Origin of the sequence: Prauserella flavalba (assembly GCF_003202235.1) — a bacterium.
GTDB lineage: Bacteria > Actinomycetota > Actinomycetes > Mycobacteriales > Pseudonocardiaceae > Prauserella_A > Prauserella_A flavalba.
The window spans coordinates 677,070-727,500 of the sequence record NZ_MASU01000002.1; the positions used below are offsets into that span (position 1 = coordinate 677,070).

Genomic DNA, 50,431 nt, shown 5'->3' on the forward strand with positions numbered 1-50,431 from the left:
CAGTGGGCGCCAGTGCGGCTGCCTCGCCGTCCGCGAGTGCGGCCGCTTCCTCGGCCAGCGCGACGTTCTCGCGGCGGTCGAGTCCCGCCGACACGACGGCCAGGCCGAGGCCCAGCGCGGCCAGCAGCGCGCCGACCCAGTTGGGCGCCACGAGTCCCATGCCGCCCGCGATCACCAGGCCGCCGAGGTACGCGCCGATCGAGTTGGCGATGTTGAACGCCGACTGCACCGCCGCCGACACGAGCGACGGGGAGCCGCCCGCCTTCTCCATCACGCGCGCCTGCAGGATCGGTCCCACCATGAACGCGGCGACGCCGATCAAGAAGATCGTGATCGCGGCGCCGATCTTGCTGTGCGCGGTGACGGTGAACGCGGTGAGCACGGTGCCGAGTCCGAACAGCGCGCCGCACAGTGCGGGCATCGGCGCCCGGTCGGCGAGCCTGCCGCCGAGGAAGTTGCCCAGCGTCATGCCGAGGCCGGCGAGCGAGAGGAGCAGCGTCACCGTGGCGGGCTGGAAGCCGGCCACGTCGGTCATCATCGGCGTCACGTAGCTCAGGCACGCGAAGCCGCCGCCGAGACCGAACGTGACGATGGCGAGCGCCAGCCACACCTGCGGTTTGCGGAACGCCGCCAGCTCGCCACGCAGCGACGCTTCGGCGGGCCTGCCCTGGTGTGGCACGAGCTTCGTGATGCTCAGCAGCGCGGCGGCGCCGATGAGCGCGACGAGCAGGAACGTGGAGCGCCAGCCGACCTGCTGGCCGAGCAGCGTGCCGAGCGGGACACCGATGACGTTGGCCAGCGTGAGGCCCATGAACATCATCGAGACGGCCTTGGCCTTGTCTCCAGGTCCGACGAGGCTGGACGCGACCACCGCGCCCGCCCCGAAGAACGCCCCATGCGGCAGGCCCGCGAGGAATCGGAAGAGCACCCCGAACTCGTGGTTGGGGGCGAGGGCGAACAGGGCGTTGCCCGCGATGAACAGGCCCATCATCGACATCAGCATGGTCTTGCGGGGCAGTCGCACCGCGAGCACCGTCAGCAGTGGAGCGCCCACGACCACGCCGAGCGCGTAGGCGGAGATCAGGTATCCGGCGGCGGGGATCGAGACCCCGAAGTCGGTGGCGGCTTCCGGCAGCACGCCCATCATCACGAACTCAGTGGTTCCGATGCCGAAGGCACCGATGGCCAGCGCGAGCAGCGCTATGGGCACAGTCTTCCCTCCGAGGTAACAGATCTGGATCGATAAAGGTCGAGGGCACAAAGAAAGACAGACCAGCGTCTGACCCCTGTGTCGCTGGGCTGTCCTCGGTCCAGTCTCAACGCGAGGGGGCCACGATGTCATCCCGGTTCCGGGTGACGATGCCCACGGCGTGGCCAGGTAACGCCTCGCCTAGTGCCTCGCGGCCAGAACTCCGTCGAGCAGACCGGGGAAGAGTGCGTCGAGATCCTTGCGGCGCAACCAGTTCAGCCGCGTGGTGCCCTGCGGGCGCCCGCCGATCACCCCGGCCTCGCGCAGGGTTCGCAGGTGGTGGGTGAGTGTGGACTTGCTCACGGGCACGTCGAACGCGCCGCACGTGAGCTCGCCGTCGTCCTTCGCCAGTTGTCGCACCATCTCCAGTCGCACCGGATCGGCGAGTGCCTGCAGCACGGTCTCGATCCGGATCTCGGACTGGTTCGGCATGCGGTACGCGGCCGCCGGCTCGGCGCTCATGATGCCGATTGTACGACGGGCTTCGAAATTTGACGGTTCTCGTAGTACGGTAGCCATCGAACTTCGATGAGCATGGAACAAGGAGCTCGATGAGCACCCCAGCACCCCGCACGGCCGTGCTCGCGCTCGGCGCGTTCGCCGTCGGTACCAGCGGTTACGTCATCGCGGGGCTGCTGCCCGCACTCACCGAGGACCTGGCGGTGTCCGAACCGGCCGCCGCCCAGCTCGTCACCGCGTTCGCCATCGCGTACGCCGTCGGCTCACCCCTGTTCGGCGCGGCGACCGGACGATGGGAACGCCGCCGCCTGCTCGTGGCCGCGCTGGCGATCGCCGCGCTCGGCAACGCGCTCGCCGCCCTCGCGCCGAACTACGCGCTCTTGCTGCTCGCCAGGGTGGTCACCGCGATCGGCGCCGCCGTGTTCACCCCGGTCGCGAGCGCCGTGGCGGCGGAGCTGAACCCGCCGGAACGCCGGGGCAGGGCCGTCGCCCTGGTGTTCGGCGGCCTGACGTTCGCGATGGTCGCCGGGGTACCGCTCGGCAACCTCCTCGCGGACCCGATCGGCTACCGAGGAGTGTTCGGGCTGGTCGCCGCGTTCTCGCTCGGCGCCGCCGTCGCGGTGGGCCTGCGGCTGCCGTCCGTGGCCGCGCCACCCGCGGTCGGGCTGGCCGCCCGGTTCGCCGTCGCGAGGGACCCACGCGTGCTGGCGGTGCTGTGCGCGACCGTGCTGGGCTGCCTCGCGGCGTTCAGCGTCTACACGTTCATCACGCCGGTGCTCGGCGCGACGGCAGGCGTCAGCGGCTCGGCCATCAGCGTCCTGCTGCTCTGCTACGGCGTCGGCGCCGCGCTCGGCAACGTCGTCGGCGGGCGCGCGGCCGACCGCTGGGGCACGCGGCGCCCGCTCTACGTGGTCGTCGTCGCGATCACGGTGACGCTCGCGCTGCTGCCCGTCGCCGCGACGACCGTGGCGGGCGCGGCGACGGTGCAGTTCCTGTGGGGCGTGGCGACGTGGTCGTTCAACCCGCCCGTCCAGCACCGGCTCATCACGCTGTCACCCGCCGGGGCCGGTTTGCTGCTCTCACTCAACGCCTCGGCGATCTACCTCGGGGTGGGACTTTCCGGTGTGGTCGGCGGACTGGTGCTGCGGCTCGGCGGGCCCGCGCTCCTCCCGGAGGTCGCCGCGCTGCTGACCCTGGCGGCGGGCGTGTTCGTAGCGCTCGGCCTCCGGGACCGGAATTCCGCGCGCGGGCCCGTGGCGGCTCAGTCGGTGTGACCTTCGACCTCGCAGTCGGGGCCGGGGAAAACCAGCCCCTCGTGACCGTCGGAAAACCGCACCAGATAAGGCGGCTGGCCCTGTTCGCCCCGTACCTCGACGATTTCGCCCTGTTGTTCTCCTGCGCCGACTGTGCGTCCGTGTACGCGGATCCGGTCTCCCACGGATGCTTGCATCGTTGACCACCTCCGTTGGAAACAAGGGTAGGAGCAGGTGGAACGGCAGTCGAGTGACCGCGAGTAATGCACGCCACGGTTGATCGAACGAAATTCAACTACACTCGGTCGTAACCGAGGAGGTGCTGAGCACCAGTGTGTGGAATAGTTGCCGCGGTCGGCAACATCGATACAGACAAGTGCCAGAGAATGTTGCACCGGATCAAACATCGGGGTCCGGATGACACGGGAGAAATTCGCAGAGGCGACGTTTGGCTCGGCCATCAACGACTGTCCATCATGGACGTCGAGGGCGGGCATCAGCCGTTGACCGACTCCGGGGCCACCACGTATCTCGTGGCCAACGGAGAGATCTACAACCACCGCCACATCAGGGAGGACCTCGGACACGAGCTGTTCGAGACCGGTTCGGACAGCGAGGCCGCCCTGCACGCGCTGATCGTCGACGGGCCGGTGGGCCTTGCCCGGCTGCGCGGGATGTTCGCGCTCGCGTTCGCCACCGAGGACGGCGACTTCCTCGCCGCCCGCGACCCACTCGGCGTGAAACCGCTGTACTGGGCGCGCCGCGACGACGTGATCCTGTTCGCCAGCGAGCTGCGCGCGTTCGACGAGGACGACCGGCCCCTGGTGGAGAGCTTCCCGCCAGGGCACTGCTGGAGCCCGGCGGGCGGGCTCGTGCGCTTCGCCGACGCCATCCCCGCCCACGTGCGGCCCGCGCGGCGTGCGGAGGAGCCCGGCGTGTGGGATCGCGCCCTGGTCAAGGCCGTGCGCGAGGCGGTCGTCACCGCCGTCGAGAACCGGATGATGAGCGACGTCGGCGTCGGCGTGTTCCTCTCCGGCGGGCTCGACTCGGCGATCGTCGCCGCCGTCGCCGCCGACTACGCGGCCAAGCACGGGCAGCCGCTGCCGACGTTCGCGGTGGGTGCCGAGGGCAGTTCCGACCTGGCCGCCGCCAGGGTCGTCGCGGAGTACCTCGACGCGAAACACCACAACATCGAGCACCACGAGATCCTGATGTCCAAGCAGGACGCGATCGACGCGCTGCCGAGGGCGGTCACGGCGATCGAGCACTACGACCCCTCGCTCGTGCGCAGCGCGGTGCCCAACCTGCTGCTCGCCGAGTACGCCTCGCGGCGCGTGCACGCGGTGCTGACGGGGGAGGGCGCCGACGAGCTGTTCGCCGGGTATTCCTACTACCACGAGGAGCCGTTCACCGACCCGGACGCGCTGCAGGCCGAGCTGGTCCGCACCGTCGGCGAGCTGCATCACCTCAACCTCCAGCGCTGTGACCGCGCGTCGATGGCCTTCGGGCTGGAGGCGCGGGAGCCGTTCCTCGACCGCGACGTGGTGGAGCTGGCGCTGTCGATCCCGCCGGAGCACAAGATGATCCGGGAGGGCGTGGAGGAGAAGAAGCTGCTGCGCGACGCGTTCGAGGGCTGGCTGCCCGAGTCGATCCTGCGCAGGGGCAAGGAGCAGTTCGGCGACGGCTCCGGCGCCAAGGAGGTGCTGGAGAACGCCGTGCGCGAGTCCCCGGACGTGGCCGCGGCCGACGGTGTCGCGCTGCGCAACCGCGAGGAGGCGGGCTTCTACGCGATCTGGCACCGGGAGCTCGCGGGCATCCGCCCCGACGCCACGCTGGGCCTCTTCGCGACCACGTAGCCCAGACTGTCCCCCAAGGCCACCTTTGTTGCGCTCAACGCAACAAAGGTGGCCTTGGGGGCGGTCAGGCGAGGGGGGCGGCGGCTTCGGCCAGTTGTTCGAGGAACGCCGGCGAGTTGTGGTGCGGGAGGTTGAACACCAGCAGGTCCACGCCCGCCTCGCGGTAGCCGTGGGCCTCCTCGACGGCGGCGCCGATGCCCTTGTCGGCGTGCACGCGGACGTTCACCGCGCACGCGATCTCGCCGGGGTCACGGCCGACGTCGGCGCAGTGGGCCAGCAGGATCTCCTTGAGCTCAAGCCACTGCCGCGGCGACTCCGTTCCCGCGTGCCACGCCTGCGCCCAGCGTGCCGCGGCGAGGAGGGTGCGCTTGGGGCCTCGGCCGCCGATCGTGATCGGCGGGTGGGGCCGCTGCACCGGCTTGGGCTCGCAGCGCGCGTCGGTGAGCCGGACGTGCTTGCCGTGCAGGGTCGTGCTCTCCTGCGTGAGCAGCCCGATGATGGCCCGCACGCCCTCGTCGAAGAGGTCGAACCGGTCCTTCAGCGGCGGCAGTTCGATGCCGTAGGCCTCGCACTCCTGCCGGTTCCAGCCGGCGCCGAGGCCGAGCTCCAGCCTGCCGCCGGAGATGATGTCCGTGGTGGCCGCCATGTTCGCGAGCACCGCGGGGTGGCGGTAGATCATCCCGGTGACCTGGCAGCCGATGCGGATGCGGCGCGTGGCCTGCGCCAGCGCGGCGAGCATGGTCCAGCCCTCCAGGTTCGGGGCGGTCACGTCGCCGGAGAGCGGGTAGAAGTGGTCCCAGTTCCACGCTGACTCGAACAGCTCGATGTCGTCGGCGGCCCGCCAGACCTCCAGCAGTTCGGCCCACGTCGTGTGCTCGGGCTTGGTCTTGATCCCCAACCGCATCGCTACGCCTCCCCGTCGTCGGGCGAGAACCCACGCCGCACGAGCCCGCATGCCAGCCCGCCGCCGGTGAGCAGCGTGCCGACCGCGAGCACGGCGCCCAGCGAGACCCAGGTGAGCGTGCCCACACCCAGCTCCAGCCAGCGCGGCAGGGCGCCCAGCGCGTCGTAGACGGTGCCGGGAGAGACGAGCCCGAGCAGTCCCGGAACCACGCCCCACAGCAGCCCACCGGTGAGCGGTGCCGCCGCGGACACCACGCCGAGCAGGGCGACGGCGAGCAGGAGTACCGCGCCGCCGGCGATCAGTGCCACGCCCTGGCCGTCTGCGCTCTGCGAGTTCTCGGCCATGCGCGCGAACTGCCTGCTGCCGCCGTAGGTGAGCGCCCACAGCCCCGCCGGGGTGAGCACCAGCCCGGCGAGCGCGGCCAGCAGGTGCGCCGAGGTCCGGCCGCGCCGTGGCGCCGGGCGCGTGTCGTGGGACATGGTCGACATCGGGTGCTGGCCTCCGTGGTCGCGGCCGTCACGGGCCCATGCGCGGGCCCCCTCGGGGGTCGTAGATTGCCGGGTGAGCCGAGTCTGGCATCGGCGGCGAATGTACTGGTGAGTAACCGGGGTCCGCCGACATCGGCCCGGAAATAGCAGTACGCTTGTACCGCTAACACGTGCCTGAAGGACGAACGCGAAGATCCGCGAGAGGAGCCCCGCCGCTCATGGCCAAGATCAAGGTCGAGGGCACCGTCGTCGAACTCGACGGCGATGAGATGACCCGCATTATCTGGCAGTTCATCAAGGACAAGCTGGTCCACCCCTATCTGGACATCAACCTCGAGTACTACGACCTGGGCATTGAGGAGCGGGACCGCACCGACGACCAGATCACGGTCGACGCCGCGAACGCCATCAAGAAGCACGGCGTCGGCGTGAAATGCGCCACCATCACGCCGGACGAGGCCCGCGTCGAGGAGTTCGGCCTCAAGAAGATGTGGCGGAGCCCGAACGGCACCATCCGCAACATCCTCGGCGGCGTGATCTTCCGCGAGCCGATCGTCATCCAGAACATCCCCCGGCTCGTCCCGGGCTGGACCAAGCCGGTCATCGTCGGCCGTCACGCGCACGGTGACCAGTACAAGGCCACCGACTTCAAGGTCCCCGGCCCCGGCACCGTGACGATGACCTACACCCCCGAGGACGGCTCCGAGCCCATCGAGTTCGAGGTCGCGAACTTCCCCGAGGGCGGCGGCGTCGCGATGGGCATGTACAACTACCGGCGCTCCATCGAGGACTTCGCGCGCGCCTCGCTGCAGTACGGCCTCGACCGCGGCTTCCCGGTCTACATGTCGACGAAGAACACGATCCTCAAGGCCTACGACGGCATGTTCAAGGACGTGTTCCAGGAGATCTTCGACGCCGAGTTCAAGGCCGACTTCGACGCCAAGGGCCTCACCTACGAGCACCGGCTGATCGACGACATGGTCGCCGCCTCGCTCAAGTGGGAGGGCGGCTACGTCTGGGCCTGCAAGAACTACGACGGCGACGTGCAGTCCGACACCGTGGCGCAGGGCTTCGGCTCGCTGGGCCTGATGACCTCGGTGCTGCGCACGCCGGACGGCCGGACCGTCGAGGCCGAGGCCGCGCACGGCACGGTGACCCGGCACTACCGCCAGCACCAGCAGGGCAAGCCCACCTCGACCAACCCGATCGCGTCGATCTTCGCGTGGACCCGGGGCCTCGAGCACCGCGGCAAGCTGGACGGCAACTCCGAGCTGGTCGGCTTCGCCAACAAGCTCGAGCAGGTGGTCATCGAGACCGTCGAGAGCGGCAAGATGACCAAGGACCTCGCCCTGCTCGTCGGCAAGGACCAGCCGTTCCAGACCACCGAGGAGTTCCTCGCGACGCTGGACGCGAACCTCGCCAGCAAGATCTCGCAGGGCTGAGCCCCGCGAGCCAGCTGCCGCACCACCACAGACGGCGCGCGGTCCCGGAAGGGGCCGCGCGCCGTTACTATGCGCGCGTGCTGATCCGATCTCGTGCCGCGCTCGCCCTGTTGCTCCTCCTCGTGCTCTCCGGGTGCGGCCAGCGGGTCGGCGGCACCGCCTCCGCGCCGGAGAACGCCGGTTCGAGCCAGAGTGCCGAGCCGAGCGCCGAACCGAGCGGCGAGCCCACGTCCGAGGAGCCGTCGAGCACGCCCACGTCCCCGGCCGGCACTTCGTCGATCGACGTGTCGCAGCTGCCCGGCACCTGGCGCGGCTCGTACTTCTGCTCGCAGGGGGAGACCGGGCTGGAGCTGAAGGTCTCCCCGCCCGAGGGCGACACGGTGCCCGCGGTGTTCTCGTTCTTCCCCGTCGAAGGCGGCCCGCAGACGCCGTCGGGCAGCTTCAAGGTCAAGGGCGTCGAGGAGAACGGTCAGTTCGTGTTCCGCCAGGACGCCTGGATCGAGCAGCCCGACGGGTTCGTGATGGTGGATCTGGGCGTCGCCTCGGTGGAGAACGGCACGATGACCGGCCGCGTCGGCGGTCCTGGCTGCGACGCTTTCTCCGTCACGAAGGCCGGCTAGGGCAGCGGTCGGTCAGCGCGCTCCTAGGACCAGATCGTCACGTAGACGGGCGGGCGGAACCGCGACGGCGGGACGCCGCTGCCCGGTGAGCGCATCAGCTGCATCGCGGCGGGGGTGCCGAGGAAGTGCCGCAGCGACGCCGCCGCCGGGGTGCAGCGGTCTCGCGCCGGGGTGGTGACGTGCCAGTACAGCGCTGACGGCGTGCGCGGCGTCGGCACCTGAACGAGCTCGTGCCTGCGCAGCTGCGGGGCCACGAGGTGCTCCATCGCGATCGACACACCCACGCCGCGGGCCGCCGCCGACCACGCCGCCGTCTGGTTCGCGAACACCTGTACGTGTGTGTCAGGGACGCCGAGTGCGCGCAGCAGCTGCGCCGAGTCGCTGTCCGGGTCCGTGCCGGAGGGGTCCACGAGCCACAGCCAGGCGGGCGGCCCTCCTCTCGGGGAGAAGCCGGGCGAGGCCACCGCCACCTGCGCACACCGGAAGATCGGTTCGCTCTCCAGTTCCGGCTCGGCCAGCTTCGGGCCGAGCGCGGCGTCGGCGAGCCGGTTGCCGACGAGCACGGCCATCTCGGACGTCTTGGCGAGGCCCGCCGAGGTGTCGACAAGGCTGCCCGACCGCGCGCCGAACGCCTCCAGCAGCGGGTTGGCGATGAACTCGGCGATCGTGCTCGTGACGACCACGCGCAGCTCCTCCGCGGCGCCCGTGGCCTCCCGTACCGCGGCCTCCGCGTCCGCGCCGAGCGCCACCATCTGCGAGGCGATGGGCAGCAGCCGCTTGCCGCCGGGCGTGAGCGTCATGCCGGTGGCGGTGCGCACGATGAGCTTGTCGCCGTGGTGGGTGCGCAGGGCCGCGAGCGCCTGGGACACCGCGGGCTCGCTCACGCCGAGGGCCCGCGCCGCGTCGGTCACCGAGCCGAGCCGGGCGACGAGCACGAACGCGCTGAGCTGGCCAAGGGTCACGTTGGACCACCCGCAGTAGTGACCTCTGTCACCTGATCAGGCTACATAACCGAACGCTTAACCGGCCATTGTCCGGATTCCGAACCGGCGGGACGCTCACCGCATGCAGGTACCCGCACAGTTCCGCTACGAGAAGGCGGTCAGCGTCGAGCACGCGCTGACGCTGCTCGGCAGATACGGCCCGGAGAGCCGCGTCGTCGCGGGCGGCCACAGCCTCATCCCGATGATGAAGCTGCGGCTCGCCCAGCCCGAGGCCCTCATCGACATCAACGACCTCCACGAGCTCGCCATCATCAGCGTCGAACGGCACGTGCTGTGCATCGGTGCGCTCACCCGGCACGCCGACCTGCTCTCCTCGGCGCTCGTCGGCGAGCACTTCCCGATCTTCCACGACGCCGAGCGCGTGATCGCCGACCCCGTGGTGCGCAACCGCGGCACGGTCGGCGGGTCGCTGTGCCAGGCCGACCCTTCCGAGGACCTGTCCGCCGCGTTCGCGGCCGTGCGGGGGGAGGCCGTGATCGTCTCGCCCGAAGGGCGGCGCACGGTGCCGGTGCGGGAGTTCTTCCTCGGCCCGTACCAGACGGTGGTGGACCCGGGGGAGCTGCTCGTGCAGCTGCGGGTGCCGATCCGCTCGTCGGCGTCGGCCTACCAGAAGGTCGAGCGCAGAGCGGGTGACTGGGCCGTCGCGGCGGCGGGCGCGGAGCTCGTGCTCGACGACGGTGTGGTGGCCGACGCCGGCATCGGGCTCGCCGCACTGGGCGCCCCGAACTTCCACGCGCGCGAGGCCGAGTCCTTCCTCGTCGGCGGCCCGGCCACGGACGAGCGGTTCGCTGAGGCGGCCCGGATCGCCGCCGAGCACTGCAACCCGATCGCCGACCAGCGAGGTCCCGAGGAGTACAAGCGGCACCTCGCCAAGACGCTCGTGACCCGCGTACTGAGCGTCGCCCGCACCCGCTGGCACGGCCTGCACTCCGGGGAGAAGGCGAGATGATCATGGAGATCACCGTCGAGGTCAATGGCAGCTCCTACACGCGCTCCGTCGAGCCACGCCTGCTACTGGTGCACTTCCTGCGCGACGAGCTCGGCCTCACCGGCACGCACTGGGGCTGCGACACCTCCAACTGCGGCACGTGCGTCGTCTGGCTCGACGACGTGCCCGTGAAGTCGTGCACCGTGCTGGCCGTGATGGCCGACGGTCACTCGGTACGCACCGTCGAGGGGCTCGAGGGTGCCGACGGGCTCGACCCCGTGCAGCAGGGGTTCATGGCCTGTCACGGCCTGCAGTGCGGGTTCTGCACCCCGGGCATGCTGATGACCGCCCGCTGGCTGATCGACCACAACCCCGCACCGTCCGAAGCGGACATCCGCGAGGCGATCTCCGGCCAGCTCTGCCGGTGCACCGGCTACGAGAACATCGTCCGCTCCGTGCGCTGGGCGGCCGAACACGAGGCCGGCCTGCGCGAGCGGACCGTCGAGGACGCCGGAACGGAGGTGCAGGCATGACCACCGCGCCCGTGGGCCACGGGACCATGCTGCGCAAGGAGGACGCGCGCTTCATCCGGGGCCGGGGTACCTACGTCGACGACGTGACGCTGCCGGGAATGCTGTACGGCGCCATGCTGCGCAGCCCGTACGCGCACGCGCGGATCGCCTCGATCGACATCAGCGCCGCGCGAGCCCACCCGAAGGTCAGGGCCGTGCTCACCGGCGACACGCTCGCCGGGCTGAACCTCGCGTGGATGCCGACGCTCTCCGGCGACGTGCAGGCCGTGCTCGCCACCGACAAGGTCCGCTTCCAGGGCCAGGAGGTGGCCTTCGTCGTCGCGGAGGACCGCTACGCCGCCCGCGACGCGCTGGAGCTGATCGACGTCGACTACGAGCCGTTGCCCGCCGTCATCGACGCGCGGCAGGCGCTCGCCGAGGACGCCCCGGTGATCAGGGACGACCTCGAAGGGCGCACGGACAACCACATCTTCGACTGGGAGACCGGAGACAAGGCGGCCGCCGACGAGGTGTTCGCGACCGCCGAGGTGGTGTCCAAACAGGACATGCTCTATCCGCGCGTGCACCCGGCTCCGCTGGAGACGTGCGGCGCGGTGGCGCACCTGGACAAGGTCACCGGGAAGCTCACGGTGTGGACCACCACGCAGGCACCGCACGCGCACCGCACGCTCTACGCGATCGTCGCCGGCCTGCCCGAGCACAAGATCCGCATCATCTCGCCCGACATCGGCGGCGGGTTCGGCAACAAGGTCGGCATCTACCCCGGCTACGTGTGCGCCGTGGTCGGCTCGATCGTCACGGGCAAGCCGGTGAAGTGGATGGAGGACCGCTCCGAGAACCTGATGAGCACGTCGTTCGCCCGCGACTACCACATGCACGGCGAGATCGCGTCCACCCGCGACGGCAAGATCCTCGGGCTGCGCGTACAGGTGCTCGCCGACCACGGCGCGTTCAACGGCACCGCGCAGCCCACGAAGTTCCCCGCCGGGTTCTTCGGCGTCTTCACCGGCTCCTACGACCTGACGGCCGCGCACTGCTCGGTCACCGGCGTCTACACCAACAAGGCGCCCGGCGGGGTCGCCTACGCGTGCTCGTTCCGCATCACCGAGGCCGTCTACCTCGTGGAGCGGCTGGTGGACGTGCTCGCGTTCGACCTCGGCATGGACCCGGCCGAGCTGCGCAGGAAGAACCTGCTGCGCCCGGAGCAGTTCCCGTACCCGAGCAGGACCGGCTGGGAGTACGACTCGGGCGACTACCCGAGGGCGCTGGAGACCGCGCTCGACCTCGCGGGCTACGCCGGGCTGAGGGCCGAGCAACGGGAGAAGCGGGAACGCGGCGAACTGATGGGCATCGGCATCTCGTTCTTCACCGAGGCCGTCGGCGCGGGCCCGCGCAAGCACATGGACATCCTCGGCCTCGGCATGGCCGACGGCGCCGAGCTGCGGGTGCATCCCACCGGCAAGGCGGTGCTGCGGCTGTCGTGCCAGTCGCAGGGCCAGGGGCACGAGACGACGTTCGCCCAGCTCGTCGCCGAGCAGCTGGGTATCCCGCCCGACGATGTCGACGTCGTGCACGGCGACACCGACCAGACGCCGTTCGGGCTCGGCACCTACGGCTCCCGCTCGACCCCCGTGTCCGGAGCCGTGACGGTGATGGTCGCCAGGAAGGTCAGGGAGCGGGCCCGGATCGTCGCGTCCGCGATGCTGGAGGTGAGCCCCGACGACCTGGAGTGGGAGAAGGGCCGCTGGTTCGTGCGCGGCGACCAGGCGTCGGGCCGGACCATCCAGGAGATCGCGCTGGCGGCGCATTCGGACCTCGAACTGCCCGAGGACGTCGAGGGGCACCTCGACGCGACGTGCGTCTACAACCCGCCGAACCTCACCTACCCGTTCGGCGCGTACGTGTGCGTGGTCGACGTCGACGCCGGTACCGGACAGGTCAAGGTGCGCCGGTTCGTCGCCGTGGACGACTGCGGCGTGCGCATCAACCCGATGATCGTCGAGGGACAGATCCACGGCGGCCTCGCCGACGGGATCGGGATGGCGCTCATGCAGGTGATGGCGTTCGACGAGGACGGCAACCACCTCGGCGGGTCGTTCATGGACTACCTGCTGCCGACGGCGAAGGAGTGCCCCTCGTGGGAGCTGGGGGAGACGGTGACGCCCTCGCCGCACCACCCGATCGGCGCGAAGGGCATCGGCGAGTCCGCCACCGTCGGGTCGCCGCCCGCCGTGGTCAACGCCGTCATCGACGCACTGCGCCCCTACGGTGTGCGGCACGCGGACATGCCGCTCACCCCGGCGGCCGTGTGGAGCGCCGTCCAGGGGCGTCCACTCCGGACGGATCTGGCGATCACATGACCGGGACGGAACCAGGGGTGCTCGCCCATGCCGAGACGTTGCGAGCGGAGCGAAGACCCTTCGTGCTCGCGACGGTCGTGCGCGCCCAGCGCCCGACCAGCGCCAAGCCGGGCGACCGGGCGCTCGTGTTCGCCGACGGGACGATCGAGGGGTTCGTCGGCGGCACGTGCGCGGAGTCGTCGGTGCGTCTGCACGGAATGCGGCTGCTCACCACGGGGGAGGCGACGCTGCTGCGGATCACCCCGGGTGCCGAAGCCGAACGCGAGGACGACGGGGTCGTGACGGTCGCCAACCCGTGCCATTCGGGCGGCTCCGTGGAGATCTTCCTCGAACCGCAGCTGCCGCCCGCTCTCGTCACGGTGTTCGGCGACGCCCCGATCGCGAGGGCGCTGCACGTCGTCGGCGGCGCGCTGGGCTACGCGGTCGGGCACGGCCGTCCCGGTGCGCCGATCCCGCCGGACACCTCGGCCGTCGTCGTCGCCACGCACGGCCACGACGAGGCCGCCGCGCTCGCGGCCGCGCTCGAGGCCGGGGTCGGCTACGTCGGGCTGATCGCGAGCAGGCGCCGCGGTGCGCAGGTCCTCGCCGGGCTGGGGGTGGCGGGCAAGGAACGCGTGCACACCCCTGCCGGGCTCGACATCGGCGCGCGCACGCCGGCGGAGATCGCGCTGTCGGTGTACGCGCAGCTGGTGGCGACGCGGCCGCGGCGCGCGCCGGTGCGGCTGGCCGAGGCGACGGACCCCGTGTGCGGCATGACCGTGCCGATCGCGCAGCAGGCACTGAGCGCGACCCACGAGGGGCACACGTACCACTTCTGCGGCGAGGGCTGCCTGCTCACGTTCACCGCCGATCCGGCCAGCTACGTCGATGACGGAGGGTGACTGACCGTTCACGGCGATGGCGCACGCGAGTGGATTGCGCCGCCGGGGGCTGTTTTCGGGGGCCAGGCTGCCCTTACTCTGCGAGCAGTGCCTGTCGCCGTCGGCAAGGAGTGCGCGTGGTACTCGGGATACCGAAGAAGACGCTGATCATGCTGGGCCTGCTGGTGGGTGTGGTCGTCATCTTCGCGCTCGGCTCGGACCAGCAGTCCTCCGGCGCCGAAGGTGGCTCGTCCTCGGAGTGCCGGGTCACGGTGACCGCCGACATCCTCAACGTGCGTGCCGCGCCGGGCCTCGACGCCGAGATCGTGGGCAAGTACCGGCAGAACGCGGAAGCCGACGCGTCCACCACCGTGCAGAACGGCTTCCGGCAGCTGGCCGAGAACCGCTGGGCCGCCGACGAGTTCCTCGAGCCCGTCGACGGCGCCGACTGCGGCTAAGGGGCCGGCCAACGGTTCAGCGTGAGGTGCTCCGGGCTGAGCGCCGCCAGGAAGTCCCCCGCGTCGAACGTCTCGCCCGGCGCGGCCGCGCCCCGGATCCCCGCTCGCCCGTCCAGCAGCCGCTCCACGGCCTCGGCGACGAGGGGCGCCGTGACGGCGTAGATGTCCTGCCCGGCCGCCGACGCACGCCGCTCCGCCGTTCCCCTGCGCACCACCACCTCGATGGCGAACCGCTGCGCGGAGCGGCCGGTCTCGTCGACCGCGCTCGGCGCGGGCGTCCCGGCATCGCGGAGGTCGTCCAGCGCGGCCGTCGCCAGGTAGGTGTGGACGGCCGAGGCGTTCAGGTGCCGGGCCAGGGTGATCACCTCACTGAACGGGTTGCCGATCACCGTCCGCGACCCGAGCGGTGAGGGGAACTCCCAGTCGCGCACGGCAGCGGTCTCGGGCACGGGGACGAGCCGTCCGTCCTCGACCACGAGCCGGGTCGCGGCGCCACCGCGGCGAACGCACTCGCCCGGCGCCTGGTCGTCCCCGCGCACCGCCCCGGCGGCCAGGCGCAGTTCGTCGATCCCCCACGGGATCCCGAGGTGACCGACCGCCTCAGGACCGCTCTCGACTGGGCCCGTGCGCGCCTCGACCAGGCGCTCACGATCCAGGACCTGGCCGACCAGGCGGCGCTCAGCACCCGGCAGCTCGCCCGCAGGATGCGTGCCGAGACCGGCTCTGCGCCGCTCGCGTGGCTGCACCAGCAGCGCATCGCCAGGGCACGGGAGCTGCTGGAACGCACGGACGCCTCCATCGAGAAGATCGCGTCGGCGTGTGGAATGGGAACCGCCACCACGCTGCGCAGGCACTTCACGCGAGCCGCGGGTGTGAGCCCGACGGCCTACCGCACCGCGTTCCGGAAGTGACGCGCGGGCGGTGCCGTAGCCGAGTTGCCGGCGGCGCCGATGTCGGGGCCCGCCGGTAGCCTGCCGGGCGTGCTGACTGTCTCGACCGTGAACGTCAACGGCCTGCGGGCCGCCGCCAAGAAGGGCTTCACCGAGTGGTTCGCGGCCACCGGTGCCGATGTCGTCGCCTGCCAGGAGGTGCGCGCCGACGCCGAGAGCCTGTCCGCACAGCTGCGCGAGCCCGACGGCTGGCACACCGCGCACGCGGCGTGCTCGATCAAGGGCCGCAACGGGGTGTGCCTCTACAGCCGGGTGGAGCCGGAGTCGGTGCGCGTCGGCTTCGGCGAGGCGGAGTTCGAGGACAGCGGGCGCTACGTCGAGATGCACCTGCCCGGCCTGGTGGTGGCGAGCCTGTACCTGCCGAGCGGCGACGTCGGCACCGAGCGGCAGGAGGAGAAGGAACGCTTCATGGCGGCGTTCCTGCCCTACCTCGTCGAGCTGCGCGGCAAGGCCGAGGCGTCCGGACGTGAGGTGCTGGTGGTGGGCGACTGGAACATCGCGCACGCCGAGATCGACCTCAAGAACTGGAAGGGCAACCGTAAGAACTCGGGCTTCCTGCCGGAGGAACGCGAGTGGATGGGCCGCGTGTTCGGCGAGGCGGGCTACGTCGACCTGCAGCGCGAGCTCGACCCGGAGGGCCCCGGCCCTTACACGTGGTGGTCCTACCGCGGCAAGGCGTTCGACAACGACTCGGGCTGGCGGATCGACTACCTCGTGGCGACGCCTGGGCTCGCGCAGCGGTGCACGTCGGTGGTGGTGGAGCGCGCGGAGACCTACGACCAGCGCTGGTCCGATCATGCCCCGGTGACGGCGACCTTCGACTGGCCGTGAGAACCCATCGCGCATCGGGCAGAATCGGTGCGGGAGGTGGCTACGTGCATGAGCTGGTAGAGATGAAGCGGCACGACATCGAGGAGCTGTGCCGCGCGCTCTCGGTGCGCCGCCTCGACGTGTTCGGCTCGGCGGTTGGTGAGTCCTTCAACGCCGAGACCAGTGATGTGGATGTCCTCGTCGAGTTCGCAGGGGGGCCTGGATTCGACTATTTCGACGCATACTTCAGCCTGCGGGAAGGGCTGGAACGAATCCTCGGTCGTCCGGTTGACGTCGTGAGCGCCACCAGCATCCGCAACCCCTATTTCAAACAGCAAGTCCTCGACAGCAGGGAACTCCTCTATGCGGCGTGACGCCCGGGTCTACCTGTGGGACGCGCTCCAAGCAGCAGATCTGTTGAGCGAGTTCAGCAAGGGTGAGGACTTCGTCAGTTATCAGAGTGACGCCAAGCTCCGATCCGCTGTTGAGCGCCAGCTTGAGATCATCGGCGAGGCTCTGAACCAGCTTTCCAAGGTCAATACCGAACTCGCCGCGCAAGTGCCTGATCTCGGGCGCATCGTTGCTTTCCGCAACATCCTGATCCACGGCTACGCGACTGTTGACGATGCACTGGTCTGGCAAGTGCTCACTGAACGGCTTCCGGTGCTGACCAATGTCCTGCGGCGGCTGTTGGCGGCGCAGTAGGGCATTCTTCCAGCGGTTTGTGAGACCGGTTCGATCCGCTGGCGGATCGACTACCTCGTGGCGACGCCTGGGCTCGCGCAGCGGTGCACGTCGGTGGTGGTGGAGCGCGCGGAGACCTACGACCAGCGCTGGTCCGATCATGCCCCGGTGACGGCGACCTTCGACTGGGAATGGCCGAGCTAGGGCGGCGGCGGGTCAGCGAACAGCCGAGTCGGGAGCTCGGAGAGAAGTTGCCGGGTCTGGAACGGACCCTGCGCCGGCTCAGCTGAAAGCCGTTTGCCGCCGGGCCGCCGGGCTGCCAGGCTCGGCGCCGTGCCGACTCCCGCCGACCGACCCCTGCTCGACGCCAACCCGCTGCCGGACGGCCTGCCGTCCAGGCTGGTGGAGCAGCTGACCTTCCTCGCCGAGGTCGACAAGCTCAAGACCGTGCTCCGCCAGTCGCCGCTCGCCGCCGCGCCGCGGCGCGAGAACGACGCCGAGCACTCGTGGCACCTCGCGTTGATGGTCACGGTCCTCGCCGAGTACGCCAACGAGCCGATCGACGTGGGGCACACCGTCGAGCTGGTGGTGGTGCACGATCTCGTGGAGATCTACGCGGGCGACACGCCCCTCTACGACGACGAGGGCCGGCTCACGCAGGAACAACGCGAGCGGGAGGCCGCCGACGCGCTGTTCGGGCTGCTGCCCGACGACCAGGCCCGGCGCCTGCGCGCGTGGTGGGACGAGTTCGAGGCCCGCGCCACGCCGGAGGCCCGGTTCGCGAAGGCGATGGACCGCCTGCAGCCGTTGCTGCTGAACTGGCTCGCGAAGGGCGGCACCTGGCGGACGCCCGGGGTCACGGCCGACACGGTGCGGAGCCGGAAGGCGTGCGTCGGCGAGGCGTCCGCCGAGCTGGGTGCCGTCGCCCGCACCCTGATTGACGAGGGCGAACGCCGAGGGTGGGTTGAGCCGGGTCACCACAACCCCGACCCCGTCGCGGGTTAGCCCCTGTGGGTCGCTAGTCTCTGCCGGGCGTGCACGAAGATCACCAGGGTTGACACTCTCGGTAGTTTTCTTCGCGGCAACACTCACTCTTTAGGGTGAGCGACGCAGGAATGGCAGTCTCGACTCGGGAGGCACTCCGGTGCGCAACCCAGACAGTGAGCCGGCCCGCCCGGCGGCGCGCGTACTCGCCTACGCGGCTGTCCTCACCGGCGTTCCGGCAAGCCTGCTCGTCGCGGGTGCCGGCAGCGCGTCCGCAGCGCAGGCCGAGCCCAACGCGATGACCTTCGGGTTGCTCGGGCCGGTGGGCCTGGTCGCCGTCGTCCTGGGCATCCTGGGCATGACCGCGGGTGTCGTCCGGCAGCGCCGCAAGGCCCGCGCCGCGGCGGTCGTCCCCGTCGAGCCGGTACCCGCTCCCGCCGAGGCCGCGGTTTATTCCCGCGCAGGCGAGTAATCACTCACAGTCAAAGGGCTTAACGATCAGGTCGGGGCGCGCCTAGTCTCGGGTTCATGCCTGAACCCGTGTCGATCGCGCCGCCCGAGCCGTCGCCCTCGTCCTCCGCGCTGCGTCGCGCACTCAAGCGCGCCACGGACGGCGTCGCACTGGACGTCACCGAGTCCGCGGTGCTGTTGCACGCCCGGGGAGAGGACCTGGAGTCGCTGCTGACCGCGGCGAGCCGGGTCCGCGACGCCCACCTCGCCGACCAGGGCAGGTCGGGCATCGTCACCTACAGCCGCAAGGTGTTCATCCCGTTGACCCGGCTCTGCCGGGACCGCTGTCACTACTGCACGTTCGTGACCGTCCCCGGCAAGCTGCACTCGCTCTACCTCGAACGGGACGAGGTGCTGGAGATCGCTCGCGCGGGGGCGGCGGCGGGCTGCAAGGAGGCGTTGTTCACGCTGGGAGACCGGCCGGAGGATCGCTGGCCGGAGGCGAGGCGGTGGCTTGACGAGCGCGGCTATGACTCCACTGTGGACTACGTGCGCGCGTGCGCGATCGCGGTGCTGGAGGAGACCGGGCTGCTGCCGCACCTCAATCCCGGTGTGTTGAGCTGGGAGGAGCTGCAGCGGCTCAAGCCGGTCGCGCCGAGCATGGGCATGATGCTGGAGACGACCGCGGAGCGGTTGTGGTCGGAGAAGGGCATGCCGCACTACGGCAGCCCCGACAAGGAACCGGCGGTGCGGCTGCGGGTGCTGGACGACGCAGGGCGCGTCGGAGTGCCGTTCACCACGGGCATCCTGGTCGGCATCGGCGAGACGCTGACCGAGCGGGCCGAGTCGCTGCATGCCATCCGCCAGCGCGCCCGGCAGTACCGCAACATCCAGGAGATCATCGTCCAGAACTTCCGCGCCAAGCCGGACACCGCCATGCGCGCGGCACCGGACGCCGACCTGCAGGAGCTGGCCGCGACGATCGCCGTGGCGCGCCTGCTCATGCCGCCAGGGGTGAGCGTGCAGGCGCCGCCGAACCTCGTCGGTGACGAGCACGCCCTGGTGCTGCGCGCCGGTATCGACGACTGGGGCGGCGTCTCGCCGGTGACACCCGACCACGTCAACCCCGAGCGCCCGTGGCCGCAGATCGACGAGCTCGCCGGGTGGACGCGGCAGGCCGGGTTCACCCTGCGCGAGCGGCTCACCGTCTACCCGAAGTACGTGCGCAGCGCCGAGAAGTGGATCGACGTCCGGCTGCACCCGCACGTCACCGCGCTGGCCACCGACGACGGGCTCGGCGACCCCGGCGCCGTCGTGGAAGGCCGCGGCTGGCAGGAGCCCGACGGCGGCCTCGACACCGTCGGCCGCGCCGACCTGCACACCGCGATCGACACCGAGGGCCGCACCGCGGACCGGCGCGGCGACTTCGACAGCGTCTACGGCGACTGGGACATCCTGCGCGAGCAAGTCCCCACGTCCCCGCGGCGGCTGGACACCGACGTGCGCGAAGGGCTGCGGCTGGCCGCGGACTACCCGGGCGCGCTGCTGGAGCAGGCCCACACCGCCGCGGCGATGGCGCTGCTCACCGCCGAGGGCTCGGCGCTGGAGACCCTGACGCGGCTGGCCGACGAGCTGCGCGCCGATGTGGTGGGCGACGACATCACCTACGTCGTCAACCGCAACATCAACTTCTCCAACGTCTGCTATGTCGGCTGCCGCTTCTGCGCCTTCGCCCAGCGCGAACGCGACGCCGACGCCTACCGCCTGTCCACCGCGGAGGTCGCCACCCGCGCCGTCGAGGCGGCGCAGGCCGGGGCCACCGAGGTCTGCATGCAGGGCGGCATCGACCCGAAACTGCCCATCAGCTACTACGCCGACATCGTCCGCGCCATCAAGGCCGCGGTGCCGGACATGCACGTCCACGCGTTCTCCCCGATGGAGATCGTCTCCGCCGCGTCCAAAGCGGGCGTCAGCGTCCACGAGTGGCTCACCGAACTGCGCGACGCCGGGCTGGGCTCCATCCCCGGCACCGCCGCGGAGATCCTCGACGACGACGTCCGCTGGGTGCTCACCAAGGGCAAACTGCCCGCGCAGACGTGGATCGACGTGGTCACCACAGCGCACCGGCTCGGCATCCAGTCCTCGAGCACGATGATGTACGGGCACGTCGACCACCCCGGCCACTGGCTCGGCCACCTGCGCGTGCTCGCCCGCATCGCCGACGACACCGGTGGGTTCACCGAATTCGTCGGGCTGCCGTTCGTGCACACCAACGCCCCCATCTACCTGGCCGGCGTCGCCCGCCCCGGCCCCACCGTGCGCGACAACCGCGCCGTGCACGCCTTCGCCCGCCTCGCCCTGCACGGCCGCATCGACAACGTGCAGTGCTCCTGGGTCAAACTCGGCGACGAAGGCACCGCCCAGATCCTGCGCGGCGGCGCGAACGACATCGGCGGCACCCTCATGGAAGAAACCATCTCCCGCATGGCCGGCTCCGAACACGGCTCCTCCCGGACCGTCGCCGAACTCGACCACCTCGCCGTCCTCGCCGGACGCCCCTCCCGACAGCGCACCACCACCTACGGCCGGAGCCTGCTGCCGAGCTGACGTGCAACGCGTGGCGCACCGGCTCCGTGGCTGAAGACATGAGGGAACGGAAAGCCGGTGCGCCGCGCGCTGCTCGCGGGCACCGCACTCGTCGTCACACTGGCCGCCGGGTTGGCGTGCGCGTGGTCCGCGTCGCGGGGCGAGGAGGAGAACGCCCGCGGCTCGTCACGCAGGCCCCGGAACCGCCGTCGGTCGTGGAGGTGCAGCGGGACCTGCGGGCACTGGGCTACCAAGTGCGCGAGGCCGCAGGCACGCTCGACGACGAGACGCGCCACGCGGTCGTCGTGGACTTCACGACGCAGGTCTACGACGCGTCGACGAACTGTTCGCTGTGCTGACGCCCGGCACCGAGGTGATGGTGCATCGGTCGTGAGCGTTCGCGTTGCGGGGGTCGTTACCCCTGGTTAGCGTCATCGCGTGACGGAACAGAAGGCGGAAAAGGACAAGCTGCTCCCGCGGTTGCGCAGGAAGTATCCCTGGTTCGACCACGTGATCAGAGCCAACGAGGCCTTCTCCGAGCGCTACGGCGATCACTACGCCGCCGCGATCACGTACTTCTCGGTGCTGTCACTGTTCCCGCTGCTGATGGTCGGGTTCTCGGTCGCGGGTTTCATCCTCGCCGGCAACGAGACCGCGTTGCAGGAGCTGAGGAACGGGATCATCTCGTCCGCGCCCGAGGGGCTCGGCGACTTCCTCGCGACGATCGTCGACGCCGCACTCGACTCCAGGGCCGGCGTGGGTGTGCTCGGTCTGCTGCTGGCGTTCTACTCGGGGCTGGGCTGGATGACCAACCTCCGCGACGCACTCACCGCGCAGTGGGGTCAGGAGAAGAAGCAGCTGCCGTTCCTGTCGACGAAGCTCAAGGACCTCGTCGCGCTCGCCGGTCTCGGGCTGGCACTCGCGGTGTCCTTCGGCCTGACCGCGGTCGGCGGCGGTGTCGGCAACTTCCTCCTGGAACTGGTGGGCCTCGACGACGCCGCGTGGGCCCGCTTCCTGCTGCGGCTGGCGACGATCGTGCTGGCCCTGGCCGCGAACGTGCTCGTCTTCCTGTGGGTGATCTCTCAGCTGCCCAGGGAGAAGGTGAGCGTGCGCAGTGCGGTGAAGGGCGCCCTCCTCGCCGCCATCGGGTTCGAGGTGCTCAAGCAGGTCGCCACGGTGTACCTGGCGAGCGTCACGAGCTCGCCGAGCGGGGCGCTGTTCGGGCCGATCATCGGTCTGCTGGTGTTCGCCAACCTCGTCTCCCGGTTCCTGCTGTTCGTCACGGCGTGGACGGCGACCGCGCGGGAGAACATCGTCCGCAGGGTCGCGCCGCCGCCACCGGCGGTGATCAGGCCGAACGTCCAGGTGCAGCGCGGCGCGGGGGCCGGGCTCGCGGCGGGCGCGTTCGGCGCCGGGGCGCTGCTCGGCTGGCTCGGCCGCCGTCGTCGCTGAGGGCTGGTTGTGGTCCCGCTCAATTAAGCTCGCCGTGTAGGTAAAGGGGTGAGCGTGAGCGACACGGTGACGACGCCGGAACAGACGAAGCTGCCGAGGGAGATCTACGTCCTGGTGGGGGCGAGCTTCCTCATCGCCATCGGCTACGGACTGATCGGGCCCGCACTGCCCAACTTCGCGGCGAGCTTCGACGTGGGGGTGACCGCGGCGTCGTTCGTGGTCAGCGCGTTCGCACTGGTGCGGCTGGCCTTCGCGCCGGCGAGCGGGCGGCTGGTGACGCGGTTCGGTGAGCGCCCCACCTATCTGTGGGGGCTCTCGATCGTCGCCGTCGGCACCATCGCGTGCGCGTTCGCCACCGACTACTGGCAGCTGCTGCTGTTCCGCTCCGCGAGCGGCGTCGGCTCGACGATGTTCACGGTCTCCGCGATCGGCCTGCTCATCCGCATCTCGCCGGTGCACCTGCGGGGCCGGGCCTCCGGGCTGTGGGGCACGAGCTTCCTGCTGGGCGGCATCGCGGGCCCCGTGCTCGGCAGCGGGCTCGTCGCCGTCTCGCTGCGGGCCCCGTTCCTGGCCTATGGTCTCGCGCTCGTGCTCACCACGGTGCTCGTGTGGTGGCAGCTGCGGCACTCGGCGCTGGCGTCTCGGCAGGCCGACGACGGCTCGCCCGCGATGACCTTCCGGCAGGCCCTTCGACACCCCACGTACCGGGCGGCGCTCATGTCGAACCTGGCCAACGGCTGGGTGGTGCTCGGCGTGCGCATGTCCCTCATGCCGCTGTTCGTCACGGCCGTGCTGGCCAAGGACGAGTCGTTCACCGGGTTCGCGCTCGCCGTGTTCGCCGGCGCCAACGCGGCGGTGCTGCTGCTCGCGGGCCGCTACGCCGACCGCAGGGGCCGCAAGCCGCCCGCCGTGGCGGGGCTCGCCCTGCTCGTGGTGGGCACCGTGGGCCTCGGCCTCACCGACGACCCGTGGATCTTCCTGACGGCCTCACTCGTGGCCGGGGTCGGCTCCGGTGCACTGAACCCCTCGCAGAACGCCGCGGTCGCCGACGTCCTCGGAGCGAAGGCGCGAGGCGGCTCGGTGCTCGCGGGCTTCCAGATGGCGGCCGACGTCGGCGCGGTGGTGGGTCCGCTCGCGGCGGGTGCGATCGCGGAACGCTGGTCGTACGGCGCGGCGTTCGCCGTCACGGGTGCTGTGGCCGCCGTCGCGCTGGTGCTGTGGAGCGTGGCGAGCGAGACCCTGCCGACGCGCCGCGAGACCGAGGACACCGAGCACACCGCACAGGACGTGGCGACGGACAACTGCTGCGAGTCGCGCGGCGGCTGACCCGCCCAACCGCATTCCAGCCAACCGCAGTGAAGGCCACCATGCCTGCGCCCACCCGTCTCCCCCCACCACCCAAGCGGAGGCGCTCCGCGCCGCTGTGCTGATTCCACGCAGTGAAGGTGGCCTTCACTGCAGGCGGGCTGACCAGGGGGCGCGTGGGTCACTCCGGGCGCTGGAGCAGGCCCTTGCGGTGACCGATGAGCAGGCCGACCGCCACGATGAGGATCACGATCAGCGTGACGATCCAGCCGGTGGTGCCGAACGGATCCGTGGCGCTCGAGGACGCGGCCGACACGTCGCCGGAGTCGCGCTCGCTCGCGGCGGCCTCGTGCACCTCGGCCGGGTCGGGAACGGTCACCTGGCCCACCGGGTCGGCCCCGGAGGCGGCCAGTGTGAAGCCGTAGTCCAGCAGCGCCCGGGCCTGCTCCGACACGCGGACCGGGCGCTGCTCGGCGCGCAGCATGATCACGGAGATCCTGGTGCCGTCCCGCTCGGCGGCGCCGGCGTAGGTGTGGCGCGAGTCGTCGGTGAAGCCCGTCTTGCCGCCGAGGAAGCCCTCGTAGCCGTCCCACAGCTGGTTGTCGTTGTAGATCGGGTAGCTCGGCCGGCCGGTGCCGCCGGGGAAGTCCATGTGCTGCGTGCCCACCGCGTCGGCGTACTCCGGCTGGCGCATGGCGTAGCCGAAGATCAGGCTCATGTCGTAGGCCGACGTCATCATGCCTGGTCCGTCCAAACCGGACGGTGTGGCCGCGCGGGTGTCCTTGGCGCCGAGCCGTTTCGCGAGCGAGTTCATCTTGGCGACCGCGGTCGGCACACCGCCGAGCGCGGTGCCGAGCGCGTGCGCGACGTCGTTGCCAGAGCGCATCAGCAGCGCGTGCAGCAGATCGTCCACTGTGTACCGGGAACCCGCGACGATCCCGACGCACGTGCATTCCTGGCTGGCGTCCTCGACGGTCGGCACCACGACGTGGTCGGGGGACAGCTCGTCGATCACCACGAGCGCGAGCAGGGTCTTGATGAGCGACGCCGGCCGCTGGCGGCCGTGCGGGTCCTTCGCGGCGAGCACCTCGCCGGTGTCCATGTCCTGCAGCAGCCACGAGGCCGCCGTGTCCGGCTCGGGCGGGGCCGGGGCGGTCGGGGGCACCACGTAGCCGCATTCGGCCATGCGCTCGCCGCCCGCCGGCTCGTCGGGCACCGGCAGCGGCGCCGGGGACGGCTGCCCCGGCGGTGGCTTCTCCGAGGTGTCCACCGGAGGCGGGGGCAGCAGCTCGTTCGGGCACGACTGCGCCTGCTGTGCGACCGGCGACTGCGCCAGTGCGGGTAGCCCCGCCGAGGCGAGGACACCGGACAGCAGGGTGACGATCAGAACCCGTACGGGAAGAGCACTGCGCACCCGTGCAGGCTAGCCGGGAGGCCGGGATAGATACTGGGCGGTATGCGTATGTCTCGCCGCACGTCACTCTTTCTAACGGCTTTCGGCGTGTGGTCCTGGGTCATCTGGATCACCTTCGCCAGGAACCTCTGGGACAGCGACAACGCCTTCACCGCGGACGGCTCGCCGACGCCGTTCTTCTGGGTGCACCTGGTGCTCGCCGTCGTGTCCTTCGTGCTGGGCACGATCATCGGAGTCATCGGCTGGCGCGGCCTGCGCGCGACCCGGAACCGTGCTCACTCGGAGGACGTCACCAACTCATGACCCGACCCCCGCGATTCCCCGTCCTGCTGCTCGGCGTGCTCGTCGGCGTCCTACTCGGCGGAGGAGGCGTGGGGCTGGGCTGGCTGCTCAGCTCCTCGGGCGACGCCGAGGGAGCGCAGGCCGACGCCACGGCCGCGTGCGACCTCGTGGCGCGCACACCCCACGTCGACCTGGAGGCAGACCTGACCGGGTTCTACCGCCTGTCGGCGGCCTCGGCCCTCGCCGGCGCGGCCGCCGAGGCGGACGACGCCTACGAGCCGGTGAACGAGGCACTGCGCGACGTGGTCAACCACGTCCAGCGCCACCTGGACACCCGGGGTGAGGACTTCCGGACGGCGATGGACGCCGCCCGCACCGCCTGCGCGGACGTCTAGGAACGCCGGAGCCGGGAGAGCAGCCACGCGACGGCCCCGGTGGCCGCACCGACCGCCGTGCCCGTCACCACGCTGCTGAGAAACGCGAAGCCACGCAGCACCACGGTCTCCGTACCGGGGGAGAGCACCCCGGCCAGGTTGCCGCCGAGCGCGGGCGGGTCGTCGAACGACTGCTCCCAGAACACCTGGTGACCGATGGCGAGCAGGATCCCGTACACCAGGCCGACCGCGAGCAGCGTCGGGAACGGGTTCTCCACCCGCTTCACCAGCACCACGGCCACCCAGATCACCAGCGGAACCCACACGAGCAGCGCGTTGACCGCGGGACCCACCAGATCGAGGTCGTGCGCGACGACGCGCGGCACGGCGAGCAGCGCGAGCCCGCAGATCGCGAGCTTGGACAGCCCGAGTGACCGCTTCCCAGTTTCCTGCACCACGCCCGCGACGCTAACGGCCGAACCCCTGCGACGTCGTCACCCCGGGGATGACACCTCACCCCGCCCGCCTGCGCCCACAGGAGTAGCCCCCAATGCACCCAAGGCCACCTTTGTTGCGTTGATCGCAACAAAGGTGGCCTTGGGGAGCGTCGGCGGAAGGGGTCAGACGCGCTTGAAGAGCAGCGCGCGCTTGACCTCCTGGATCGCCTTGGTCACCTGGATGCCACGGGGGCAGGCGTCGGTGCAGTTGAACGTCGTGCGGCAGCGCCACACGCCCTCGGCGTCGTTGAGGATGTCCAGCCGCTCCTCGGCGCCCTCGTCCCGCGAGTCGAAGATGAACCGGTGCGCGTTGACGATCGCGGCGGGGCCGAAGTACGACCCGTCCGCCCAGTACACCGGGCACGACGAGGTGCAGCAGGCGCACAGGATGCACTTGGTCGTGTCGTCGAAGCGCTCCCGGTCGGCAGCCGACTGGATCCGCTCGCGCGTCGGCTCGTTGCCGTAGGCGATGAGGTACGGTTTCACCGCGCGGTAGGCCTCGAAGAAGGGCTCCATGTCGACGTAGAGGTCCTTCATCGTCGGCAGGCCCTTGATCGGCGCGACCGTGATGGTGGTCTGCTTGCCCTTCTTGGCCAGCAGGTCCTTCACGAGCACCTTGCACGCGAGGCGGTTGATGCCGTTGATCTGCATCGCGTCCGACCCGCAGATGCCGTGCGCGCACGAACGACGGAACGACAGCGTGCCGTCCACGTAGTTCTTGATGTTCATCAGCAGGTTCAGCACGCGGTCCGTCGGCAGCGCCGGGACGTCGTAGGACTCCCAGTGCGGCTCGTCGTCGATCTCCGGGTTGAAGCGCTGGATCTTCACCGTGACGGTGAGCGAACCCTCCGGCGCCGGGATCTGCGACGTGTCGTGAACAGTGCTCTCAGCTACAGCGGTCATCAGTACTTGCGCTCCATCGGCTCGTACCGGGTGAAGGTCACCGGCTTGTAGTCCAGCCGGATGTCCGAGATGAACCCGTTGAGGCCCAGCGGGGCGTCCGGGTCCTCCTTCTCCGGCAGGATCTTGTACGACATCGAGTGCCGCATGAAGTTGACGTCGTCCCGGTTCGGGTAGTCCTCGCGGGCGTGACCGCCACGGGACTCCTTGCGGGCCAGCGCCGCGTTGACGAGCAGCTCGGCGAGGTCGAGCAGGAAGCCCAGCTCGATGGCTTCCAGCAGGTCGGTGTTGTACCGCTTGCCTTTGTCCTGCACCGAGATCCGGCCGTAGCGCTCCTTGAGCGCCTGCACGTCGGTGAGCGCCTGCTTCAGCGTGTCCTCGGTGCGGTACACCGCCGCGTTGGCGTCCATCGTCTGCTGCAGCTCGGTGCGGATGTCGGCGACGCGCTCGCCACCGTGCGCGGTGCGCAGGTGCTCGACCATGCCCTCGACCAGCTTCGCCGGGTCCTCGGGCAGCTCGACGTGCTCGCGGCCCTGCGCGTACTCGGCGGCGGCGATGCCGGCCCTGCGGCCGAACACGTTGATGTCCAGCAGCGAGTTGGTGCCGAGCCGGTTGGCTCCGTGCACGGACACGCAGGCGACCTCACCCGCGGCGTAGAGGCCGGGGATGACGTGCTCGTTGTCCCGCAGCGCCTCGCCGTGCACGTTGGTCGGGATTCCGCCCATCGCGTAGTGCGCGGTGGGGTACACCGGCACGGGCTCCTTCACCGGGTCGACGCCGAGGTACGTGCGCGCGAACTCGGTGATGTCGGGCAGCTTCGTCTCCAGCACCTCCGCACCGAGGTGGGTGCAGTCGAGGTACACGTAGTCCTTGTTCGGGCCCGCGCCCCTGCCCTCCAGCACCTCGAGCACCATCGAGCGGGCGACGATGTCGCGCGGCGCGAGGTCCTTGATGGTGGGGGCGTAGCGCTCCATGAACCGCTCGCCCGACTCGTTGCGCAGGATCGCGCCCTCACCGCGGGCACCCTCGGTGAGCAGGATGCCGAGGCCGGCGAGGCCGGTCGGGTGGAACTGGTAGAACTCCATGTCCTCCAGCGGCAGGCCCTTGCGCGCGTAGATGCCCATGCCGTCGCCGGTCAGGGTGTGCGCGTTGGACGTCGTCTTGAAGACCTTGCCGAAGCCGCCCGTGGCGAACACGATCGACTTGGCCTGGAAGACGTGGATCTCGCCGGTCGCGAGCTCGTAGGCGATCGCGCCGGAGGCCACCGGGCCGTCGGCGGTCTCGGTGAGCGCGATGTCGAGCACGTAGAACTCGTTGAAGAACTCGATGCCGTGCTTGACGCAGTTCTGGTACAGCGTCTGCAGGATCATGTGACCGGTGCGGTCGGCCGCGTAGCAGGAGCGGCGCACCGCCGCCTTGCCGTGGTCACGCGTGTGACCGCCGAAACGCCGCTGGTCGATCTTGCCCTCGGGGGTCCGGTTGAACGGCAGCCCCATCTTCTCGAGGTCGAGCACCGCGTCGATGGCCTCCTTGGCCATGATCTCCGCGGCGTCCTGGTCGGTGAGGTAGTCGCCACCCTTGACCGTGTCGAAGGTGTGCCACTCCCAGTTGTCCTCTTCGACGTTCGCCAGCGCGGCACACATACCGCCCTGCGCGGCGCCGGTGTGCGAGCGCGTGGGGTAGAGCTTGGTGAGCACCGCCGTGCGAGAGCGCTGGCCCGCTTCGATTGCCGCGCGCATGCCGGCGCCGCCGGCTCCGACGATCACCACGTCGTACTTGTGAAACTGCATGATGTGCGAACTCCGTGTGGTGGGCTCAGCTGGCCGGGATGTCGGGATCGAACGTGAAGACCACCAGCGTGCCGAGCACGAGGATGACGGCCATCGCCACGTAGAGCAGCATCTTCAGCCAGAAGCGCGTGTTGTCCTTGCGGGCGTAGTCGTCGATGATCGTGCGCAGCCCGTTGCCGCCGTGCAGCTGGGCGAGCCAGAGCATCGACAGGTCCCAGAACTGCCAGAACGGCGAGGACCAGCGGCCCGCGACGAACGCGAAGTTGATGCGGTGCACACCCCCGTCGAGGATGTTCATGATGAACAGGTGGCCGAGCACCAGCACCACCAGCGCGAGGCCGGAGATGCGCATGAACACCCAGCTGTAGAGCTCGAAGTTGTTGCGCCGGGCGGCCGGCCTGCGCGGGGAGCGCGGCTTGTCGAGCGCGAGCGCGGAAGTGCTGTCTGCCATCAGTGCCCGCCTCCGAAGAGCTCGCTGACCGTGCGCTCGAGCATGAAGTAGGTGCCCGGGATCATCACGACGACCCAGATGCCGACGATGCCCCAGAGCATGGGGCGCTGGTACTTCGGTCCCTTGGACCAGAAGTCCACGAGGATCACTCTGAGGCCGTTCAACGCGTGGTAGAGCACGGCGCCGACGAGCGCGACCTCGAGCAGGTTGACGACCGGGGACTTGTAGGTCTCGATGACCTCGTCGTACGCGTTCGGCGAGACCCGGACGAGCGCGGTGTCGAGAACGTGGACGAACAGGAAGAAAAAGGTGAGCACGCCGGTGATGCGGTGCAGCACCCAGGACCACATGCCGGGGTCGCCGCGGTAGAACGTTCCGCTCCGGCGTGAGGCGCCAGCCCGATCACTCGCTCCCGCCTCGGCGGCGGTGCTCGCAGTGGTGGACATCGGTGTACGGCCTCCAACGTCACTGATGGACTTTGCCCGGCGGACCGCGACTTTGCCGTGGTCAGGGTCGTCGAGCGTGGATACGAGGGGATGCTAGACCTGCAGCGTCGACCCGGCTCAACCTCGGGTTGTCGTCTGTGATGGACCAGACACTGAGCAGCACAACGGACGTGTGCCACGTCTCTTCACACTGTCTTCACTGAATCGTGGAACCCAGCGGTCGGTCACATACCGTGTGCAGTCAGTCGCTAGCCGAACCCTTGAGTAAACATTTGGGTTACGCGCGGTGGCAATTGCATGCCCGAAATCTCACAGAGCGGTACGGTTCGCCAGTCGGCCCGGCAGGAGAGTCGGGCCGTTCTCAGTTGGTCCGCGCATACAGCGGGGAGGGAGAGACACCGTGCGTCGAAAGCGTGGTGGAGCGCTGGCGGCAATCGCCATGGCCGGCGTGCTGGCATTGTCCGCGTGCGGCGGTGGCGGCGACGACAGCGGTGCCGGAGGCGGTGGAGAGGGCGGGCTCAAGATCGGGCTGGCCTACGACATCGGCGGCCGGGGCGACCAGTCGTTCAACGACTCCGCGGCTCGTGGCCTCGACAAGGCCAAGCAGGAGTTCGGCATCGAGGCCACCGAGCTGGAGGCCAGCCAGGGGGAGACCGACGCCCAGAAGGAGGACCGGCTCCGGCAGCTGGCCGAGGGCGGCTACAACCCGATCATCGCGGTCGGCTTCGCCTACGCGGGCCCCCTCGGCAAGGTCGCCAAGGACTACCCCGACGTGAAGTTCGCGATCATCGACGACTACACGCCGGGCACCGACGACGGCCCCAACATCGCGAACCTGACCTTCGCCGAGGAGCAGGGCTCCTTCCTCGTGGGCGTGGCCGCGGCGCTGAAGAGCAAGACCGGCAACGTCGGCTTCGTCGGCGGGGTCAACACCCCGCTGATCCAGAAGTTCGAGGCCGGCTACCAGGCGGGCGTCAAGGCCGTGAAGCCCGACGCGACAGTGCAGGTCAAGTACCTGACCCAGCCGCCGGACTTCAGCGGGTTCAACGACCCCGCCAAGGGCGAGACCGCCGCGAACGGCATGCTCGACGCGGGCGCCGACGTGGTCTACGCCGCCGCCGGCGGTTCGGGCAGCGGTGTCTTCCGTGCCGCCAAGGACAAGGGCGCGATGGGCATCGGCGTCGACTCCGACCAGTACAACCTGCCGTCGCTGGCTGACGTCAAGGACGTGATCATCACCTCGATGGTCAAGAGCGTCGACGTCGCCGTCTACGACTTCATCAAGTCGGTGAACGACAACCAGTTCAAGGCGGGCAACAAGGTCTACGACCTCGAGGCCGGTGGTGTGCAGTACGCCACGAGCGGCGGCAAGATCGACGACATCACGCCGCGGCTCGAGGAGTACAAGCAGAAGATCATCTCGGGCGAGATCAAGGTCCCCTCGACCACCTAAGCGGCATTTCCGACGCGAGCCGGCGGCCCCGGGGCGATCCCCCGGGTCCGTCGGCCTTCGCGTAGCACCGGCAAGGAGCGTGCACCATCAGCAGCAGCGAATCAGCGCTCGCCGTCGAGCTCAGAGGCATCACCAAACGCTTCCCCGGCGTCGTCGCGAACGCCGACGTGAACGTGGCGGTCCGGACCGGAACCGTGCACGCGCTCGTCGGTGAGAACGGCGCGGGCAAGTCGACGCTGATGAAGATCCTCTACGGGATGCAGCGGCCCGACGAGGGCACCATCTCCATCGACGGCACGCAGGGCGACTTTCACACCCCCGCGGACGCGATCGCGGTGGGCATCGGCATGGTGCACCAGCACTTCATGCTCGCCGACAACCTCACCGTGCTCGAGAACGTCGTGCTCGGCGACGAGCCGCGCGGGGGCGGCGGCATCGACTTCAAGGCCGCCCGCGCCAAGATCAAGGACATCTCCGCCCGCTACGGGCTCGGCGTCGACCCCGACCGGCTCGTCGACGAGCTCGGCGTCGGCGAGCGTCAGCGCGTCGAGATCCTCAAGGTCCTCTTCCGGGGCGCGCGGATCCTCATCCTCGACGAGCCGACGGCGGTGCTCGTGCCGCAGGAGGTCGACGAGCTGTTCGGCAACCTGCGCGAGCTGAAGGCTGAGGGCCTCACGATCCTGTTCATCTCGCACAAGCTCGACGAGGTGCTCTCGGTCGCCGACGACATCACGGTCATGCGCAGGGGCACCACGGTCGCGAGCGTCGCACCCGGCGACGTGACTGCCCGCCAGCTGGCCGAGCTGATGGTCGGCAGTGCGCTGCCGGTGCCGGAGCTGCGCGAGTCGACCGTCACCGACACCCCGGTGCTCGAGGCCGAGGGCCTCACGGTGACCTCACCCGACGGCCGCACGGTGCTGGAGGGCATGTCCGTCACCATCAACGCGGGCGAGGTGCTCGGCATCGCGGGCGTCGAGGGCAACGGGCAGGCCGAGCTCGTCGAGGCGCTGATGGGCATCCGCCCGCTGCAGGCGGGCCGGATCGCCCTGCGGGGCGAGGACATCACGAAGCTGTCCACCCGCAAACGCCGTGACGCCGGCATCGGCTACATCCCGGAGGACCGGCACCGCCAGGGCGTGCTGCTGGAGGCGACGCTCTGGGAGAACCGCATCCTCGGCCACCAGACCAAGGCGCCGAGCGTGCGCGGGCTGCTGCTCAACCGCTCGGGCGCGCGGGCCGACACCCAGCGGATCGTCGACGAGTACGACGTCCGCACCCCGAACATCGACGTGCTCGCGGGCTCGCTCTCCGGCGGAAACCAGCAGAAGCTGATCGTCGGCAGGGAGATGAGTGGCAACCCGGTGCTGCTGATCGCCTCGCACCCCACGCGCGGTGTCGACGTCGGCGCGCAGGCCGCGATCTGGGAGCAGATCCGCAAGGCCCGCGCCGAGCAGCTGGCCGTGCTGCTGATCTCGGCCGACCTCGACGAGCTGATCGGCATGTCCGACAGCCTCGCGGTGATCCTGCGGGGCAGGCTCGTCGCCTCCTACGACCCGAAGGCCGTCACGCCGGAGGAACTCGGCTCGGCCATGACCGGCGCCGGGGACGGAGAAGAAAGCTGATGGGACGCATATCTCTGCGCTCGGTCGGGCTGGGCCTCGCGGCGCCGGTCGGAGCGCTCGTCTTCGCGCTGCTGGTGTGCGGTGTCATCCTCTCGATCACCGGGCACCAGCCCTTCGACGTCGCCGAGGACATGATCGGCTCGCTCGAACGGCCGCGCACCGTCGCGAACTCGCTCAACAGCGCCACGACGTACTACCTGTCGGCGGTCGCGGTGGCGATCGGCTTCAAGATGCGCCTGTTCAACATCGGCGTCGACGGGCAGTACCGGCTCGCCGCGATGCTCGCGGCCGCGCTCGCCGGTGCCTCCTTCATGGAGTCGCTGCCGTCGGTGCTGCGCATCCTCATGACCATCCTCGCCGCGATGCTCGTCGGCGCGATCTGGTCGGGCATCGCCGGGTTCCTCAAGGTCACGCGCGGCGTGAGCGAGGTCATCTCGACGATCATGCTCAACGCGATCGCGACGGCGCTCGTGGCGTTTCTGCTCAACCCCGACCGCCTCGCGGTCACGGTGGCGGGCAGCAACAACATCGGCACGGCTCCGATCACCGAGGGCGGCCAGGTGCCGGGCATCCCGTACTCCGGGTCCTCTTCGGACGTCTTCGGACTGATCGTGCTGGCCGCCGTGGTCGGCGTGGCCTACTGGTTCATGCTCAACCGCACCCGGTTCGGCTTCGACCTCAAGGCGACCGGCGAGTCGGAGTCCGCGGCCGTCGCGAGCGGCGTGAACGTCAAGAAGATGGTGCTCGCGAGCATGCTGCTCTCGGGTGCCGTCGCCGGGCTCGTCGGCATGCCGCAGCTGCTCGGCGCGTCGCACTCGTACTCGCTGGACTTCCCCGCGGGCCTGGGCTTCACGGGCATCGCGATCGCGCTGCTCGGCCGCAACCACCCCATCGGCATGGCCTTCGCCGCGTTCCTGTGGGGCGCGCTGGACCAGACGTCGAACGTGCTGGATCTGTCCGGCGTGCCCAAGGAGATCGTGGTGATCATGCAGGGCGTGATCGTGCTGTCGGTCGTCATCGCCTACGAGCTGGTGCGCCGCTACAAGCTGCGGCTCGAACAGCGTGACGTCGGGCGGGCCCTGGGCACGACGAAGACCCCCGAGGAGGTGCAGGCATGAGTGCGAGCGGACTCGCCGTCGGCGTCCAGGAAACCGTCGCGCCCCCGCGCAGGCGCACCTCGCCGATGATCTACTTCCTCCTCGCCATCGCGGCACTCCTCGTGGTGTCGCTGGTCCGCGTCCTCACGGGTGCGGGCAACCTGACCTCCAGCGGCACGGTGGCCGCCGCGCTGACCGCGGCCGTGCCGATCGCGCTCGCCGGCCTGGCCGGGCTGTGGTCAGAACGCGCGGGTGTGATCAACATCGGTCTCGAGGGGATGATGGTGCTCGGCACGTTCGGCGCCGGGCTCTTCGGCTGGCAGTGGGGCCCGTGGGCGGGCGTCCTCGCCGGCGTGGTCCTCGGCGCCGTCGGTGGTCTGATCCACGCGGTCGCCACGGTCACCTTCGGCGTCGACCACATCATCTCCGGTGTCGCGATCACTCTCGCCGCGCCCGGCCTGACGCTGTTCCTCGCGAAGCTGTACTTCACCGACGCCCCCGGCGGCGGCCAGAAGCAGTCACCGCCGATCGAGGACGTCCCGCACGTGACGATCCCCGGCCTTTCGTCGGTGCTCGCCGACATCGAGCAGCAGCAGTGGTTCTTCGTGTCCGACCTGGCGGGCCTGCTGCGCGGGCTCACCACGGACGTGTCGCTGCTGACCCTGCTCGCCGTGGTGCTGTTCTTCGTCACCGCGTACGTGCTGTGGCGGACGGCGTTCGGGCTGCGGCTGCGCTCGTGCGGCGAGGCGCCGCACGCCGCGGAGTCGCTCGGCGTGAACGTCTACAAGTACAAGTACGCGGCCATCACGATGTCGGGCGCGCTGGCCGGGCTCGGCGGGGCGATCCTCGCGGTGGCCTCCAGCCAGTTCCGCGACGGCCAGACCGGCGGCCGCGGCTACATCGGCCTCGCGTCGATGATCTTCGGCAACTGGCGGCCGGGCGGGGTCGCCGCGGGTGCGGGGCTGTTCGGCTATACCGACGCCATGCAGCTGCGTGGTGAGGGGGCGGTGCACGCCCTGCTCCTGCTGCTCGGCATCGCTCTGCTGGTGCTCGCCGTGGTGCAGCTGCGCGCCAAGCGCTACGTCGTGGCCGGCGTGGCGACCGTGATCGGTGCGCTGTTCATCCTCTGGTTCGCGCTCACCGACCAGGTGCCACCCGAGCTCGTCAGTGCGGCGCCGTACGTCGTGACGCTGCTGGTGCTCTCGCTCGCGGCGCAACGGCTGCGCGTTCCGAAGTGGATCGGCAGGACCTACCGCAGGGGCGAGGGCGGATGACCGCGCCGGCCCCCGACTGGGAGGCGCTGAGGCAGGAGGCGGTGCGTGCGGCCCTGCTGGCGTACGCGCCGTACTCCGGCCTGCAGGTCGGCGTCGCCGGGCTGGTCGACGACGGCAGACTCGTCACCGGCTGCAACGTCGAGAACGCCTCCTACGGGCTCGGCCTCTGCGCCGAGTGCACGATGGCGGGGCAGCTGCGGCTCTCCGGCGGCGGCAGGCTCGTCGCCGTCGCGTGCCGCAGCGGCACCGGTGAGCTGCTGATGCCGTGCGGACGGTGCAGGCAGATCCTGTTCGAGCTCGGCGGCCCGACGTGCCTCGTGGACACACCGAGCGGCATCCTGGCGATGTCACAGGTGCTGCCCGACGCTTTCGGGCCCGCCGACCTCCCGGGGTGACCATCATGGAACCGTTCGCCGCTGTCGACGTCATCCGCGCCAAACGAGACGGGGAGCGGCTCTCGGCCGAGCAGATCGAGTGGGTCGTCGACGCCTACACCCGCGGGGTGGTGGCGGAGGAGCAGATGGCCGCGCTCGCGATGGCCATCTTCCTGAACGGGATGGACTCGGCCGAGACGGCCCGCTGGACCGGAGCCATGATCGACTCAGGCGAGCGGCTCTCCCTGCACGTGGCACGTCCGACCGTGGACAAGCACTCGACGGGCGGCGTCGGCGACAAGATCACGTTGCCGCTGGCGCCGCTCGTCGCCGCGTGCGGTGCCGCGGTGCCGCAGCTGTCCGGCCGGGGGCTCGGGCACACGGGTGGCACGCTCGACAAGCTCGAGTCCATCCCCGGCTGGCGGGCCGAGCTGTCGGCGGAGGAGATCGGCAGGCAGCTCGCCGAGGTCGGCGCGGTCGTCTGTGCGGCCACCCCGACGCTCGCGCCCGCCGACCGCAAGCTGTACGCCCTGCGCGACGTCACCTCCACCGTCGAGTCGGTGCCTCTCATCGCCAGCTCGATCATGAGCAAGAAGATCGCGGAGGGCTCAGGGGCGCTCGTGCTCGACGTGAAGGTCGGCTCCGGTGCGTTCATGAAGACGATCCGGCAGGCCCGTTCGCTCGCGAGGGCGCTCGTCGACATCGGGGCCGCGCACGGGGTCGCCACCACGGCGCTGCTGACGGACATGAGCACACCGCTGGGCTCCGCGGTCGGCAACGCCGTCGAGGTCGTCGAGGCCGTTGAGGTGCTCAAGGGCGGCGGCCCTGCCGACGTCGTGGAGCTGACGCTCGCGCTGGCCAGGGAGATGCTCACCCTGGCGGGACTGTCCCATGTCGACCCGGCCGAGGTGCTGGCGTCGGGGGAGGCGTACGAGACGTGGTGCCGGATGATCCACGCGCAGGGCGGCGACCCGGACGCGGAGCTGCCGAAGCCCGCTCACGTGCACGTGGTGGAGGCGCCGGAATCCGGCGTGCTGGCGCGCCTCGACGCGTACGCGGTGGGCGTCGCGGCGTGGCGGCTCGGCGCGGGCAGGGCACGCAAGGAGGACCCGGTGCAGCTCGCGGCGGGCGTGCGCTGCCTCGCCAAGCCCGGTGATCGCGTCGAGCGCGGGCAACCGTTACTGGAGCTGCACACCGACACCCCCGAGGCGGTTCCGGCCGCTCTCGACGCGCTCAGCGGCTCCTACGACCTCACCCAGCGCCACAACCCCGGCGCCGCCGAAGGCACAGTCCTGGACCTCATCCGAGGCTGACCCCGAACGCAGTGAAGGCCACCATGCCTGCGTTGAACGGAGGCATGGTGGCCTTCACTGCATGTGGGCTGAGCGGTGAGGCTCAGTCGTCGGAGTCGGCGTCCGAGCCGTTGGTCTTGGCCTTCGACTCGGCGCCCTTCTGGGTCCTGCCGTTGCGGCGGCGCGGCTGCCTCGGCGCGGGCGGCGCGACGGCCACGGTCTGCGGGGCGGGCCCGCCGCCGAGCATCAGCTCCGCGAACGTCGCCATGGCCTCGTCGAGCTGGCCGCCGATGCGGCGCTCCGACTCCTCGTTGCTCTTGCGCACCACGGAGCTGAAGTAGTCGTTGTCGGGCTGCTTCGACAGCGTGCCCTCGACCTTGGCCAGCCCGGACTTCACCGAGCCGTCGAGGTCGCCGAGCTGGGCCGTGAAGCCCTCCTCGACCTTGTCGAGTCGGCCTGCCAGGTCGTCGAGCCGGTTGGTGACGCGCTCGAGGCGCTCGCCGAGGGTGTCGAGGCGCTCGGAAGCGTCCACCGTCTCGGCCGTCTCGGTCAGCGCCGAGCGCAGCGTGTCGGTGGTGCTGCCGATCCGCTCCTTGGTCTCGGAGTCGAGGCGCTCGACGCGCTCCTTGAGACCCGACTCCAGCGTGTCGATGCGCTCGCGCACCGGGCCGCCGACGGAGGTCGGCATCGCGTCGAGCTTGTCGTCCTGCTTGTCGAGGTGGCCGCCGAGTTCGTCGAGCCTGCGGTGGATGTTCTCGAGCTTGTCCTCGAGCCCGTCCATGCGGCCGGCGACGCCCTCGAAGCGGGCCGCGACCCCGTCGAGCCTGCCGTCCAGCTGGGCGAAGGGCTTCGCCAGCTTGTCGACGATGGACTCGACCGCCCGCGCGAGGTCGGCGAGCGCGTTGTCCTGAGCCTCGAGCCGGGTCATGGCCTCGTCGAGACGCTCGGCCAGCACGCTGACCTCGGTGCGGTCGGGCAGCTCGGACAGCCGCTTGCGCACCGCGCCCAGCGAGTCGACCGGCGCGAGCCGGGCGTAGATGTCGTCGAGCGCGTCGAAGATCTGCTGCTGCTCGCTCTCTCGGACCTCGGCCGCGCGCACCAACATGTTGCGCATCCGGTCGAAGGACGGGGCTGCGAGGTGGTTGTCAGTCGTCACTGCGGTTGTCCTTCATCGGCGGGGAAAAGATGGGACGTGGGCGGCAGCTTATCTACCGCGCAATTGCTCGGGGTATCGCCCCCGTGAATTCGGCGGCGACGTGCAACTCGGAGGCTCGAATAACGAAATGGTCAACGGCCCTGAGGGTTAAGTCGAGCGTGAGAGTTCCCGGCCGGCCGGCGGTACCGTCGCAGCATGTCGACGAGAACCGTCCTTACCGTGCACGACCTGCGCAAGGCCCCGAAGGTGCTGCTCCACGACCACCTGGACGGCGGGTTGCGCCCGCGCACCATCGTTGAACTGGCCCAATCGACCGGTTACGAGGGGCTGCCGACCCACGACGTCGCCGAGCTGGGCCGCTGGTTCCAGGAGGCGGCGAACTCCGGCTCGCTGGAGTCGTACCTGGAGACGTTCGCGCACACCTGCGGCGTCATGCAGACCGAGGACGCGCTGATCCGCGTCGCCGCGGAGTGCGTGGAGGACCTGGCGGACGACGGTGTCGTCTACGCGGAGGTCCGGTACGCGCCGGAGCTGTTCGTCGAGCGCGGCCTCTCACTCGATCAGGTGATTAAGGCTGTTCAGGCGGGTTTCACGGAGGGTGAGCGCCGTGCTGAGGCCAACGGGCACCGGATCCGCACCGGCACGCTGCTGTGCGCGATGCGCCAGCACGCGCGGGCGGCGGAGATCGCCGAGCTCGCCGTGCGCTATCGGGACGCCGGCGTGGTGGGATTCGACATCGCCGGTCCCGAGGCCGGTTTTCCGCCCACCCGGAATCTCGACGCATTCGAATTCATGCGCGTGAACAATGCGCATTTCACGATTCATGCGGGCGAGGCTTTCGGGCTCGCGTCGATTTGGGAGGCCATTCAGCACTGCGGTGCCGAACGGCTCGGCCACGGCGTCCGCATCGTGGACGACATCAAGACGTCGGCCGACGGCGAGGTCCAGCTCGGCAGGCTGGCCGCGTACGTCAGGGACCGGCGCATCCCGCTGGAGATCTGCCCTTCATCCAATGTGCAGACCGGCGCGGTGGCCTCGATCGCCGAGCATCCCATCGGGCTGCTGGCGAAGCTGCGCTTCCGCGTTACGGTCAACACGGACAACCGGTTGATGAGCGGTTGCTCCGTGTCGTCGGAGTTCGCCGCGCTCTCCGAGGCGTTCGGCTTCGGCTGGGCCGACGTCCAGTGGTTCACGATCAACGCCATGAAATCGGCGTTCATCGATTTCGATCAACGGCTGGACTTGATCAATAACGTGATCAAACCGGGCTACGCCGCGCTGGTCTGAACCGCGCGAGGGGTGACGTCGAAACCCTTGCGTTGTTTAGCCTTGCGAAGTAAAGTCCACTATGTAAGAGACCTTTCTCAGATAGTGGGACGTAGATGACGGGCGTGGAGCAGCACACCATCGGCCGCAGGCGCTGGCTCGTGCTGGGCCTCGGGCACGCCGCCCAGACGGCGAGCTGCGCGTTCCTCTACGGCATCCCGTTCCTCGTCCCGGCGATGAGCGAGGCCGAAAACCTCACATTGGGTGAAGCCGGGGCGGTGGTGGCTGCGCCGAGTATCGGGCTGCTGCTGACCCTCATCGCGTGGGGCGCGGCGGCCGACCGCTATGGCGAGCGGCTGATCATGGCGCTGGGCCTCGGGCTCTCCGGGGCGCTACTGCTCGTCGCCGCACTGGGCACGCACTCGCTCGCGGTGCTGTTCGCCCTGTTCGTCGCGGCAGGCGCGTGCACGGCGTCGGTGAACGCCGCGAGCGGGCGGGTGGTGATGGGCTGGTTCGGCGCGCACGAGCGCGGGATGGCGATGGGCATCCGGCAGACCGCACAGCCGCTCGGGGTCGGCGTCGCCGCGCTCGCCCTCCCGCCGCTGGCCGAGCACTTCGGGTTCCGGGTGGCGGTGGTGTTCCCGGCCGCGTTCGCGCTCGTCGTCGCACTGCTCGTGGCACTGCTGGTCACCGATCCGCCGCGGCCGCCGAAGGACCCGTCTGGTCCCGCGCCCGCGTCGCCGTACCGCACGCCGACGCTGTGGCGCCTGCACGGAGCCAGCGCGCTGCTCGTCATCCCGCAGTTCACGGTGTCGGCGTTCGCGCCCATCTACCTCGTCGCGATACATGGCTGGAGCCCGCTCGCGGCGGGCTGGTTCCTCGCGGTCGTACAGGGGCTCGGCGCGCTCGGCAGGCTCGCCACCGGCTACTGGTCCGACCGCGTCGCCAGCAGGCTGCGTCCGATGCGGGTGCTCGCGGTCGCCAGCGCCGCCGTGATGCTGCTCGTGGCGCTGGGCGACGTGAGCTGGCCCTGGCTCGTGGTGCTCGCGATCGTGCTCGCCGGCGTGATCACGGTCAGCGACAACGGCCTCGGCTTCACCGCGTCGGCCGAGCTCGCCGGTCTCGCGTGGGCGGGCAGGGCGATGGGCGCGCAGAACACCGCGCAGAACGTCGCCGCCGTGCTCACCCCGCCCCTGCTCGGACTGGTGATCGGCGAGTCGAACTACGCACTGGCGTTCGGACTGGTCGCCCTCTTCCCGGTCGCCGCCATCTGGCTCACCCCGGTCCGCGCCGAACCCTGCTGACGCAAAACGGCCCCCAAGGCCACCTTTGTTGCGTTGAGCGCAACAAAGGTGGCCTTGGGGGCAAAAACGTCGAGGTCAGTTCAGGCGGAGGCGGTCCTCGAAGGACTCGACGAGGCCCTGCCACGCCTTCTGCTCGGCGTCGAACGGCGGGCTCGGCGCGAGACGTGTCGGGTCAGGCCGCAGCACGAACGACACCAGCCAGCCCAGGCTCTCCGAGGTCGCCAGCGCCGTCGAGACACTGTCGTCGTCCGCCCAGTCGGCCGCGTCGGTGAGCAGCTCCACCGCCAGCTCCAGCTGGGTCGGGTCGATCGCGTCGAGCCCCTCGGCGATGTCGGCGTCCAGCCCGGCCAGCACGTAGGTGTTGTCGGGGTCGACGTCGATCTCCAGCTCACCCGCGGTCGCCTTGGTCAGCACCTCGTCCCAAGTGGACACCTCGGCGAGGTCGGTGTCGGCGAGCTCCGCGCCGTCGGCGAGCTTGCGCGCGAGCGCCTTCTCGGAGCCGAACACCTCGATCCGGCCGTCCGAGCCGAGGAAGATCGGCTCGTCGTCGAGGTAGCAGCGCAGCGTGAAGTACTCCTTCTCCGACAGCACGATCTTGATCGGGTCGATGCCGACCTCACCCCAGAAGCCGACGGGCTCGTCGTCCTGGTCGTCTTCCGCCGTGTCACCGTCGGACTCGGAGTCCACCGTGTCCAGGTCCTCGTCCTCGGTGTCCACACCGGCCTCGGACTCGGCCGACTCCTCGTGGAACGCGGCCAGCTCCTCGGCGGTCTGCTCCAGAGTCGCCGCGTCCACGGCCGGCACGGTCACCAGCTCGTCGATCGTGTCGAGGATGACGTCCCACTTCTCGGAGACCGTCTCGGACAGGTCGTTCCAGAGCCGGGCGCCCTCGCGGCCGGTGAACGGCAGCTGGCCCTGGTCCAGCAGCGAGAAGCCCTCGCAGCCGTCGAGGATCTCGTGCACCTCGTCCAGCTCGCACACGTCGGCGAGCGAGCGGACGATGCCGACGATCTCCGCCAGCTCGGACAGGGTCCAGGAGTCGGGCTCCTCCGCGACCATCTCCGGAACGCCGACCAGGTCGTACGAGTGGTCGTCGTCGGGGATCAGCTCGGGGACGTTCAGCTCGGGCACGGCCTCCCACGCCGGGTGGTCGATGAGGTCGTGCTGCTCGGCGGTACGGACGAACGCGGCCAGGTGTGCCGCGTCGGGGAACGCGTAGAGGTCGTCCTCGTCACCGAGGAACGCCTCCCACTCCTCGCCGTCCTCTCGCCATCGTGGTGCCCACAGGGTCACCAGATCGCCTTGTGGCAGCCCGAGCTCGATCGGGATGATGTCCTGTGCCATTCCGCCCTCCGGAAACCACCTGTGCGCGTGCCGACCCGATGCAGTGCCGAACCGAACGCGATACGCGAAGCCTACGGGTTCCCGCCGCGCTCCGCGATCACCCCTCGCATCCGGTCACCCCGTCATACCGGGCAGCCCGGGTACGCTCGACGGGAGTGCGATACCCGCTGGCACCTGCGGTGGGTCACCAGGCACGATCTGAAACCACGATGACTGACTTCCTCACTGACCAGCTGCCCACCGGAGCGGACGCCGCGGACCCCGACGCCCTCTTCGACGCGTTCTCCACCTGGACCTCCCAGCGTGGCCTCGAGCTGTACCCGGCACAAGAGGAAGCGCTGATCGAGGTGGTCTCGGGGGCCAACGTCATCCTGTCCACGCCGACGGGTTCGGGAAAGAGCCTGGTGGCCGTGGGCGCGCACTTCACGGCGCTCGCGCAGGGCAGGCGCAGTTTCTACACGGCCCCCATCAAGGCGCTGGTCTCGGAGAAGTTCTTCTCGCTCATCGACATCCTCGGCGCCGACAACGTCGGCATGATGACCGGCGACTCCAACGTGAACCCCGACGCGCCCATCATCTGCTGCACGGCGGAAATCCTGGCGAACATCGCGTTGCGGCTCGGTGCCGAGGCCGACGTGGGGCAGGTCGTGGCCGACGAGTTCCACTACTACTCCGAGCCGGACCGCGGCTGGGCGTGGCAGGTGCCGCTGCTGGAGCTACCGCGGGCACAGTTCGTGCTCATGTCCGCCACGCTCGGCGACGTCACGTTCTTCGAGAAGGACCTGACGCGGCGCACCGGGCGGTCGACGGCCGTCGTGACCTCGGCGCAACGTCCCGTGCCGCTGACGTTCCGTTACGCGCTCACGCCCATGCACGAGACGGTGTCCGAGCTGCTGCACTCCGGGCAGGCCCCGGTGTACGTCGTGCACTTCTCGCAGGCCGCGGCCGTCGAGCGGGCGCAGGCGCTGATGAGCATCAACGTCACCACGCGCGCGGAGAAGGACGCCATCGCGGAGGCGATCGGCGACTTCCGGTTCTCGGCGGGCTTCGGCAAGACGCTGTCGCGGCTGGTGCGCCACGGCATCGGCGTCCACCATGCCGGGATGCTGCCGAAGTACCGGCGCCTGGTCGAGCAGCTCGCGCAGGCGGGACTGCTCAAGCTCATCTGCGGCACCGACACGCTCGGCGTCGGCATCAACGTGCCCATCCGCACTGTGGTGCTCTCGGCGCTGACGAAGTTCGACGGCGTGCGCCAGCGGCACCTCAAGGCCAGGGAGTTCCACCAGATCGCAGGCCGGGCGGGCCGGGCGGGCTACGACACCGACGGCTACGTGGTCGTGCAGGCGCCCGACCACGTCATCGAGAACGCCAAGGCGCTGGAGAAGGCGGGCGACGATCCCAAGAAGAAGCGCAAGATCGTCCGCAAGAAGGCGCCCGAGGGCTTCGTCAACTGGACTGAGAGCACCTTCGAGCGGCTCGTCGCCGCCGAGCCCGAGCCGCTGACGTCGAGCTTCGCCGTCAGCCACTCGATGCTGCTCAACGTGATCTCGCGGCCCGGCAATGCCTTCGAGCACATGCGGCACCTGCTGGAGGACAACCACGAGGACCGGCCCGCGCAGCGCAGGCACATCCTGCGGGCGATCGCGATCTACCGGGCACTGCTCGCGGCGGGCGTCGTGGAGCAGCTCGACGAGCCCGACGAGCAGGGCCGGATCGTGCGGCTGACCGTCGACCTGCAGTTCGACTTCGCGCTCAACCAGCCGCTGTCGCCGCTCGCGCTCGCCGCGATCGAGCTCTTGGACCCCGACTCACCGGTCTACGCGCTCGACGTCGTGTCCATCGTGGAGTCCACGGTGGACAACCCGAAGCAGGTGCTGTCGCAGCAGCAGTTCAAGGCGCGCAACGAGGCCATCGCCGCCATGAAGGCCGAGGGCATCGAGTACGACGAGCGGATGGAGCTGCTCGAGGACGTCACCTACCCCCGGCCGCTGGAGGAGCTGCTGCGGGCGGCGTACTCGCGTTACCGGCAGGGGCATCCGTGGGTCGCCGACTACGAGCTGGAGCCGAAGTCGGTCGTGCGCGACATGTACGAGCGCGCGATGAACTTCGTGGAGTACATCGGTTTCTACGGCCTCGCCCGCTCCGAGGGCGTGCTGCTGCGGTATCTCGCCGACGCCTACGACGCGCTGCGCAGGACCGTGCCCGACGACGCCAAGACGGAGCCGTTGCAGGACCTCATCGAGTGGCTGGGCGAGCTCGTGCGGCAGGTCGACTCGAGCCTGCTCGACGAGTGGGAGGCGCTGCGGCATCCGGAGGAGGTCGGCGAGCGGCCGCACGGGGTGCCCGAGGGCCCGCCGCCGGTCACGCGCAACGAGCGGGCGTTCCGCGTGCTCGTGCGCAACGAGCTGTTCCGCAGGGTCGAGCTGGCCGCGAGGCGGGACTACGAGACGCTCGGCTCCCTCGACGCCGGTTCCGGCTGGGACGCCGACGCGTGGGAGGACGCGCTCGCCGGCTACTTCGAGGAGTACGGCGAGATCGGCACGGGCCCCGACGCGCGCGGCCCCGCACTGTTCATGATCGAGAAGGAGCCGGACGTGTGGCGCGTGCGGCAGATCCTCGACGACCCCTCCGGAGACCGCGACTGGGGCATCAACGCCGACGTGGACCTCACCGCCTCCGACGAAACCGGCGCCGCCGTCCTCCACATCACGAACGTCAACCAGCACTAAGGCTCGCGAGTCGTGCGTTCAGACTCGCGAGTCGTGCGTTCAGGCCCGCGAGTTGTGCGTTCGGGCACGTCGGCGAGTCGACGCGCCGCGCCCGGGAACGCACAACTCGCCGTCGGGAACGCACGACTCGCGCGCGGGAACGCACGACTCGCGCGCGGGAACGCACGACTCGCGCGCGGGAACGCACGACTCGCGCGCGGGAACGCACGACTCGCGCCGGGGTCAGACGCCCATCGGGTGCCAGACCGTCTTCGGTTCCAGGTAACGCCGCAGGCGGGCGATGTCGGGACGCCGGGTCCAGTCGGGTTCGTCCTCCGGAACGGCCAGCACGCGCTTGACGGTGCCCGCCGCCTCGCGGGCGATCTCCACCCGGCCCACGGGGCCCGCGCCGGTCGGATCGATGGCGTTGACGTCTCCGTGCGAGGCCAGCCACGGGCCCAACTCGCCCGCCCGCCCGGTCAGCACGTTCACCACACCCGCGGGCACGTCCGACGTCGCCAGCACCTCCGACAGCGTGACCGCGGGCAGCGGCCGATCGGCGCTGCTCACCACCACCGCCGTGCACCCGGTCGCGAGCACGGGAGCCACCACGCTCACCAGCCCGAGCAGCGACGACTCCTGCGGCGCCAGCACGCCGACCACCCCGGTCGGCTCCGGCACCGTGAACGAGAAGTACGGCCCCGCCACCGGGTTGGCCGCCCCGAGCACGGTCGCGATCTTGTCCGTCCAGCCCGCGTACCACACCCACCGGTCCACGGCGGCGTCTACAACGGACTGCGCCTTGCGCGAGGGGAGCCCCTCGGAGGCGGCCACCTCGGCGGCGAACTGCTCCCGGCGGCCCTCCATCATCTCCGCGACCCGGTACAGCACCTGGCCCCGGTTGTAGGCGGTCGCGCCGGACCAGCCGTCGAACGCCTTGCGTGCGGCGACCACGGCGTCGCGCACGTCCTTGCGGGAGGCGTGCGCTGCGTTGGCGAGGAACGTGCCCTTCGAGTCGGTCACGGGGTAGGTGCGCCCCGACTCCGAGCGCGGGAACTTGCCGTCGACGTAGAGCTTGTACGTCTTGGCGACGGAGATCCTGTTGTCAGACATCGAGATAGCCCTCCAGCCCGGTCCGGCCGCCCTCGCGCCCGAAGCCCGACTCCTGGTACCCGCCGAACGGAGCGGTGGGATCGAACCGGTTGAACGTGTTGGCCCAGACCACGCCAGCGCGCAGCCGGTTCGCCATCCACAGGATCCGCGACCCCTTCTCGGTCCAGATACCGGCCGACAGCCCGTACGGCGTGTTGTTGGCCTTGGCGACGGCCTCGGCGGGGGTGCGGAACGTCAGCACCGACAGCACGGGGCCGAAGATCTCCTCGCGGGCGATGCGCATCGACTGCTCGACGTTCGAGAACACCGTCGGCGCGAAGAAGAAACCGCGCTCGGGCACCGGGCATGGGCTCGTCCACCGCTCGGCGCCCTCTGCCACGCCCGACTCGGTCAGCTCGCGGATCTTCGCCAGCTGCTCCGCGGAGTTGATCGCGCCGATGTCGGTGTTCTTGTCGAGCGGATCGCCGAGCCGCAGCGTCGAGACGCGGTAGCGCAGCTTCTCCAGCAGCTCGTCCACCACGGACTCCTGCGCGAGCAGCCGCGAACCGGCGCAGCAGACGTGCCCCTGGTTGTAGAAGATGCCGTTGACGATGCCCTCGACGGCCTGGTCGAGCGGGGCGTCGTCGAACACGACGTTGGCCGCTTTGCCGCCCAGCTCCAGCGTGAGCCGCTTGGGCGTGCCCGCCACCGAACGCTGGATGAGCTTGCCGACCTCGGTCGACCCGGTGAACGCGATCTTGTCGATCCCGGCGTGGTTCACCAGCTCGGCGCCGATGTCGCCCGCACCGGGCACGATGTTCACCACGCCCGGAGGGAGGTCGGCCTGCTGGCAGATCTCGGCGAACACCAGCGCCGTCAGCGGCGTGGTCTCCGCGGGCTTGAGCACCACCGTGTTGCCGGTCGCCAGCGCCGGGGCGATCTTCCACGCGAGCATGAGGAGCGGGAAGTTCCACGGAATGATCTGCCCGGCGACGCCGAGTGGCTGCGGGTCGGGCCCGAACCCGGCGTAGTCGAGCTTGTCGGCCCACCCGGCGTGGTAGAAGAAGTGCGCGGCCGCGGTGGGGACGTCGGCGTCGCGGGACTCCTTGATGGGCTTGCCGTTGTCGAGTGTCTCCAGCACCGCGAGCTCGCGCGAACGCTCCTGGATGAGCCGCGCGATGCGGAAGAGGTACTTGGCGCGCTCGGTGCCCGGCATCCTGCGCCACGCTTTGTCGTAGGCCCTGCGCGCGGCCTTCACGGCGGCGTCCACATCGGACGCCGATGCCGTGCCGACCTCGGCGAGCACCTCCTCGGTCGCCGGGTTGACGCTCTTGAGCGGCTCCCCGGTGCCGTCAACGAACTCACCGCCGATGAACGGCCGGTAGGTCGGCTTGAGGCCGGCGATCTCGCGCGACTCGGGCGCGGGTGCGTACTCCCACGTGCTCATGTCAGTCCACCGTCACGTAGTCGGGGCCGCTGTAGTGGCCGTCCAGCTGGGTGCGGCGTTGCAGCAGCAGGTCGTTGAGCAGGCTGGACGCGCCGAAGCGGAACAGCGACGGCGTCAGCCAGTCCGGCCCGGCCACCTCGTGCACGGCGACGAGGTAGCGGATCGCGTCCTTGGTGGTCCGGATGCCGCCCGCCGGCTTCACGCCGCGCAGCTCGCCGGTCGTGGTGTACCAGTCGCGCACCGCCTGCAGCATCACGTGCGTCACCGGCAACGTCGCGGCGGGGGAGACCTTGCCGGTGGACGTCTTGATGAAGTCACCGCCCGCGAGCAGGGCGAGCCACGACGCCCGCCGCACGTTGTCGTAGGTCGCCAGCTCGCCGGTCTCGAGAATGACCTTGAGGTGGGCGTCACCGCACGCGGCCTTGACGGCCTGGATCTCGTCGAACACCTGCCCGTAGCGGCCCTCCAGGAACGCGCCGCGATCGATCACCATGTCGACCTCGGTGGCGCCGGAGCGCACGGCGAGTGCGACGTCGGCGAGCTTGACCTCCCGGCTCGACCGGCCCGAGGGGAACGCCGTGGCGACGCTCGCGACGCCGATGCCCGTGCCCACCAGCGCCTCGACCGCGGTGGCGACGAGGTCCGGGTACACGCACACGGCCGCGACCCGCGGGGTGTCCGGCCGCTCGGGGTCGGGGCGGCGGGCCTTGGCGGCCAGCGCGCGCACCTTTCCGTGCGTGTCCGCGCCCTCGAGCGTCGTCAGGTCGACCATCGAGATGGCCGTGTCGATCGCCTGGAGCTTGGAGCCCTTCTTGATGCTGCGGGTGCCGAGGCCCGCCGCCCGCTGTTCGACGCCGACCTGGTCGACGCCGGGCAGGCCGTGCAGGAACCGGCGCAGGCTTCGCTCGTCGCTCGTGGCGTCGGAGAGCTCGGCCGGCAAGGTGGGTGTTGCCATGCGCACGAGCGTAGCCGGACGCCCGTTCGCGGGTGGCGTTCTTACTTCTCGACCTGCTTGCGCTTCGGATCGCGGGGGACCCGGCGCACGTCGACGGCGCCCCAGAAGGCGAAGCCGTTGATCTTCACCGTCGGCGCGTCGGGCGGTACGGAGTCCTCGGGGGCCGCGCCCTTCTTGTCGGTGGTCTCGAAGGCGCCCATGATGCCGATGCCGGTGACCTCGACGTGGATGTCGTCGGGCACCGTGATCTCCACGCCGCCCATGATCGCCACGGCGGTGATCGTCGAGTGCCGCTCGGCGAAGCGGGCCTTGCGCAGGTCGATCTCGGTGCCGCCCCAGAACGCGAAGCTGTTGTGCTGCGGCGGCACGACCCAGTTGCCCTTGCGGCTGACCCCGGACATGATCGCGATCGAGGTCGTCGACCCCGGTTTCCCGCCGATCCGCGTCTCCGGGGAGCGGGACTGCGAGACGGCGGGCAGCTGCGTGGCGGCCTGCGGAACGGCCACCATGCCGGGCAGGTCCTCGACCACGGGCTCGAGCTCGCCGAGCGTCTTGGCCGCGTACACGGTACCGAGTCGCTCCTCGAGCTCGGCCATCGTGATCCGGCCCTCGCCCATCGCGTTGTGCAGCAGCTGCGCCACCCGTTCCCGGTCGGCGTCCGACGCGCGCAGCTGTTTCGGATCGCGAGCCCCAGGCTGTTCTGTCACGGGTACACCCTAGCGAGCGGACTTGAGTTCCGGGTCATCGTCGGCTACAGGAGCGCGGGAACTGATTAGGGTGTCGACCATGGACGTCCTCGTCGTCGAACACCCGCTGGCGCGGGCACGCCTGTCCACCATGCGCGACGCCCGCACCGACAGCGCGGCGTTCCGCGCGGCGCTGCACGAGCTCACCCTGATGCTGGTCTACGAGGCCACGCGGGAGGCTCCGCTGGTCACCGAGCGCATCCACACGCCGGTCGCGCGTACCGACGCCTACCGGCTGGCGAACCCGCCGCTCCTGGTCCCGGTGCTGAGGGCCGGCCTTGGCATGGCCGACCAGGCGCACAAGCTGATCCCGGACGCGCAGATGGGTTTCGTCGGGCTCGCCCGCGACGAGGAGACCCTGCGGCCGACCCCTTATATGGAGTCGTTGCCGGAGTCGCTGGCCGACCGGCCGGTGTTCGTGCTCGACCCGATGCTGGCGACGGGTGGCTCGATGGAGTACACGATCCGCCTGCTCACCGGGCGCGGGGCCACCGACGTCACGGCGGTGTGCGCGCTGGCGGCCCCCGAGGGCCTCAAGCTCCTGGAGGATTCCGGGCTGCCGGTGCGGGTGGTGACCGCGAGCATCGACGAGCGGCTCAACGACTCGGGCTTCATCGTCCCGGGCCTCGGCGACGCCGGTGACCGGCAGTACGGCGCCGTCTAGCGACGCCAGCCGTTGGCGTTGGCCCTGATGGAGCGCTCGTAGGCGCGGCAGAAGTCGATCTCGCGGGGGAGCGTCTCGTTCAGCTCGAGCGAGACGAGCCCGTGGGCGCAGGCCCAGGAGCTCACGGCGATCACCTCGGTGGGGACGTCGGCGAACACGCCCGCGGCGATCCCGTCGGCGACCACGTCCCACAGCGGCTGCAACGCGTTCATGGCGAGCTTGCTCGCCTGGTCGTCGGGCTCGAAGCCGGGCACCGCGTTGGTGAACATGACGGAGTAGAGGCGCCGGTGGGCCAGTGCGCTGTCGCGGTAGGCGAGCCCGAGGCGCACGACGTCCTCCACCGGGTCGCCGCACCGCGGTACGGACCGCAGCCGCTCGTCGAACCGCTGGAAGCCCTCCGAGTAGAGGGCGTTGACCAGGCCGGGCTTGCTCCCGAAGAGGGAGTAGACGGCGGTGGTGGACGTCTGCACGTCCGTCGCGAGCCTGCGCAGGCTCAGTGCCTTGGCCCCCTCCGCGGCGAGTAGTTCGCTCGCGCGGTCGAGCAGGCGGCCCCGCAATGCCTCGTCGTGCGTCTTCGGGCGTGGCATGTCGAGCACCTTATCGGGACGCTGTTATGAAACGGGCGGACACCGGGATCGCGGAGTTGACCTGGAGCGCGCTCCAGGTCGTACCGTCGCAGGTATGAGCTACTCGATAGCGGAGGCCGCGCGACGTAGCGGGTTGTCGATCGACACTCTTCGGTACTACGAGCGCATCGATCTCCTCGAACCGCCCGCGAGGGACGCGGCGGGCAGGCGTGCCTACTCGGAGGAGGACCTCGCCTGGCTGTCGTTCCTCACCAGGCTGCG

The 50,431-nt window shown here is 70.2% G+C and carries 52 protein-coding genes and 1 pseudogene (2 of these 53 only partly in view); 33 read left to right on the forward strand and 20 right to left on the reverse strand.

Features of this window, described 5'->3' with window-relative positions:
• Positions 1-1,210 carry the 5' portion of an MFS transporter gene (locus tag BA062_RS05635; RefSeq protein WP_110334923.1) on the reverse strand. Its footprint begins 11 nt before the window's first position, so only the first 1,210 of its 1,221 coding nucleotides appear in the window; the start codon lies at positions 1,208-1,210; its stop codon lies off the left edge, out of view.
• Between the two features lie 180 nt (positions 1,211-1,390).
• Positions 1,391-1,711: an ArsR/SmtB family transcription factor gene (locus BA062_RS05640; protein ID WP_110334924.1), complete on the reverse strand. Its 321-nt coding sequence runs from the start codon at positions 1,709-1,711 to the stop codon at positions 1,391-1,393.
• A gap of 89 nt (positions 1,712-1,800) precedes the next feature.
• Here BA062_RS05640 and BA062_RS05645 point away from each other — a divergent pair, with 89 nt between their 5' ends.
• Entirely contained in the window at positions 1,801-2,982 is a 1,182-nt protein-coding gene (locus BA062_RS05645; protein ID WP_110334925.1) for an MFS transporter, read from the forward strand.
• Here the strand turns inward: BA062_RS05645 and BA062_RS05650 are convergent.
• Positions 2,970-3,158 (reverse strand): DUF1918 domain-containing protein, encoded by a 189-nt coding sequence (locus BA062_RS05650; RefSeq protein ID WP_110334926.1) that lies wholly within the window; start codon positions 3,156-3,158, stop codon positions 2,970-2,972. The genes BA062_RS05645 and BA062_RS05650 overlap by 13 nt on opposite strands.
• A 135-nt stretch (positions 3,159-3,293) precedes the next feature.
• On the opposite strand from BA062_RS05650, the gene asnB reads away from it, so the two are divergent.
• Positions 3,294-4,817, forward strand: a complete 1,524-nt coding sequence (gene asnB / locus BA062_RS05655) for an asparagine synthase (glutamine-hydrolyzing) (RefSeq protein ID WP_110334927.1) — start codon at positions 3,294-3,296, stop codon at positions 4,815-4,817.
• A 64-nt stretch (positions 4,818-4,881) separates the two neighbouring features.
• Here asnB and BA062_RS05660 read toward each other — a convergent pair whose 3' ends face one another.
• Both BA062_RS05660 and BA062_RS05665 read right to left on the reverse strand, forming a co-directional pair.
• Positions 4,882-5,721: a TIGR03560 family F420-dependent LLM class oxidoreductase gene (locus tag BA062_RS05660; RefSeq protein WP_110334928.1), complete on the reverse strand. Its 840-nt coding sequence runs from the start codon at positions 5,719-5,721 to the stop codon at positions 4,882-4,884.
• Positions 5,722-5,723: 2 nt separating this feature from the next.
• Complete coding sequence (locus tag BA062_RS05665) at positions 5,724-6,209, reverse strand: hypothetical protein (RefSeq protein WP_110334929.1); 486 nt, start codon at positions 6,207-6,209, stop codon at positions 5,724-5,726.
• Between the two features lie 218 nt (positions 6,210-6,427).
• Between BA062_RS05665 and BA062_RS05670 the strand changes: the two genes are divergently transcribed.
• Positions 6,428-7,651 carry an NADP-dependent isocitrate dehydrogenase gene (locus BA062_RS05670; protein WP_110334930.1) on the forward strand — a complete coding sequence of 408 codons (1,224 nt, stop codon included), beginning with the start codon at positions 6,428-6,430 and terminating at the stop codon, positions 7,649-7,651.
• 77 nt (positions 7,652-7,728) lie between these two features.
• Positions 7,729-8,271: a hypothetical protein gene (locus tag BA062_RS05675; protein WP_110334931.1), complete on the forward strand. Its 543-nt coding sequence runs from the start codon at positions 7,729-7,731 to the stop codon at positions 8,269-8,271.
• Between the two features lie 23 nt (positions 8,272-8,294).
• On the opposite strand, the gene BA062_RS05680 is transcribed toward BA062_RS05675, so the two are convergent.
• Complete coding sequence (locus BA062_RS05680; protein ID WP_110334932.1) at positions 8,295-9,233, reverse strand: LysR family transcriptional regulator; 939 nt, start codon at positions 9,231-9,233, stop codon at positions 8,295-8,297.
• 103 nt (positions 9,234-9,336) lie between these two features.
• Between BA062_RS05680 and BA062_RS05685 the strand changes: the two genes are divergently transcribed.
• The 5 genes from BA062_RS05685 to BA062_RS05705 all read left to right on the forward strand — a co-directional run bounded on the left by BA062_RS05685 (position 9,337) and on the right by BA062_RS05705 (position 14,414).
• Positions 9,337-10,224, forward strand: a complete 888-nt coding sequence (locus BA062_RS05685; RefSeq protein ID WP_110334933.1) for an FAD binding domain-containing protein — start codon at positions 9,337-9,339, stop codon at positions 10,222-10,224.
• 2 nt (positions 10,225-10,226) lie between these two features.
• On the forward strand, positions 10,227-10,736 hold the full coding sequence (locus tag BA062_RS05690) for a (2Fe-2S)-binding protein (RefSeq protein ID WP_110335047.1): 510 nt from the start codon (positions 10,227-10,229) through the stop codon (positions 10,734-10,736).
• On the forward strand, positions 10,733-13,096 hold the full coding sequence (locus tag BA062_RS05695) for an aerobic carbon-monoxide dehydrogenase large subunit (RefSeq protein ID WP_110334934.1): 2,364 nt from the start codon (positions 10,733-10,735) through the stop codon (positions 13,094-13,096). Before BA062_RS05690 ends, BA062_RS05695 begins: the two co-directional genes overlap by 4 nt.
• Positions 13,093-13,977: an XdhC family protein gene (locus BA062_RS05700; RefSeq protein ID WP_110334935.1), complete on the forward strand. Its 885-nt coding sequence runs from the start codon at positions 13,093-13,095 to the stop codon at positions 13,975-13,977. The genes BA062_RS05695 and BA062_RS05700 overlap by 4 nt, the downstream gene beginning before the upstream one ends.
• Before the next feature lie 116 nt (positions 13,978-14,093).
• Complete coding sequence (locus BA062_RS05705; RefSeq protein ID WP_210406765.1) at positions 14,094-14,414, forward strand: SH3 domain-containing protein; 321 nt, start codon at positions 14,094-14,096, stop codon at positions 14,412-14,414.
• On the opposite strand, the gene BA062_RS05710 is transcribed toward BA062_RS05705, so the two are convergent.
• Entirely contained in the window at positions 14,411-14,953 is a 543-nt protein-coding gene (locus BA062_RS05710) for a saccharopine dehydrogenase family protein (protein ID WP_110334936.1), read from the reverse strand. The two genes, BA062_RS05705 and BA062_RS05710, sit on opposite strands and share 4 nt — an antisense overlap.
• Before the next feature lie 48 nt (positions 14,954-15,001).
• On the opposite strand from BA062_RS05710, the gene BA062_RS05715 reads away from it, so the two are divergent.
• From BA062_RS05715 to BA062_RS05760, 11 genes and pseudogenes are all read left to right on the forward strand, one after another.
• Positions 15,002-15,325, forward strand: a complete 324-nt coding sequence (locus BA062_RS05715) for a helix-turn-helix domain-containing protein (RefSeq protein WP_245959682.1) — start codon at positions 15,002-15,004, stop codon at positions 15,323-15,325.
• Between the two features lie 69 nt (positions 15,326-15,394).
• Positions 15,395-16,195 (forward strand): exodeoxyribonuclease III, encoded by an 801-nt coding sequence (locus BA062_RS05720; protein WP_110335049.1) that lies wholly within the window; start codon positions 15,395-15,397, stop codon positions 16,193-16,195.
• Between the two features lie 44 nt (positions 16,196-16,239).
• Positions 16,240-16,548 (forward strand): nucleotidyltransferase family protein, encoded by a 309-nt coding sequence (locus BA062_RS05725; RefSeq protein ID WP_110334938.1) that lies wholly within the window; start codon positions 16,240-16,242, stop codon positions 16,546-16,548.
• On the forward strand, positions 16,538-16,879 hold the full coding sequence (locus tag BA062_RS05730; protein ID WP_110334939.1) for a HepT-like ribonuclease domain-containing protein: 342 nt from the start codon (positions 16,538-16,540) through the stop codon (positions 16,877-16,879). The genes BA062_RS05725 and BA062_RS05730 overlap by 11 nt, the downstream gene beginning before the upstream one ends.
• Positions 16,880-16,918: 39 nt before the next feature.
• Positions 16,919-17,062, forward strand: a pseudogene (locus BA062_RS05735) (exodeoxyribonuclease III); the annotation flags it as partial.
• Between the two features lie 129 nt (positions 17,063-17,191).
• Positions 17,192-17,863 (forward strand): HD domain-containing protein, encoded by a 672-nt coding sequence (locus BA062_RS05740; protein ID WP_110335050.1) that lies wholly within the window; start codon positions 17,192-17,194, stop codon positions 17,861-17,863.
• 139 nt (positions 17,864-18,002) lie between these two features.
• A complete protein-coding gene (locus BA062_RS05745) occupies positions 18,003-18,314 on the forward strand; it encodes a hypothetical protein (RefSeq protein WP_245959683.1) in 312 nt (103 codons plus the stop codon).
• Between the two features lie 56 nt (positions 18,315-18,370).
• Positions 18,371-20,899 carry a bifunctional FO biosynthesis protein CofGH gene (locus tag BA062_RS05750; RefSeq protein WP_110334940.1) on the forward strand — a complete coding sequence of 843 codons (2,529 nt, stop codon included), beginning with the start codon at positions 18,371-18,373 and terminating at the stop codon, positions 20,897-20,899.
• Between the two features lie 116 nt (positions 20,900-21,015).
• Positions 21,016-21,237 carry a peptidoglycan-binding protein gene (locus BA062_RS39490; RefSeq protein ID WP_146240003.1) on the forward strand — a complete coding sequence of 74 codons (222 nt, stop codon included), beginning with the start codon at positions 21,016-21,018 and terminating at the stop codon, positions 21,235-21,237.
• Positions 21,238-21,316: 79 nt separating this feature from the next.
• The gene (yhjD, locus tag BA062_RS05755) at positions 21,317-22,330 is read left to right on the forward strand and encodes an inner membrane protein YhjD (protein ID WP_110334941.1); all 1,014 of its coding nucleotides are present in this window, start codon (positions 21,317-21,319) and stop codon (positions 22,328-22,330) included.
• A gap of 54 nt (positions 22,331-22,384) precedes the next feature.
• Positions 22,385-23,656: an MFS transporter gene (locus BA062_RS05760; RefSeq protein WP_110335051.1), complete on the forward strand. Its 1,272-nt coding sequence runs from the start codon at positions 22,385-22,387 to the stop codon at positions 23,654-23,656.
• Between the two features lie 160 nt (positions 23,657-23,816).
• On the opposite strand, the gene BA062_RS05765 is transcribed toward BA062_RS05760, so the two are convergent.
• Positions 23,817-25,049 carry a D-alanyl-D-alanine carboxypeptidase family protein gene (locus tag BA062_RS05765; protein ID WP_110334942.1) on the reverse strand — a complete coding sequence of 411 codons (1,233 nt, stop codon included), beginning with the start codon at positions 25,047-25,049 and terminating at the stop codon, positions 23,817-23,819.
• Between the two features lie 42 nt (positions 25,050-25,091).
• Between BA062_RS05765 and BA062_RS05770 the strand changes: the two genes are divergently transcribed.
• Both BA062_RS05770 and BA062_RS05775 read left to right on the forward strand, forming a co-directional pair.
• Positions 25,092-25,352, forward strand: a complete 261-nt coding sequence (locus tag BA062_RS05770; protein WP_110334943.1) for an SCO4848 family membrane protein — start codon at positions 25,092-25,094, stop codon at positions 25,350-25,352.
• Positions 25,349-25,726, forward strand: coding sequence for a hypothetical protein (locus BA062_RS05775; RefSeq protein ID WP_110334944.1), 378 nt, complete (start codon positions 25,349-25,351; stop codon positions 25,724-25,726). Before BA062_RS05770 ends, BA062_RS05775 begins: the two co-directional genes overlap by 4 nt.
• Here the strand turns inward: BA062_RS05775 and BA062_RS05780 are convergent.
• The 5 genes from BA062_RS05780 to sdhC form a co-directional block, all read right to left on the reverse strand.
• The gene (locus BA062_RS05780) at positions 25,723-26,163 is read right to left on the reverse strand and encodes a hypothetical protein (protein WP_210406766.1); all 441 of its coding nucleotides are present in this window, start codon (positions 26,161-26,163) and stop codon (positions 25,723-25,725) included. The genes BA062_RS05775 and BA062_RS05780 overlap by 4 nt on opposite strands.
• Before the next feature lie 162 nt (positions 26,164-26,325).
• Positions 26,326-27,105, reverse strand: coding sequence for a succinate dehydrogenase iron-sulfur subunit (locus BA062_RS05785; protein ID WP_110334945.1), 780 nt, complete (start codon positions 27,103-27,105; stop codon positions 26,326-26,328).
• Positions 27,105-28,892, reverse strand: coding sequence for a succinate dehydrogenase flavoprotein subunit (gene sdhA / locus BA062_RS05790; RefSeq protein WP_110334946.1), 1,788 nt, complete (start codon positions 28,890-28,892; stop codon positions 27,105-27,107). Before sdhA ends, BA062_RS05785 begins: the two co-directional genes overlap by 1 nt.
• Positions 28,893-28,917: 25 nt before the next feature.
• On the reverse strand, positions 28,918-29,343 hold the full coding sequence (locus tag BA062_RS05795; RefSeq protein ID WP_110334947.1) for a succinate dehydrogenase hydrophobic membrane anchor subunit: 426 nt from the start codon (positions 29,341-29,343) through the stop codon (positions 28,918-28,920).
• On the reverse strand, positions 29,343-29,789 hold the full coding sequence (gene sdhC / locus BA062_RS05800) for a succinate dehydrogenase, cytochrome b556 subunit (RefSeq protein ID WP_110334948.1): 447 nt from the start codon (positions 29,787-29,789) through the stop codon (positions 29,343-29,345). Before sdhC ends, BA062_RS05795 begins: the two co-directional genes overlap by 1 nt.
• Positions 29,790-30,189: 400 nt before the next feature.
• On the opposite strand from sdhC, the gene BA062_RS05805 reads away from it, so the two are divergent.
• From BA062_RS05805 to BA062_RS05830, 6 genes are all read left to right on the forward strand, one after another.
• Positions 30,190-31,242: a BMP family lipoprotein gene (locus BA062_RS05805; RefSeq protein WP_210406767.1), complete on the forward strand. Its 1,053-nt coding sequence runs from the start codon at positions 30,190-30,192 to the stop codon at positions 31,240-31,242.
• Positions 31,243-31,328: 86 nt separating this feature from the next.
• On the forward strand, positions 31,329-32,864 hold the full coding sequence (locus tag BA062_RS05810; RefSeq protein WP_110334950.1) for an ABC transporter ATP-binding protein: 1,536 nt from the start codon (positions 31,329-31,331) through the stop codon (positions 32,862-32,864).
• Positions 32,864-33,982 carry an ABC transporter permease gene (locus BA062_RS05815; protein WP_110334951.1) on the forward strand — a complete coding sequence of 373 codons (1,119 nt, stop codon included), beginning with the start codon at positions 32,864-32,866 and terminating at the stop codon, positions 33,980-33,982. Before BA062_RS05810 ends, BA062_RS05815 begins: the two co-directional genes overlap by 1 nt.
• Positions 33,979-35,235, forward strand: coding sequence for an ABC transporter permease (locus BA062_RS05820; protein WP_110334952.1), 1,257 nt, complete (start codon positions 33,979-33,981; stop codon positions 35,233-35,235). Before BA062_RS05815 ends, BA062_RS05820 begins: the two co-directional genes overlap by 4 nt.
• Complete coding sequence (locus tag BA062_RS05825; protein ID WP_110334953.1) at positions 35,232-35,630, forward strand: cytidine deaminase; 399 nt, start codon at positions 35,232-35,234, stop codon at positions 35,628-35,630. Before BA062_RS05820 ends, BA062_RS05825 begins: the two co-directional genes overlap by 4 nt.
• A 5-nt stretch (positions 35,631-35,635) precedes the next feature.
• Complete coding sequence (locus BA062_RS05830; protein ID WP_110335053.1) at positions 35,636-36,922, forward strand: thymidine phosphorylase; 1,287 nt, start codon at positions 35,636-35,638, stop codon at positions 36,920-36,922.
• Between the two features lie 82 nt (positions 36,923-37,004).
• Here BA062_RS05830 and BA062_RS05835 read toward each other — a convergent pair whose 3' ends face one another.
• Complete coding sequence (locus tag BA062_RS05835; protein WP_110334954.1) at positions 37,005-38,057, reverse strand: PA containing protein; 1,053 nt, start codon at positions 38,055-38,057, stop codon at positions 37,005-37,007.
• A 195-nt stretch (positions 38,058-38,252) separates the two neighbouring features.
• On the opposite strand from BA062_RS05835, the gene BA062_RS05840 reads away from it, so the two are divergent.
• Together BA062_RS05840 and BA062_RS05845 are read left to right on the forward strand one after the other, a co-directional pair.
• Positions 38,253-39,344: an adenosine deaminase gene (locus tag BA062_RS05840; RefSeq protein ID WP_110334955.1), complete on the forward strand. Its 1,092-nt coding sequence runs from the start codon at positions 38,253-38,255 to the stop codon at positions 39,342-39,344.
• 95 nt (positions 39,345-39,439) lie between these two features.
• Positions 39,440-40,627 carry an MFS transporter gene (locus tag BA062_RS05845; protein ID WP_110334956.1) on the forward strand — a complete coding sequence of 396 codons (1,188 nt, stop codon included), beginning with the start codon at positions 39,440-39,442 and terminating at the stop codon, positions 40,625-40,627.
• Between the two features lie 75 nt (positions 40,628-40,702).
• Here BA062_RS05845 and BA062_RS05850 read toward each other — a convergent pair whose 3' ends face one another.
• Positions 40,703-41,971, reverse strand: coding sequence for a primosomal protein (locus BA062_RS05850; RefSeq protein ID WP_110334957.1), 1,269 nt, complete (start codon positions 41,969-41,971; stop codon positions 40,703-40,705).
• Between the two features lie 209 nt (positions 41,972-42,180).
• Here BA062_RS05850 and BA062_RS05855 point away from each other — a divergent pair, with 209 nt between their 5' ends.
• A complete protein-coding gene (locus BA062_RS05855; RefSeq protein WP_110334958.1) occupies positions 42,181-44,700 on the forward strand; it encodes a DEAD/DEAH box helicase in 2,520 nt (839 codons plus the stop codon).
• 222 nt (positions 44,701-44,922) lie between these two features.
• Here BA062_RS05855 and BA062_RS05865 read toward each other — a convergent pair whose 3' ends face one another.
• The 4 genes from BA062_RS05865 to BA062_RS05880 are packed head-to-tail and all read right to left on the reverse strand — an operon-like array spanning position 44,923 to position 48,880.
• The gene (locus tag BA062_RS05865; protein ID WP_110334960.1) at positions 44,923-45,792 is read right to left on the reverse strand and encodes an aldehyde dehydrogenase family protein; all 870 of its coding nucleotides are present in this window, start codon (positions 45,790-45,792) and stop codon (positions 44,923-44,925) included.
• Positions 45,785-47,218 carry an aldehyde dehydrogenase family protein gene (locus BA062_RS05870; RefSeq protein ID WP_110334961.1) on the reverse strand — a complete coding sequence of 478 codons (1,434 nt, stop codon included), beginning with the start codon at positions 47,216-47,218 and terminating at the stop codon, positions 45,785-45,787. Before BA062_RS05870 ends, BA062_RS05865 begins: the two co-directional genes overlap by 8 nt.
• A 1-nt stretch (position 47,219) precedes the next feature.
• The gene (deoC, locus tag BA062_RS05875; protein ID WP_110334962.1) at positions 47,220-48,173 is read right to left on the reverse strand and encodes a deoxyribose-phosphate aldolase; all 954 of its coding nucleotides are present in this window, start codon (positions 48,171-48,173) and stop codon (positions 47,220-47,222) included.
• A gap of 41 nt (positions 48,174-48,214) precedes the next feature.
• Positions 48,215-48,880: a DUF1707 SHOCT-like domain-containing protein gene (locus tag BA062_RS05880; RefSeq protein ID WP_110334963.1), complete on the reverse strand. Its 666-nt coding sequence runs from the start codon at positions 48,878-48,880 to the stop codon at positions 48,215-48,217.
• Positions 48,881-48,959: 79 nt separating this feature from the next.
• Between BA062_RS05880 and upp the strand changes: the two genes are divergently transcribed.
• Positions 48,960-49,583: a uracil phosphoribosyltransferase gene (gene upp, locus BA062_RS05885; RefSeq protein ID WP_110334964.1), complete on the forward strand. Its 624-nt coding sequence runs from the start codon at positions 48,960-48,962 to the stop codon at positions 49,581-49,583.
• On the opposite strand, the gene BA062_RS05890 is transcribed toward upp, so the two are convergent.
• The gene (locus BA062_RS05890) at positions 49,580-50,170 is read right to left on the reverse strand and encodes a TetR/AcrR family transcriptional regulator (RefSeq protein ID WP_110334965.1); all 591 of its coding nucleotides are present in this window, start codon (positions 50,168-50,170) and stop codon (positions 49,580-49,582) included. The genes upp and BA062_RS05890 overlap by 4 nt on opposite strands.
• Before the next feature lie 94 nt (positions 50,171-50,264).
• On the opposite strand from BA062_RS05890, the gene BA062_RS05895 reads away from it, so the two are divergent.
• Positions 50,265-50,431 carry the start of a MerR family transcriptional regulator gene (locus BA062_RS05895; RefSeq protein ID WP_110334966.1) on the forward strand. Its footprint extends 226 nt past the window's final position, so the window shows 167 of its 393 coding nt (coding positions 1-167); it begins with the start codon at positions 50,265-50,267; the stop codon falls past the right edge of the window.

What these genes read in the sequence shown, in the direction of transcription:
- BA062_RS05640 (WP_110334924.1), bottom strand. Translation starts at nt 1,711, where the DNA reads ATGAGCGCCGAGCCGGCGGCCGCGTACCGCATGCCGAACCAGTCCGAG.
- BA062_RS05645 (WP_110334925.1), top strand. Translation starts at nt 1,801, where the DNA reads ATGAGCACCCCAGCACCCCGCACGGCCGTGCTCGCGCTCGGCGCGTTC.
- BA062_RS05650 (WP_110334926.1), bottom strand. Translation starts at nt 3,158, where the DNA reads ATGCAAGCATCCGTGGGAGACCGGATCCGCGTACACGGACGCACAGTC.
- BA062_RS05660 (WP_110334928.1), bottom strand. Translation starts at nt 5,721, where the DNA reads ATGCGGTTGGGGATCAAGACCAAGCCCGAGCACACGACGTGGGCCGAA.
- BA062_RS05665 (WP_110334929.1), bottom strand. Translation starts at nt 6,209, where the DNA reads ATGTCGACCATGTCCCACGACACGCGCCCGGCGCCACGGCGCGGCCGG.
- BA062_RS05670 (WP_110334930.1), top strand. Translation starts at nt 6,428, where the DNA reads ATGGCCAAGATCAAGGTCGAGGGCACCGTCGTCGAACTCGACGGCGAT.
- BA062_RS05685 (WP_110334933.1), top strand. Translation starts at nt 9,337, where the DNA reads ATGCAGGTACCCGCACAGTTCCGCTACGAGAAGGCGGTCAGCGTCGAG.
- BA062_RS05690 (WP_110335047.1), top strand. Translation starts at nt 10,227, where the DNA reads ATGGAGATCACCGTCGAGGTCAATGGCAGCTCCTACACGCGCTCCGTC.
- BA062_RS05695 (WP_110334934.1), top strand. Translation starts at nt 10,733, where the DNA reads ATGACCACCGCGCCCGTGGGCCACGGGACCATGCTGCGCAAGGAGGAC.
- BA062_RS05700 (WP_110334935.1), top strand. Translation starts at nt 13,093, where the DNA reads ATGACCGGGACGGAACCAGGGGTGCTCGCCCATGCCGAGACGTTGCGA.
- BA062_RS05730 (WP_110334939.1), top strand. Translation starts at nt 16,538, where the DNA reads ATGCGGCGTGACGCCCGGGTCTACCTGTGGGACGCGCTCCAAGCAGCA.
- BA062_RS05750 (WP_110334940.1), top strand. Translation starts at nt 18,371, where the DNA reads ATGCCTGAACCCGTGTCGATCGCGCCGCCCGAGCCGTCGCCCTCGTCC.
- BA062_RS05770 (WP_110334943.1), top strand. Translation starts at nt 25,092, where the DNA reads ATGCGTATGTCTCGCCGCACGTCACTCTTTCTAACGGCTTTCGGCGTG.
- BA062_RS05775 (WP_110334944.1), top strand. Translation starts at nt 25,349, where the DNA reads ATGACCCGACCCCCGCGATTCCCCGTCCTGCTGCTCGGCGTGCTCGTC.
- BA062_RS05785 (WP_110334945.1), bottom strand. Translation starts at nt 27,105, where the DNA reads ATGACCGCTGTAGCTGAGAGCACTGTTCACGACACGTCGCAGATCCCG.
- sdhA (WP_110334946.1), bottom strand. Translation starts at nt 28,892, where the DNA reads ATGCAGTTTCACAAGTACGACGTGGTGATCGTCGGAGCCGGCGGCGCC.
- BA062_RS05795 (WP_110334947.1), bottom strand. Translation starts at nt 29,343, where the DNA reads ATGGCAGACAGCACTTCCGCGCTCGCGCTCGACAAGCCGCGCTCCCCG.
- sdhC (WP_110334948.1), bottom strand. Translation starts at nt 29,789, where the DNA reads ATGTCCACCACTGCGAGCACCGCCGCCGAGGCGGGAGCGAGTGATCGG.
- BA062_RS05815 (WP_110334951.1), top strand. Translation starts at nt 32,864, where the DNA reads ATGGGACGCATATCTCTGCGCTCGGTCGGGCTGGGCCTCGCGGCGCCG.
- BA062_RS05820 (WP_110334952.1), top strand. Translation starts at nt 33,979, where the DNA reads ATGAGTGCGAGCGGACTCGCCGTCGGCGTCCAGGAAACCGTCGCGCCC.
- BA062_RS05825 (WP_110334953.1), top strand. Translation starts at nt 35,232, where the DNA reads ATGACCGCGCCGGCCCCCGACTGGGAGGCGCTGAGGCAGGAGGCGGTG.
- BA062_RS05830 (WP_110335053.1), top strand. Translation starts at nt 35,636, where the DNA reads ATGGAACCGTTCGCCGCTGTCGACGTCATCCGCGCCAAACGAGACGGG.
- BA062_RS05840 (WP_110334955.1), top strand. Translation starts at nt 38,253, where the DNA reads ATGTCGACGAGAACCGTCCTTACCGTGCACGACCTGCGCAAGGCCCCG.
- BA062_RS05845 (WP_110334956.1), top strand. Translation starts at nt 39,440, where the DNA reads ATGACGGGCGTGGAGCAGCACACCATCGGCCGCAGGCGCTGGCTCGTG.
- BA062_RS05850 (WP_110334957.1), bottom strand. Translation starts at nt 41,971, where the DNA reads ATGGCACAGGACATCATCCCGATCGAGCTCGGGCTGCCACAAGGCGAT.
- BA062_RS05855 (WP_110334958.1), top strand. Translation starts at nt 42,181, where the DNA reads ATGACTGACTTCCTCACTGACCAGCTGCCCACCGGAGCGGACGCCGCG.
- BA062_RS05865 (WP_110334960.1), bottom strand. Translation starts at nt 45,792, where the DNA reads ATGTCTGACAACAGGATCTCCGTCGCCAAGACGTACAAGCTCTACGTC.
- BA062_RS05870 (WP_110334961.1), bottom strand. Translation starts at nt 47,218, where the DNA reads ATGAGCACGTGGGAGTACGCACCCGCGCCCGAGTCGCGCGAGATCGCC.
- deoC (WP_110334962.1), bottom strand. Translation starts at nt 48,173, where the DNA reads ATGGCAACACCCACCTTGCCGGCCGAGCTCTCCGACGCCACGAGCGAC.
- upp (WP_110334964.1), top strand. Translation starts at nt 48,960, where the DNA reads ATGGACGTCCTCGTCGTCGAACACCCGCTGGCGCGGGCACGCCTGTCC.
- BA062_RS05890 (WP_110334965.1), bottom strand. Translation starts at nt 50,170, where the DNA reads ATGCCACGCCCGAAGACGCACGACGAGGCATTGCGGGGCCGCCTGCTC.